This window comes from Pseudomonas sp. GW821-FHT03A09, from assembly GCF_059421065.1.
The window spans coordinates 430,876-488,546 of the sequence record NZ_JBWKUX010000002.1; the positions used below are offsets into that span (position 1 = coordinate 430,876).

Annotated in this window: 47 protein-coding genes and 1 pseudogene (2 of these 48 only partly in view); 29 read left to right on the forward strand and 19 right to left on the reverse strand. The window is 59.4% G+C overall.

What is annotated here, in order from left to right; all coding sequences use genetic code 11:
- From AC07V4_RS04695 to AC07V4_RS04710, 4 genes are all read left to right on the forward strand, one after another.
- Positions 1–633: the 3' portion of a DUF1254 domain-containing protein gene (locus tag AC07V4_RS04695; RefSeq protein WP_492637656.1), read on the forward strand. It extends 402 nt beyond the left edge of the window; only the last 633 of its 1,035 coding nucleotides appear in the window; the start codon falls outside the window, past its left edge; its stop codon occupies positions 631–633.
- 87 nt (positions 634–720) lie between these two features.
- On the forward strand, positions 721–1,554 hold the full coding sequence (locus tag AC07V4_RS04700; RefSeq protein WP_492637657.1) for a MipA/OmpV family protein: 834 nt from the start codon (positions 721–723) through the stop codon (positions 1,552–1,554).
- A gap of 29 nt (positions 1,555–1,583) precedes the next feature.
- Positions 1,584–2,399, forward strand: a complete 816-nt coding sequence (locus AC07V4_RS04705) for an acid phosphatase (protein ID WP_492637658.1) — start codon at positions 1,584–1,586, stop codon at positions 2,397–2,399.
- 16 nt (positions 2,400–2,415) lie between these two features.
- The gene (locus AC07V4_RS04710; protein ID WP_492637772.1) at positions 2,416–3,180 is read left to right on the forward strand and encodes a hypothetical protein; all 765 of its coding nucleotides are present in this window, start codon (positions 2,416–2,418) and stop codon (positions 3,178–3,180) included.
- Between the two features lie 123 nt (positions 3,181–3,303).
- Here the strand turns inward: AC07V4_RS04710 and AC07V4_RS04715 are convergent, their stop codons facing one another.
- The gene (locus tag AC07V4_RS04715) at positions 3,304–4,590 is read right to left on the reverse strand and encodes an OprD family porin (protein WP_492637659.1); all 1,287 of its coding nucleotides are present in this window, start codon (positions 4,588–4,590) and stop codon (positions 3,304–3,306) included.
- Positions 4,591–4,998: 408 nt separating this feature from the next.
- Between AC07V4_RS04715 and AC07V4_RS04720 the strand changes: the two genes are divergently transcribed.
- Positions 4,999–7,086: a TonB-dependent receptor gene (locus AC07V4_RS04720; protein WP_492637660.1), complete on the forward strand. Its 2,088-nt coding sequence runs from the start codon at positions 4,999–5,001 to the stop codon at positions 7,084–7,086.
- A 112-nt stretch (positions 7,087–7,198) separates the two neighbouring features.
- Here the strand turns inward: AC07V4_RS04720 and AC07V4_RS04725 are convergent, their stop codons facing one another.
- The 3 genes from AC07V4_RS04725 to AC07V4_RS04735 all read right to left on the reverse strand — a co-directional run bounded on the left by AC07V4_RS04725 (position 7,199) and on the right by AC07V4_RS04735 (position 11,767).
- Positions 7,199–7,411, reverse strand: coding sequence for a hypothetical protein (locus AC07V4_RS04725; protein ID WP_431751863.1), 213 nt, complete (start codon positions 7,409–7,411; stop codon positions 7,199–7,201).
- A 218-nt stretch (positions 7,412–7,629) separates the two neighbouring features.
- Complete coding sequence (gene aguA / locus AC07V4_RS04730; protein WP_492637661.1) at positions 7,630–8,736, reverse strand: agmatine deiminase; 1,107 nt, start codon at positions 8,734–8,736, stop codon at positions 7,630–7,632.
- A gap of 121 nt (positions 8,737–8,857) precedes the next feature.
- The gene (locus AC07V4_RS04735) at positions 8,858–11,767 is read right to left on the reverse strand and encodes an aminotransferase (protein ID WP_492637662.1); all 2,910 of its coding nucleotides are present in this window, start codon (positions 11,765–11,767) and stop codon (positions 8,858–8,860) included.
- 151 nt (positions 11,768–11,918) lie between these two features.
- Between AC07V4_RS04735 and rfbB the strand changes: the two genes are divergently transcribed.
- From rfbB to AC07V4_RS04770, 7 genes are read left to right on the forward strand one after another with little or no spacing between them, the layout of a single operon-like run.
- Positions 11,919–13,001, forward strand: a complete 1,083-nt coding sequence (gene rfbB / locus AC07V4_RS04740; RefSeq protein WP_492637663.1) for a dTDP-glucose 4,6-dehydratase — start codon at positions 11,919–11,921, stop codon at positions 12,999–13,001.
- Positions 12,998–13,873: a glucose-1-phosphate thymidylyltransferase RfbA gene (rfbA, locus tag AC07V4_RS04745; protein WP_492637664.1), complete on the forward strand. Its 876-nt coding sequence runs from the start codon at positions 12,998–13,000 to the stop codon at positions 13,871–13,873. The genes rfbB and rfbA overlap by 4 nt, the downstream gene beginning before the upstream one ends.
- Positions 13,870–14,415: a dTDP-4-dehydrorhamnose 3,5-epimerase gene (gene rfbC, locus AC07V4_RS04750; protein ID WP_492637665.1), complete on the forward strand. Its 546-nt coding sequence runs from the start codon at positions 13,870–13,872 to the stop codon at positions 14,413–14,415. The genes rfbA and rfbC overlap by 4 nt, the downstream gene beginning before the upstream one ends.
- Positions 14,412–15,281, forward strand: coding sequence for a dTDP-4-dehydrorhamnose reductase (rfbD, locus tag AC07V4_RS04755; RefSeq protein WP_492637666.1), 870 nt, complete (start codon positions 14,412–14,414; stop codon positions 15,279–15,281). The genes rfbC and rfbD overlap by 4 nt, the downstream gene beginning before the upstream one ends.
- A 36-nt stretch (positions 15,282–15,317) precedes the next feature.
- A complete protein-coding gene (locus AC07V4_RS04760) occupies positions 15,318–17,126 on the forward strand; it encodes a sensor histidine kinase (RefSeq protein WP_492637667.1) in 1,809 nt (602 codons plus the stop codon).
- The gene (locus AC07V4_RS04765; RefSeq protein WP_492637668.1) at positions 17,123–18,499 is read left to right on the forward strand and encodes a sigma-54-dependent transcriptional regulator; all 1,377 of its coding nucleotides are present in this window, start codon (positions 17,123–17,125) and stop codon (positions 18,497–18,499) included. Before AC07V4_RS04760 ends, AC07V4_RS04765 begins: the two co-directional genes overlap by 4 nt.
- Before the next feature lie 26 nt (positions 18,500–18,525).
- Positions 18,526–18,981 (forward strand): YiiD C-terminal domain-containing protein, encoded by a 456-nt coding sequence (locus AC07V4_RS04770; protein WP_492637669.1) that lies wholly within the window; start codon positions 18,526–18,528, stop codon positions 18,979–18,981.
- 109 nt (positions 18,982–19,090) lie between these two features.
- Here AC07V4_RS04770 and cysQ read toward each other — a convergent pair whose 3' ends face one another.
- Together cysQ and nudE are read right to left on the reverse strand one after the other, a co-directional pair.
- Positions 19,091–19,927 (reverse strand): 3'(2'),5'-bisphosphate nucleotidase CysQ, encoded by an 837-nt coding sequence (cysQ, locus tag AC07V4_RS04775; RefSeq protein WP_431751873.1) that lies wholly within the window; start codon positions 19,925–19,927, stop codon positions 19,091–19,093.
- Positions 19,924–20,490 carry an ADP compounds hydrolase NudE gene (gene nudE / locus AC07V4_RS04780; protein WP_492637670.1) on the reverse strand — a complete coding sequence of 189 codons (567 nt, stop codon included), beginning with the start codon at positions 20,488–20,490 and terminating at the stop codon, positions 19,924–19,926. Before nudE ends, cysQ begins: the two co-directional genes overlap by 4 nt.
- 87 nt (positions 20,491–20,577) lie before the next feature.
- Between nudE and yrfG the strand changes: the two genes are divergently transcribed.
- Complete coding sequence (gene yrfG / locus AC07V4_RS04785) at positions 20,578–21,240, forward strand: GMP/IMP nucleotidase (RefSeq protein ID WP_492637671.1); 663 nt, start codon at positions 20,578–20,580, stop codon at positions 21,238–21,240.
- A gap of 107 nt (positions 21,241–21,347) precedes the next feature.
- On the opposite strand, the gene lysM is transcribed toward yrfG, so the two are convergent.
- The gene (gene lysM, locus AC07V4_RS04790; RefSeq protein WP_431751876.1) at positions 21,348–21,788 is read right to left on the reverse strand and encodes a peptidoglycan-binding protein LysM; all 441 of its coding nucleotides are present in this window, start codon (positions 21,786–21,788) and stop codon (positions 21,348–21,350) included.
- Between the two features lie 254 nt (positions 21,789–22,042).
- Between lysM and AC07V4_RS04795 the strand changes: the two are divergent.
- From AC07V4_RS04795 to AC07V4_RS04805, 3 genes and pseudogenes are all read left to right on the forward strand, one after another.
- Positions 22,043–22,162, forward strand: a pseudogene (locus tag AC07V4_RS04795) (formate dehydrogenase accessory sulfurtransferase FdhD); the annotation flags it as partial.
- A gap of 2 nt (positions 22,163–22,164) precedes the next feature.
- On the forward strand, positions 22,165–24,513 hold the full coding sequence (locus tag AC07V4_RS04800; RefSeq protein ID WP_492637672.1) for an FdhF/YdeP family oxidoreductase: 2,349 nt from the start codon (positions 22,165–22,167) through the stop codon (positions 24,511–24,513).
- A 201-nt stretch (positions 24,514–24,714) separates the two neighbouring features.
- Positions 24,715–25,194, forward strand: a complete 480-nt coding sequence (locus AC07V4_RS04805; protein WP_431751878.1) for a glycine zipper domain-containing protein — start codon at positions 24,715–24,717, stop codon at positions 25,192–25,194.
- A gap of 41 nt (positions 25,195–25,235) precedes the next feature.
- Here AC07V4_RS04805 and AC07V4_RS04810 read toward each other — a convergent pair whose 3' ends face one another.
- Positions 25,236–25,667 carry an acyl-CoA thioesterase gene (locus AC07V4_RS04810; protein WP_492637673.1) on the reverse strand — a complete coding sequence of 144 codons (432 nt, stop codon included), beginning with the start codon at positions 25,665–25,667 and terminating at the stop codon, positions 25,236–25,238.
- 24 nt (positions 25,668–25,691) lie between these two features.
- Positions 25,692–27,629, reverse strand: a complete 1,938-nt coding sequence (locus tag AC07V4_RS04815) for a RecQ family ATP-dependent DNA helicase (RefSeq protein ID WP_492637674.1) — start codon at positions 27,627–27,629, stop codon at positions 25,692–25,694.
- A 163-nt stretch (positions 27,630–27,792) separates the two neighbouring features.
- Here AC07V4_RS04815 and AC07V4_RS04820 point away from each other — a divergent pair, with 163 nt between their 5' ends.
- Entirely contained in the window at positions 27,793–28,842 is a 1,050-nt protein-coding gene (locus AC07V4_RS04820; RefSeq protein ID WP_492637675.1) for a S8 family peptidase, read from the forward strand.
- 63 nt (positions 28,843–28,905) lie between these two features.
- Here the strand turns inward: AC07V4_RS04820 and AC07V4_RS04825 are convergent, their stop codons facing one another.
- Positions 28,906–30,081 (reverse strand): tetratricopeptide repeat protein, encoded by a 1,176-nt coding sequence (locus AC07V4_RS04825; protein WP_492637676.1) that lies wholly within the window; start codon positions 30,079–30,081, stop codon positions 28,906–28,908.
- Positions 30,082–30,356: 275 nt separating this feature from the next.
- Here AC07V4_RS04825 and AC07V4_RS04830 point away from each other — a divergent pair, with 275 nt between their 5' ends.
- Positions 30,357–30,713, forward strand: a complete 357-nt coding sequence (locus AC07V4_RS04830) for a DUF1493 family protein (protein WP_492637773.1) — start codon at positions 30,357–30,359, stop codon at positions 30,711–30,713.
- 145 nt (positions 30,714–30,858) lie between these two features.
- Positions 30,859–31,722: an EamA family transporter gene (locus AC07V4_RS04835; RefSeq protein ID WP_492637677.1), complete on the forward strand. Its 864-nt coding sequence runs from the start codon at positions 30,859–30,861 to the stop codon at positions 31,720–31,722.
- 57 nt (positions 31,723–31,779) lie between these two features.
- On the opposite strand, the gene AC07V4_RS04840 is transcribed toward AC07V4_RS04835, so the two are convergent.
- From AC07V4_RS04840 to AC07V4_RS04850, 3 genes are all read right to left on the reverse strand, one after another.
- Positions 31,780–33,321 carry a phosphoenolpyruvate carboxykinase gene (locus tag AC07V4_RS04840; RefSeq protein ID WP_492637678.1) on the reverse strand — a complete coding sequence of 514 codons (1,542 nt, stop codon included), beginning with the start codon at positions 33,319–33,321 and terminating at the stop codon, positions 31,780–31,782.
- 179 nt (positions 33,322–33,500) lie between these two features.
- On the reverse strand, positions 33,501–34,403 hold the full coding sequence (gene hslO / locus AC07V4_RS04845; RefSeq protein WP_492637679.1) for an Hsp33 family molecular chaperone HslO: 903 nt from the start codon (positions 34,401–34,403) through the stop codon (positions 33,501–33,503).
- A 107-nt stretch (positions 34,404–34,510) separates the two neighbouring features.
- The gene (locus tag AC07V4_RS04850; protein ID WP_492637680.1) at positions 34,511–34,918 is read right to left on the reverse strand and encodes an RNA-binding S4 domain-containing protein; all 408 of its coding nucleotides are present in this window, start codon (positions 34,916–34,918) and stop codon (positions 34,511–34,513) included.
- A 298-nt stretch (positions 34,919–35,216) separates the two neighbouring features.
- Here AC07V4_RS04850 and rimB point away from each other — a divergent pair, with 298 nt between their 5' ends.
- Together rimB and rimK are read left to right on the forward strand one after the other, a co-directional pair.
- Positions 35,217–35,699 (forward strand): retropepsin-like aspartic endopeptidase RimB, encoded by a 483-nt coding sequence (gene rimB, locus AC07V4_RS04855; RefSeq protein WP_492637681.1) that lies wholly within the window; start codon positions 35,217–35,219, stop codon positions 35,697–35,699.
- On the forward strand, positions 35,696–36,601 hold the full coding sequence (gene rimK / locus AC07V4_RS04860; protein ID WP_010214091.1) for a 30S ribosomal protein S6--L-glutamate ligase: 906 nt from the start codon (positions 35,696–35,698) through the stop codon (positions 36,599–36,601). Before rimB ends, rimK begins: the two co-directional genes overlap by 4 nt.
- Positions 36,602–36,710: 109 nt before the next feature.
- Here rimK and AC07V4_RS04865 read toward each other — a convergent pair whose 3' ends face one another.
- A complete protein-coding gene (locus AC07V4_RS04865) occupies positions 36,711–38,024 on the reverse strand; it encodes an ATP-binding protein (protein ID WP_431750163.1) in 1,314 nt (437 codons plus the stop codon).
- A 117-nt stretch (positions 38,025–38,141) separates the two neighbouring features.
- Positions 38,142–38,882: an osmolarity response regulator transcription factor OmpR gene (gene ompR / locus AC07V4_RS04870; RefSeq protein ID WP_431750164.1), complete on the reverse strand. Its 741-nt coding sequence runs from the start codon at positions 38,880–38,882 to the stop codon at positions 38,142–38,144.
- Between the two features lie 358 nt (positions 38,883–39,240).
- Between ompR and AC07V4_RS04875 the strand changes: the two genes are divergently transcribed.
- The 7 genes from AC07V4_RS04875 (at position 39,241) to tauD (ending at position 47,397) form a co-directional block, all read left to right on the forward strand.
- Complete coding sequence (locus AC07V4_RS04875) at positions 39,241–41,565, forward strand: Tex family protein (protein ID WP_492637682.1); 2,325 nt, start codon at positions 39,241–39,243, stop codon at positions 41,563–41,565.
- Complete coding sequence (locus tag AC07V4_RS04880) at positions 41,565–41,948, forward strand: PaaI family thioesterase (RefSeq protein ID WP_431750166.1); 384 nt, start codon at positions 41,565–41,567, stop codon at positions 41,946–41,948. Before AC07V4_RS04875 ends, AC07V4_RS04880 begins: the two co-directional genes overlap by 1 nt.
- Before the next feature lie 214 nt (positions 41,949–42,162).
- Complete coding sequence (gene gshA / locus AC07V4_RS04885; RefSeq protein WP_492637683.1) at positions 42,163–43,746, forward strand: glutamate--cysteine ligase; 1,584 nt, start codon at positions 42,163–42,165, stop codon at positions 43,744–43,746.
- Positions 43,747–43,942: 196 nt separating this feature from the next.
- Positions 43,943–44,920 (forward strand): taurine ABC transporter substrate-binding protein, encoded by a 978-nt coding sequence (tauA, locus tag AC07V4_RS04890; protein WP_492637684.1) that lies wholly within the window; start codon positions 43,943–43,945, stop codon positions 44,918–44,920.
- A 16-nt stretch (positions 44,921–44,936) separates the two neighbouring features.
- Complete coding sequence (gene tauB / locus AC07V4_RS04895) at positions 44,937–45,716, forward strand: taurine ABC transporter ATP-binding subunit (protein ID WP_492637685.1); 780 nt, start codon at positions 44,937–44,939, stop codon at positions 45,714–45,716.
- On the forward strand, positions 45,713–46,549 hold the full coding sequence (gene tauC / locus AC07V4_RS04900) for a taurine ABC transporter permease TauC (RefSeq protein WP_492637686.1): 837 nt from the start codon (positions 45,713–45,715) through the stop codon (positions 46,547–46,549). Before tauB ends, tauC begins: the two co-directional genes overlap by 4 nt.
- 11 nt (positions 46,550–46,560) lie before the next feature.
- Positions 46,561–47,397, forward strand: coding sequence for a taurine dioxygenase (gene tauD / locus AC07V4_RS04905; RefSeq protein ID WP_492637687.1), 837 nt, complete (start codon positions 46,561–46,563; stop codon positions 47,395–47,397).
- A gap of 128 nt (positions 47,398–47,525) precedes the next feature.
- Here the strand turns inward: tauD and mgrA are convergent, their stop codons facing one another.
- The 3 genes from mgrA to betT all read right to left on the reverse strand — a co-directional run bounded on the left by mgrA (position 47,526) and on the right by betT (position 52,151).
- Positions 47,526–48,563, reverse strand: a complete 1,038-nt coding sequence (mgrA, locus tag AC07V4_RS04910; RefSeq protein WP_431750999.1) for an L-glyceraldehyde 3-phosphate reductase — start codon at positions 48,561–48,563, stop codon at positions 47,526–47,528.
- Between the two features lie 109 nt (positions 48,564–48,672).
- On the reverse strand, positions 48,673–50,001 hold the full coding sequence (locus tag AC07V4_RS04915) for an OprD family outer membrane porin (RefSeq protein ID WP_492637774.1): 1,329 nt from the start codon (positions 49,999–50,001) through the stop codon (positions 48,673–48,675).
- Positions 50,002–50,189: 188 nt separating this feature from the next.
- A complete protein-coding gene (gene betT, locus AC07V4_RS04920) occupies positions 50,190–52,151 on the reverse strand; it encodes a choline transporter BetT (protein WP_492637775.1) in 1,962 nt (653 codons plus the stop codon).
- A gap of 336 nt (positions 52,152–52,487) precedes the next feature.
- On the opposite strand from betT, the gene AC07V4_RS04925 reads away from it, so the two are divergent.
- Positions 52,488–57,632: an NEL-type E3 ubiquitin ligase domain-containing protein gene (locus tag AC07V4_RS04925; RefSeq protein ID WP_492637688.1), complete on the forward strand. Its 5,145-nt coding sequence runs from the start codon at positions 52,488–52,490 to the stop codon at positions 57,630–57,632.
- A 10-nt stretch (positions 57,633–57,642) separates the two neighbouring features.
- On the opposite strand, the gene epsC is transcribed toward AC07V4_RS04925, so the two are convergent.
- On the reverse strand, positions 57,643–57,671 hold the end of the coding sequence (gene epsC, locus AC07V4_RS04930; RefSeq protein WP_492637689.1) for a serine O-acetyltransferase EpsC. 898 nt of this gene lie beyond the right edge of the window; 29 of the gene's 927 nt are visible here — the last part of the coding sequence; its start codon lies beyond the right edge, outside the window — the gene reads right to left on this strand; its stop codon occupies positions 57,643–57,645.

A 57,671-nucleotide genomic window follows, 5' to 3' on the forward strand; every position in this document is an offset into this window, starting at 1 on the left:
ACCCGCTATGTGTTTGTCGCTGTGCGTCTGTTCCTCGACCCCACGGACCCCAAAGACCTAGAGCGGGTACACCGGCTGCAGGACGCAATCGCTGTCAGCCAGGCCCGGCCCGGCGAGTTCGTAGTACCGAAGTGGGATCAGGTCAGTCAGAAAAAGATGCGCGATGCCCTGGCGGTTCTCGGTTCGACAATGCCCGACTACAACCAGTCGTTTGGTCCCAAGGGCATGGTCAACCCGATCCATCACCTGATCGGGACGGCGACAGGCTGGGGCGGAAACCCGAGCCGGGACGCCATCTATCTTGGCGCAGTGATGCCCCAGAACGATGGGAAAACCGTTTACCGACTCAAGGTTGGAGAAGTCCCGGTCAACAGTTTCTGGTCTGTGAGCGTTTACAACGCCGATGGTTACTTCCAGAAGAATCCCTATGACGCCTACTCGCTCAATAACCTCACCGCCCAGAAAAGTGCGGACGGCACGATTGCCATTCAGTTCGGGGGCTGCGACGGCAAGATCGCCAATTGCCTGCCTACCACGCCTGGCTGGAACTACACCGTCAGGCTTTACCAGCCGAGCGTCGAAATACTGAAGGGCCAATGGCGTTTTCCACAGCCGCAGCCTGTCGCCCTCTGATCAAGCGCATCCATTAAACAGAAGAGCCAATAAGTTCATTAAGGGACTTCTTTGGGCACCTGAGTTTTACACCTAAGGAAAGCAGCCATGACCACCATCGGTGATTCAAACTTGTTGAAGTATCCCCTGGCACTTATGACCGGGGCGACCCTCGCCTTGGCGACCGCATTACCGGCACAGGCCGATTCCCCGTCGGTAACGGTAGGCGGCGGCGTTGCGGTTGGCCCGTTATACGAAGGCTCTTCACGCTATGCCGCGTTCCCGTCAGTGAAGTTGAAAGCGGTCATGCCGACTGAGGAATGGGGCACGTTTACGGCAGCTTTTCCGGACGGCCTGCGTTGGGACTTGCCGGGGCTGGCGCCGTTCGGGGTAGCCCTGCTGATCGGGTACGACCAGGGGCGCAAAGAAAGAATCCACACCCTGGACGGTCGGGATGACTACTTGAGGGGCATGGGCAACTTGGACAGCACGGCCTTGGTGGGGGCTGAAGCGTATTGGATTCTGCCGGCCGGGCGCCTGTTCGTTCGCGGCATGCAGGCCAGCCAGAGCCGAAATTACGGCGGCGAAAGCCTGGGGCGCACGGCCTATCTTGAAGCGGGCGTCGCCACGACGTACCCACTGTCATCGACATTGACTCTGGATTCGACGCTGTACGGCACCTGGAGCAATGAGAACGACATGATGGCGCGCTTCGGCGTCACCGCCCAGCAAGCGGCGCGCACCAAATTCGATGAGTACCACCCAGGCGGTGGGATGCGCGACGTGACCTTGAAACTGGGCCTCACCTGGCAGTGGCAACCCCAGTTGGCGCTGGAAGGCGGCATCAGGACCTACGCCCTGGTCTCCGATGCCCGCAACAGCCCGCTGACGGACGAGAAAGTGGGCGCAGCCGCCTACCTGAACGCCCTGTACCAGTTTTGATCAGCCGGCCATCGTAAAGGGAACAACCGATGAACACACTGCATAAACCACTGGGGTTGGCTTGCCTGCTCTGGTCGGGGCTGGTGCTTGCCGACGGCACCGCCACCCAGGTTACAGACCCTCACTTCAAACTCGCCCCGGGTTACCTTGACCCAGCGGATTTGCCCATGCGCCTGGCGCTGCTCGGGGCGCCACCCAAGGCCGACTCTGCGGCGCTCGCCCGGGACGAGGAAGCCCGGCGCGCGGCATTGGCCCTGCGCGGTACAACCCGCGAGAAACTCGCGGCAACGGATGCGGAGCTGTCATTCCCCGGCCCGGCGAACACATTCGCCTGCGCGATGGGTACGCCGATCAGCGAGAAAACGACGCCGCATCTGTACACCTTAATGCAACGTACGTTGACCGACGCGGGTGGCTCGACCTACGCCGGGAAGAACGCCTACAACCGCACGCGCCCATTCGTAACGCATAACGAAGGCACCTGTCGCAAAGACATGGAGCCGATCCTGCGTACAGATGGTTCCTGGCCCTCGGGCCACTCCGCAGCAGGGTGGGCCTGGGGCCTGATACTCGCGGAAATCAACCCGGCACGCGCCACCGAACTGATGACCCGTGGCCTGTCTTACGGCCAGAGCCGCGTCATCTGCAACGCACACTGGCAAAGCGACGTCGATGCAGGCCGCATCATGGGCGCCGCCACTGTGGCAAGCCTGCATGGCAATCCGGCATTCCTGGCAGACCTGGCGGCCGCCAAAGACGAAATCAAGGCGGCCCAAAAGGCTGGCCTGAAGCCTACAGAGGACTGTGCTGCCGAGAACGTAGCGCTCTCGCTGACCCAGCACTGACCGGAGAAACACCATGATGCACCGTCACAACCTGCGCCCGCCTTTGCCGCGCAAATGTATCCATCTGGCACTGCTGGTCGGTGCCTTCGCGATGCCGACCGTGGTCGTGGCAGCAGACAGCGATGGCTGGACGTTCAACGGCGGGCCGTACCTGTGGGCCGCCGGAATCCGTGGTCACGTGGGCCACCGCAGCACCGGGACCCAGTTCATAAAGTCCGACTTCTCCGACATCGCCCGCAGCGTCGATATGTCGGTGATGCTGATGGGCGAAGCGCGCCGTGGTCCCTACAGCGTGCTCGCCGACCTGATGTACATCGACACCGACACCCACAACCGCCTGCCGGCGTCCAAACTTGAAGTAGAAAGCAAGACCGCCTCGGGCTTCCTGGGCGGCGGCTACACCGTATTGGGCGATGACAATCACCGCCTGGACGTCACCGGTGGCGTGCGCGTCTGGTACAGCAGCACCGCCATCAGCCTGCATGGCGGACCTGCCGACGGCCTGTCCGGTTCCGACCAGGCAACCTGGGCCGACGCCATGGCGGGGCTACGTGGGCACTATGCCGTGAATGAGCGGTTCTGGTTGTCATCCTGGGGCATGGCGGGCGCGGGGCAGTCACGGGAAGACTGGGACTTGGCAGCGCTGGCGGGCTGGGAGTTCATGCCGGGGTTTTCAGCGGTGGCCGGATATCGAGCGATGGGGGTGAACTATCAGCATGATGGGTTTGTGTATGACATCGTTCAGAAGGGGCCGATGTTGGGGGTTAGCGGGCGGTTCTAAGGTTTAGCCAGGAAGACGCCAGCAAACAGCGCACACAAAGTCGAAGCAAAATCAGCAGGCATAAAAAAACCCCGAACCAGTCGGGGTTTTTATCGCCTGGCATCAGGCGCGACATGCGATCAATCAGAAAACGTTGATCGGGTAGTCGGCGAACAGACGGATTTCGTTACCGCCTACGTTGTAGTTGCTGGCGTTGTTGGAGACGCGCAACCAGGACGCACGCGCACGCAGGCTCAGGTCTTTGGCTGGGCCGCTCTGAACGACGTATTTGAACTGGTTGAAGATCTCACGCTCAGTGCCACGACCACGGTTGGAACCGTCGTCAATGTTGGTGCCGCGCACGTAGGCGATGTTGTAGGTCAGGCCCGGTACGCCGAAGGCGCTGAAGTCCAGGCCGTAGCCGGCTTGCCAGGAACGCTCGTCCTTACCGTTGAAGTCGGACCAGTAGGAGTTGGCCAGCAGGATGGTGTTGCCGCCATCGCCGATGCCGCCAGCGTTGCGGTAGCCGCCGTACAGGTAGCCGGTGTCGCCGGTGCTGCGCTGGTGAGCGAGGGTGAAGCTGTGCGGGCCGACAGCCCAAGTGGCGCCCAGGCTCCAGATCTTGTTGTCGCGAGCATCCGCATCACCTTGGTTTTCCAGGGCGAAGCTGCGGTCCAGCTTGGTTTTGTAGCCGTTGAAGTCAAACGTCAGAGACTGCTTCTCTGGCAGGGCCAGCACGTAGTTGACGTTGACGTATTGCTTCTTCAGCACGTCCTGCATGTTGGAGGCATACAGTGCGGCCGACAGGCTTTCGGTGAATTTGTAGCTACCACCGATGTAGTCGATGCTTTTCAGGCGGCCGCTGTCGCTACCCTCGGCACTTTTACGCGCTTCCTTGGTGAAGTGACCAGCGTCCAATTGCAGGCCGGCGATCTCTTTGGAAACGATCGAGGTGCCCTCGTAGGTTTCCGACAGCAAGCGCGAGTTGTCGTACTGCAGGACCGGTACGGCTGGCATTTGCTGACCGTATTTGATCACGGTGTTGGAGATGCGCGCCTTGACGGCTGCGCCGCCTTTTGCCAGGTCGTTGGCGGCTTCACCGCTGTCGCCTTGCTTGAAGAAGTCGATACCGCCAGCGCCGCTACGGCCTTTACCACCGTCCAGACGGATAGCGTACTGGCCGATCACGTCCACACCGACACCGACGGTGCCTTGGGTGAAACCGGACTCGAACTTGCCGATGAAGCCTTGGCCCCATTCAGCTTTGTCTTGCTTGCCGTTTTTGTAGTCGCGGCTGATGTACGCGTTACGTGCCGCGATGTTCAGGTGGCTATCGTCCACGAAACCTTTGGATTGCTCCTGGTCGTTTGCCATGGCTGTCGATGCGCTCAAAATCCCCAGAGCGATCAAACTCATCCGTTGCTTCAACATATTCTTATATTCCTTATTACTGGTTGAGTACGCACTGTGACACCAGGCTCCGTGTCGCTTTTCTGGTGTCGACTTTCACCGGAAAAAAAAGGCCCGCGGACGACCGAACTGCCGCGGGCCTTTTTTTATTGGATGAGTCATGGCGGTTAGCCACAGGCGTTGGCCGCAATCCTATGCGCGCCTTGAACTATGTGTCAATTTCGCGAATCGTCTGTATTTAGGCGAAATAATTCTAAGGAGCGCTCTACAGCGCGCTCATGAAAGTCTGAAAACGCCCCGGAAGCACTCCGAAAACATATCAAGTAACACTTTTCATACCCATAACGTTTGGCAATAGATAACGCACGCAAATGCAAAGCATTACCATTCGCGCGCATTTTATTCCCAGACCTTTTGGATACATTCCCCATGCCTGCCCCACGCCTGACGCCCTTCACCCTTGGGCTCTCTGTTTTGCTGTCTGCCGGTTTTGCCTGCGCCACCACGGTCTTGCCTGAAACCTCGATCAGCGCCGAAACCGACGAAGACGACCCACGCGTCAAGGACACCAGCACCGCCACACGCACTGCGACTTCTGTGCGCTACGTGCCCCAGGCCATTGATTCTGTGAAGACCGAAAGCCTGCGCGCCTACGGCACCAACGATTTGGGCCAGGCGTTGAGCGGGATTCCCAACGTCAGCAGCGGCGCCGACACGCGTTTCGACAGCCTGCGCATCCGTGGTTTCGACGCGAGCAATGACTTCTACCTGGACGGCATTCGCGATGACAGCCAGTACGTGCGCGACCTGCATAACATCGAACGCATCGAAGTGCTCAAAGGCCCAGCGGCAGTGCTGTACGGACGCGGCGGCCAGGGCGGCATCGTCAACCGCGTGAGCAAGCTGCCCCAGGCGGGCCATCAATCGAGCATCGAAGCCCAAGGCGGCAGCAACGATTTGCGCAGTTTATATGCCGACCTCAGCAGCGACCCGACCGACAACATCAGCCTGCGCCTGAACATGGGCAACCAGGACAACAACAGCTTCCGCGACGGCGTCAGTGGCAACCGCCAACTATTCGCACCGTCCATGAGCTGGCAACTAACGCCCGACCTGAACTGGCTGGTGCAATACGAATACAGCCGCTACAACCGCACACCCGATCGCGGCATTCCCGGGGTCAACGGTCGCCCGGCCAATGTGAGTCGCAGCACGACCTATTTTGACAGCCGCGATTACATCGACGACAAATCCCAATCCCTGCGCTCCAAGCTGGTCTATGAACTCGACGGTAACTGGCAACTGCGCCATACCCTGGGCGTGTTCACGCTCAACAGCGATTTCGACAACACCTACCAAACCGGTTACGACCCGAAGACCAACAAGGTCACCCGCCAACGCTGGCAGCAGGACCTGACCACCCGCAACGTGTTCAATAACCTTGAGCTGGAAGGCGGTTTCGATACGTTCGGCCTGGAGCACCGCCTGCTCACCGGCCTTGAACTGGGCAGCCAGCGTCGCGACCCGAAGCTGTACAGCGCCACCGCTGTCAATAAGGGCGGTCAGCTCGTGCCGAGCCTGGACCTCAATCAACCTAATCGCCGTCTGAGCCACACCGGTCGGATGAGCCTTTCAAGTTACAACCACACCGAGGTCGAAAGCCGCGCCATTTACGTGCAGGACCAACTGCGCCTCAACGATCAATGGCAACTGCTGGCCGGCCTGCGTTACGACCACTTCGAAGTGGACACCACCAGCAAAGTGCTCAACACCCAGCAAGCCGTGGATAGCCGCAACACCAGCCCACGTGTTGGTGTGGTGTGGACGCCGGTGGAGCATCACTCGTTCTACGCCTCCTGGAGCAAGACTTTCTCGCCTGCGGGCGGCGGTTTGATCGGCATCACCCCGAACGCCGCCGGTAGCGTCAACGACTTGAGCCCCGAGTTGACCAAGCAAAAGGAAATCGGGGTCAAGAGCGACTGGCTCGACGATCGCCTGAGCACCACCCTGGCGGTATACGAGCTGGAACTCTACAACCGCCGCACCAGCGACCCGCTGGACCGCACCATCACCTTGCTCAGCGGCCTGCAGCGCTCACGCGGCGTAGAGCTGACAGCTACCGGCAAGATCGTCGGCAACTGGTATGTGCGTGGTGGCGTCGGCCTGCAGGATGCCAAGGTCGAGAAGGACAACAACGGCTTTGAAGGCAAGCGCATCAGCGATGTGGCCAAGCGCAATGCCAGCCTGTTTATCACCTGGAAACCGGAAATGGGCTGGTATGCGGAAACCGGGTTGACCCTGGTCGGTGACCGTTATGCCGACAACCTCAACACCGTGGTGCTGCCAGGTTATGGCCGTTGGGATGCGTTGGCCGGGTTCCGTCATAAGGATTGGGATGTGCGGGCGGCGCTGAACAATATCGCCGACAAAAACTACTACGCCTCAGCGACCAGTGCGGCGCAAATCCAGCCGGGTGAGCCGCGTAGCTTGGTGGTGACCGGCACCTACAGCTTCTAAAGAAGGTGAAAGGGGGCTTGCCCCCGATTGCGGTGGATCAGTCACCTTACTCATTGACTGACACACTGCCATCGGGGGCAAGCCCCCTCCCACATTCAAATCCCTGTGCTCTTCAGTTTTGCATCAACTCGCACAACGCCCTGACTTCATCCTCACTGAACAACCCCGCCGGATAGCGTTCAATCATCACGCTGCGTAGGTCTGCCTGCCTGGCCTGTCGCGAGCCGTTTGCCTTCAACCACAACGCCAGCGCATGGATCGCATCACCGTTGACCCGCGTCGGGTGGAACGGGCGCGTATAGATCAGGTTGATATCGGCATTCATTTCAGCGCTCTCTCCTACTGCGTGAGCGGCTAACTTACTCAAGGTTTGTGACAGAACTGCGCAGTCATCAACCTGGGTTACGGTGCCAACACCGATACAAGAGCTGTGCCAATGTCCCGTGTTTATAGGCTTTTAAACACAAAAAAGCCCGCGGGCTTGCTGTGGGCGCTATAAACGAGTACCGCTCGGATGTAGCTCAAACGCTGTTACAACTGCACTCAGTTTTTGTGCGGCGCAGGCTGTTGTTGGGTCAGGCAATGGATATTGCCGCCCCCCAGTAACAGTTCACGGCCCGGCACCATCACCACTTCATGTTGCGGGAACAGGTTCTGCAGGATTGCCTTGGCCTGGCTATCCATTGGGTCGTCAAAGCTCGGCGCAATGATGCCGCCGTTGACGATCAGGAAGTTGACGTAGGAGCCGGCCAACCGCACGGTCGGGTTACGTTCCTGGCTGCCGTCGACCGGGTCCACGCCCGCGCACTCTTCCTCGGTAGCGAACAGCGGCCCCGGGATCGGCATTTTATGCACGGTGAACGAGCGACCCTGGGCGTCGGTGCTGCTTTGCAGCACATCCAACGCAGCGTGGCAGCGTGCGTAGTTCGGATCTTGCGGGTCATCGGTCCAAGCCAGCAGCACTTCTCCCGGACGCACGTAGCAGCAGAAGTTATCCACATGGCCGTCGGTTTCGTCGTTGAACAGGCCGTCCGGCAACCAGATGATCTTATCCACAGCCAGATTGGCGCTCAGCACCGCCTCAATGGCCGCACGATCCAGGTGCGGATTGCGATTGCGGTTCAACAGGCATTCTTCAGTGGTGATCACCGTGCCTTCGCCATCGACATGGATCGAACCGCCTTCCAGCACAAACCCTTCGGTGCGATAGCGCGGCGCGCGTTCGATTTCCAGGATCTTGCCGCCCACCTGCGAGTCACGGTTCCACGGCGCATACAAACCGCCATCAAAACCGCCCCAGGCGTTGAAATCCCAGTTCACCCCACGCACTTCGCCACTGTTGTTGATGACGAAGGTCGGACCGGTGTCCCGTACCCAGGCGTCATCATTGGACATTTCCACCACACGGATATTGGGTACGTCCAAACGCGCACGAGCGTTTTCGTACTGCCCGGCAGAAACCGCGACAGTCACCGGTTCAAAACGCGCAATGGCCTTGGCCACCGCCACGTGAGCCGCCTGCGCCGGCTTGCCGCCCAGACGCCAGTTGTCCGGGCGCTCAGGCCAGATCATCCAGGTCTGGGTCTGTGGCGCCCATTCGGCAGGCATATAGAAGCCATCGGCGCGAGGTGTGCTGTGCAGGGTGGTCATGGCGTTGAGGACTCCGAATGGGGTGATGGCCGACTTTATAACGGATAAAAATCGGCTTTAAAAGCGACATAAGATCATGAACCGCAAAATTTACAACTTATAGTCGATAACAATCGACTATCTACATGTGTTCATCCAATGCCTTCGACAACATGTCGACAAAGAAATCTACGCTGCGTTTGGACGTGACCATCGGCGGCTTGATCTTCAGGATGTTGAGATAATCACCGGTCGGTTGCATGAAAATCCCCAGCTCCCGCAGACGGTCACACAAGAGTGCGGTCTCGGCAGTAGCGGGTTCCAAGGTCTGCCGGTCGCGAACCAGCTCCAACCCCAAATAAAAGCCGGAGCCATGAACGGCGCCTACCAACGGATGACGGTCAATCAGTTCCTCCAGGCGCGCCTTGAAATGCCCTCCTACTATCTGGGCGTTTTCCCACAGCTTTTCTTCTGCCATCACATCCAACACAGCCATGCCAATGCGACAGCTGACCGGACTGCCCCCCGCCGACGAAAAGAAATAGCCCTCGGCCTCCAGCGCCTCGGCGATTTCCCTTCGGGTGATCACCGCACCCAACGGTTGGCCGTTCCCCATGCCCTTGGCCATGGTGATGATGTCCGGCACCACGCCTTGCTCTTCAAAACCCCAGAAAAAATGCCCCATGCGGCCATAGCCCACCTGCACTTCATCGGCGATGCACACACCGCCCTGAGCCCGCACCAGGCCGTACACCTGCTGCAAATACCCCGGTGGCAGGGAGATACCACCGGCATTGCCGTACACCGGTTCACAGATAAAACCCGCCAGTTGGCGCTTATTCGCAGCGATTTTCGCCAGGTTGTGCTCCACGCTTCGTACGTAGTCCGGTGCACTGTCCGGCCCACGGAACTCACCGCGATAGGTGTTCGGCGCGGTCACCGGGTGCACCCAGTCAGGGCGACTGCTCAACGCCTGGGGGTTGTCGGCAATCGAGGTGGACACTGCATCAGCAGCCACTGACCAACCGTGATACGCCTCCAACACACTAAGCATGTCGCGCCCGCCGCTGAAGGCCCAGGCCAGGCGGATCGCCAGGTCGTTGGCCTCGGTGCCACTGTTGACCAGAAACACCCGGTCCATGCCCTCCGGCGCAAGCGCCAGCAAGCGCTCGGAAAACTCGGCAATCGCCGCATAGTGGAACCGCGAGTTGGTGTTAAGCAGCGACCATTGCCGCGCCGCCACCGTCGCCATGCGCGGGTGGCCATGGCCCAGCACGGCCACATTGTTGAGCATGTCCAGGTAGGAACGGCCCTGCATATCGATCAGGTGGTTGCGCCAGCCTCGCTCGATACGCGGCGGGTCGACGTAATAATGCTTCTGCGAACGGGCGAAACTGGCGTCACGTCGCGCCAACAGGGCTTCGGGGTCCAGCTCCGGTTCAGCATCACACGCCAACCCCAGCAAGGTGGCAGCTGACGGACAGAGCGCCTGCCACGCGGGTGCCCTGGACGGTGTGCAGAACAGTGGCGGCACAAGGTCTGCTCGACACAGCTGGACAGTGAGCGGGGCATGCACCTCACCCAGGACTTGCCCTTTGACCAATACCGAGCCAGGTTTCAACAGTGTCTTAAGGCCCCATAAACGCAGGCTCAGCGCTGCGTCATGCACGCACAATAAACCGTCCTCCCCCTCACGTAATGTTCCGGCAAAAGGGGCCTCCACCACCGTGCCGTGGGGAAGGTGCAGCTCCACATGAAGGGGAAACGTATCCGGCTCAACGGCGCTGTCAGGACGCGTGCGCGATAACCGATACTGCCCATATCGGCTGGCTGCCAGCCCATGCACCGCCGCCGCCTCATCCAACAACCGCCGGTCGATACCCGGCGTCTCCCAGTTACCCGCCTCGAAATGCGGGCTGAGTACGCCCAAGTCGATTAGCGCAAACTCACGCCCCACCAGGCCCGGTAGCAACGGGGAGAAGTCCTGGTCGGCAATCGACGGCAACGCGTCACCGACGCTCCGCAGAATCGCGGCCTCCATCAGCTCGAACGGCACCGATGTCGCCACGTGGAAGATTTCCCACTCGTGCTCGGCGTTTTTCAACAGGTAAGCGTTCTGCGGGTCCAGGCGTTGTTGCTGTTCGCTGCTCAGCACCAGCACCGCCGCACGGGCGACAATCAGCGGCCATAGCACTTGCAGCTCTTCACGGTGCAACGGCGTGATCGCGTGGCAGGCCTGGATCGCCGGCAAGATGACGAACGGATCACCGTCGGCATGGTGCAAGAGTGCCGCGCAGGTGACTGACAAGTCGGCAATGCGCCAGGTGTGGACCAGATCGCCGAAATCGATCACACCCTGGCATTGCCAATGCCGCCGGGCATCGCGCTGCCACACGACATTGTCATCGGTGATGTCCATGTGCACCGCTTGCCAGGGCAGCCGTTGTGCCAAAGGCCGAATGGACTCGTCGACCTGCTGGGCCACCCGCACCAAGGTGGCACGGTGAGGCAAGCCATCCAGGGTTGCCAGCAGGTGGGTGATCAGTTCCTGCGCATGACGCGGGTCCCACTGCAAGGTGCGCTCCAGGCCCGAGTGTTCGAAACCGACCAGGGCGCGACTCATCCGTCCGCACAGTGCACCGAAGCCTGCGATCACCTCGCGGCTCAAGTGTGGCAAGTCGGTCAGGGGCTGGCCGTCGATATACTCCAACAGCCGCAGGTGCAGGGTTTGCCCGTCAACGCTTACGGTCAGCAGCTCATCGCCGTTGAGCGCCTGGATGACCTTCGGCACGCGTAGGTGCTCTCGCCCCTGCAAACCGTTGAGGGCGGCATGTTGGGCCTGCAACTCAACGGCGGCGTAGTCGACCCGGCAGATTTTCAGAACAAACCGGCCACGGTCGCTGTCAATCTTGTAGTTGAGGTCTTGCTGGCTGCCCAATGACTGCAACGGGCCATCAAGGCCATAATGCTGCTTGAGTAATTGCGCTGCCTGGTCAGGGCTCACCTGTGGGCAAGGTAAGCTGGCACGATGGATCAATGTGTCAAGCAACATTGTGACGACCTCGGTTTTTTTAGACGTCTATATCGCCATTGTTGAGGGCAGTTAATCAACCCCTCATGCTCGCCGCGCTTGCACCAGCCCGATTCACAACTCAAGCTATGCTTCTTTCGCTTAATGTCCGTCTAAGGAAAAGGCCCTCGACATGCGCATTCTCATCACCGGCGGTGCCGGATTCATTGGCTCAGCCCTGATCCGCCACCTGATTGAAAACACCGAGCACGAAGTGCTCAACCTGGACAAACTCACCTACGCCGGCAACCTTGAGTCGCTGACCAGCATCGCGTCCAACAGCCGCTATGAGTTCGTCCAGGCCGACATCATCGACCAGACCACCGTCAGCGCCATACTGGCGCGCTTTGAGCCTGAGGCGATCATGCACCTGGCGGCCGAGTCCCATGTCGACCGTTCCATTGACGGTCCGTCGGATTTTATCCAGACCAACATCGTCGGCACCTACAGCCTGCTGGAAGCCACTCGCGCCTATTGGTCGAAGCTGGCCGAGCCGGCCAAGAGCGCGTTCCGCTTCCACCACATCTCCACAGATGAAGTGTATGGCGACCTGCACGGTGTAGACGACCTCTTCACCGAAACCACGCCTTATGCACCCAGCTCGCCGTACTCAGCGAGCAAGGCAGCGTCTGATCACTTGGTACGCGCCTGGCAGCGCACTTACGGCCTGCCGGTACTGCTGACCAACTGTTCGAACAACTACGGGCCTTTCCACTTCCCCGAGAAACTGATCCCCCTGGTTATCCTCAACGCCCTCGCGGGCAAGCCACTGCCGGTCTACGGTGATGGTTTGCAGGTACGCGACTGGTTGTTCGTCGAAGACCACGCCCGTGCCTTGTTGACAGTTGTCACCACCGGTGTGGTTGGCGAGACATACAACATTGGCGGCCACAACGAACAGAAGAACATCGATGTGGTACGCGGCATCTGTGCCTTGCTGGAAGAACTGGCGCCTCAGCGTCCGGCGGGCGTGGAGAAATTCACTGACTTGATCACCTTCGTCAAGGATCGTCCTGGCCACGATCAGCGCTACGCGATCGATGCCAGCAAGATCGAACGCGAACTGGGCTGGGTCCCGGAAGAAACATTTGAAACCGGCCTGCGCAAGACCGTGCAGTGGTACCTCGATAACCTGGAATGGTGCCGCAGGGTCCAGGATGGCAGCTATCAAGGTGAACGACTCGGCAACACTGACGCAAAGGATCTGATCGCATGATGAAGGGCATTGTATTGGCCGGCGGCTCCGGCACCCGTTTGCACCCCATTACCCTGGGCGTGTCCAAACAACTGTTGCCGGTGTACGACAAACCGATGATCTACTACCCGATTTCCGTGCTGATGCTGGCGGGGATCAAAGACATCCTGGTGATCTCCACCCCGGTGGATTTGCCGCAGTACCGTAACCTTCTGGGCGATGGCAGCCAGTTCGGCGTGCGTTTCAGCTATGCCGAGCAGCCTTCTCCGGACGGACTGGCCCAAGCCTTCATCATTGGTGAGGAGTTCATCGGCAATGACCCGGTGTGCCTGATCCTGGGCGACAACATCTTCCACGGCCAGCACTTCGGCGACCAGTTGCGCACCGCGGCCCAACGCCCTAGCGGCGCTACCGTGTTCGGCTACTGGGTCAAGGACCCGGAGCGTTTCGGCGTGATCGACTTCGACAAAGAGGGCCATGCCCTGTCCATCGAAGAGAAGCCTGCCAAGCCCAAGTCGCACTACGCCGTTACAGGCCTGTACTTCTACGACAACGACGTGATCAAGATTGCCAAGGCCGTCAAGCCTTCACCTCGCGGCGAGCTAGAAATCACCGATATCAACAACGCCTACCTGCAACGCGGTGACCTGCACGTTGAACGTTTCGGCCGTGGCTTCGCCTGGCTTGATACCGGTACCCATGACAGCCTGCTGGAAGCGTCAACCTACGTGCAGACCATCGAGCATCGCCAGGGCCTGAAAGTCGCCTGCCTCGAAGAAATCGCATACGAGAACGGCTGGATCGATCGTGACTACCTGCTGGAACGCGCCAAATACTTCGGCAAAACCGGCTATGGCCAATATCTGTACACGCTCGCCGGGGACACTAAATGAATGTGACCGCCACTGAGTTGCCCGATGTATTGATCATCGAGCCGAAGGTTTTTGGCGATGAACGCGGCTTTTTCTACGAGAGTTTCAATGCCCGGGAATTTTCCCGGGCCAGCGGGCTGCAACTGCAGTTTGTGCAGGACAACCACTCCCGCTCGCAGAAAGGCGTATTGCGGGGCCTGCACTATCAGATAGAGCACGCCCAAGGGAAACTGGTACGTGTAACGGCCGGTGAAGTGCTGGATGTGGCGGTGGATATCCGCCGCGGCTCCCCACATTTCGGCAAATGGACCAGCGTGCGCCTGTCTGCCGAAAATAACCGCCAGTTGTGGATTCCACCAGGGTTTGCCCACGGTTTTGTGGTGCTCAGTGACCACGCCGAGTTCCTCTACAAGACGACTGACTACTACACGCCGTCTGCGGAACGTTGCATTCGCTGGGATGATCCAGACCTCAACATCGACTGGCAGTTGAGTGGTTCGCCGACCTTGTCCGCCAAGGATCAAAACGGCAAAAGCCTGAAAGAGGCAGACCTGTTCCCATGAAAATCCTCATCACCGGTCAACACGGCCAAGTCTCCCAGGAGTTGCAACAGCGGCTCCTGGGCCTGGGCGAACTCATCGTACTAGGCCGCGACCAACTCGACCTGGCCAACGCCGACCAGATCCGCCAACAAGTGCGTGCCCATCGCCCCGGCCTGATCATTAACGCGGCGGCTCACACCGCCGTCGACCTGGCAGAAAGCGAACCGGACGCAGCGTTTGCCATCAACGCCATCGCCCCCGGCATCCTTGCCGAAGAAGCCAAGGCCTTGGACATCCCGCTGATCCACTACTCGACCGACTACGTGTTCGATGGCAGCAAGCCTGCGCCGTACACCGAAAACGACACGCCAAACCCACTAGGCGTCTACGGCCAGAGCAAACTGGCGGGCGAGCAGGCGATAGCAGCTGTGGGTGGCGAGCACCTGATTCTGCGCACCAGCTGGGTGTATTCGAGTCACGGCAAGAATTTCCTGCTGACCATGCAACGCCTGTTGCAGGAAAAACCGCACATGCGCATCGTCGCCGACCAGATCGGTGCGCCGACCTGGGCAGGCAGTATCGCCAACAGTACCCGCGCCCTGATTGAGCGCTGGCTGGCCGGCGAAGCGGGTAAGTGGGGTGTCTACCACCTGACCGCCCAGGGTGAAACCTCATGGTTCGGTTTTGCCCAGGCGATTGGCGAACACCTGCGCACGCAAGGCAAACCCTGCGCCGAGCTTGAAGCGATCCCATCCAGCGCCTACCCCACGCCCGCCAAGCGCCCGCTGAACTCGCGCCTGGATTGCAGCCTCTTGCAACAACAATGGCAGGTCAGCCAGCCGCATTGGCAAGACGCACTGCACGAGTGTCTTGCAGAGCAGCACTAGGCATAATGCGCCTGTACCCACAGGCGCATGACTTCCATGACTCCACCCCTTCCACGAAGACCTCGCTGGCGCAGCCTAGCCTTGCTGGCGTTATGCCTGGCCCCGCTGCTGTGGCCGCTGGAGCATTTGGCCGAGCGTTATTACCGCAGCGAACTGGCCGGGCAGAACCGCCAGACCCTCGATCTGTACGTCGCCAACCTGTTGGGCACCCTGCACCGCTACGAAGTATTACCGCAGATTCTGGGTGACTTGCCGGCGCTGCGCACGGCCCTGGATGCACCCCAGGTGAGTACGAACCTGACCAATGCCAACCTGCTGCTCCAGGATGTCGCCGCCCAGGCCGGGGCGGAGGTGATGTACCTGATGGACACCACTGGCAAGACCCTGGCCGCCTCCAACTGGGACAAGCAAGACAGCTTCGTCGGCCGCAACTTCTCGTTCCGACCGTATTTCAGCGAAGCCATGGCCGGGCGCCTGGGGCGGTTTTTCGGCCTGGGTACCACCTCGGCCAAGCGCGGCTACTTCTTCGCCGCCGCCGTGCGTGATGGCGACACGATCATCGGCGTGCTCGTGGTCAAGGTCGACCTGGACCATACCGAGAGCCTGTGGGGCAAAACGCCGGAACAACTGTTGGTGACCGACCACAATGGCGTGGTGATCCTCACCTCACGTCCGCAATGGCGGTTTCGCGCCACCCGGCCTCTGACCGTAGAAGAGCGCGAAGCAATTATCGCGATCCAACCTTACCCGACCCGCGACCCACAGCCACTGGCGCTAAGTCCCACCGCCTGGCTGCGCCAATCCACGGCCATCGCCGAAACAGGCTGGAACGTGGAGATCCTCGCGCCGCGCTCGCTGATCAATCGCCCAGTACGTACCGTAGTCGCTGTCGGTGGCGCGGCATTGCTGGTGTTGATGTTGCTGCTGGGCTTGATGATGCAGCGTCGACGCCATTACTTGGAGCGCATTGCCTTCGAAGCCAAGGCGCGCCGCGAACTGGAAGCCCGCGTGGCTGAGCGTACCAGCGACTTGGAAGGCCTTAACCGGCGTTTGAAACAGGAAGTGCTGGAACGCGAACACGCCCAGCAGGAACTGGTGCGCGCCCAGGATGACCTGGTGCAAGCCGGCAAGCTGTCAGCGCTGGGCACCATGTCAGCGAGCATCAGCCACGAGCTGAACCAGCCGCTGGCGGCCATTCGCAGTTATGCGGAAAACGCCGAAATCCTGCTCGACCATGAGCGCACCAACGACGCTCGGGGCAACCTCAAGCTGATCAGCGAACTGACCGGCCGCATGGCTTCGATCATCGCCCACTTGCGTGCATTCGCCCGCCGTGATCGCCATGCGCCGGAGAGCGTGGCCCTGCAACCGGCACTGGATGATGCGCTGGCGTTACTGGCCAAACGACGACGGTCGATGGAAGTCGAGTTGATCCGCGACCTGCCGGAAGCGACCTTGTGGGTACAGGCCGGGGAAACCCGACTGCGCCAGGTGCTCGGCAACCTGTTGGCCAATGCCTTGGACGCCCTTACCGAAAAGGGGCCGCCGCGCAAACTCTGGCTGAGTGCCGCAATCACGGAACAGGGCGTCAACCTGTACATTCGCGACAACGGCCCGGGCTTTTGCATGGAAGCCCTGGGCCGCGCCAGCGAGCCGTTCTACACCACCAAGACCCGCACCCAAGGCCTGGGGTTGGGTCTGGCGATCTGTGACACCCTGATGCGTGCCTTTGGCGGCGAACTGCTGTTCGCCAACCACAAGGAAGGCGGCGCGCTGTTAACCTTGAAATTGCGTGCCGGCTCGCCGGGCGTCAGTCTGCAACCGTCCGAGGACCGCAGTGTATGAGTATCGATAACCAGATTCAGGTGGTGTTGATCGACGACGATCCACACCTGCGTCAGGCCCTGTGCCAGACCCTGGACCTGGCCGGGTTGAAAGTCCTGACCCTGGGCGAAGCCACCGGCCTCACCACGCGCCTGTCCCGGGACTGGTCGGGTGTGGTGGTCAGCGACATCCGCATGCCCGGCATGGATGGCCTGGAGCTGCTCGCTGAACTGCACAGCCAGGACCCGGAGCTGCCGGTACTGTTGATCACCGGCCACGGTGACGTGCCGCTGGCGGTGCAGGCCATGCGTGCCGGCGCCTACGACTTCCTCGAAAAGCCCTTTGCCAGCGATGCCCTGCTCGACAGCGTGCGCCGTGCCCTGGCCCTGCGCCGCCTGGTACTGGACAACCGTAGCCTGCGCCTGGCCCTCAGCGACCGCCAGCAACTGAGCACGCGCCTGGTAGGTCACTCACCACAGATGTTACGCCTGCGCGAGCAGATCGGCGCCCTGGCGGCGACCAAGGCCGACGTGCTGATCCTCGGCGAAACCGGTGCTGGCAAGGAAGTGGTAGCCCGCGCGCTGCATGACCTGTCGAGTCGACGCAGCGGGCCGTTCGTGGCGATCAACGCCGGCGCCCTGGCTGAATCGGTGGTAGAAAGCGAACTGTTCGGACATGAGCCCGGCGCCTTCACCGGGGCGCAAAAACGCCGTATCGGCAAGTTCGAATTCGCCAACGGCGGCACGCTATTTCTCGATGAAATCGAAAGCATGAGCCTGGATGTGCAGGTCAAGCTGCTGCGCTTGCTGCAAGAGCGTGTGGTCGAGCGCCTGGGCGGTAACCAACTGATCCCGCTGGATATCCGCATCATCGCCGCCACCAAGGAAGACCTGCGCCAGGCTGCTGACCAAGGCCGCTTCCGTGCCGACTTGTATTACCGCCTGAATGTCGCGCCGTTACGCATCCCGCCGCTGCGGGAACGTGGTGAAGATGCACTGATGCTGTTCCAGCACTTCGCCGACGAAGCCAGCAGCCGTCACGGCCTGCCGTTGCACGAGCTGCAGCCGGGCCAGCGCGCCTTGCTGTTGCGTCACAGTTGGCCGGGCAATGTGCGCGAGCTGCAGAACGCCGCAGAACGTTTTGCGTTGGGCCTGGAACTGGCACTGGACAACACTCAGGACAACCCTTCCACCAGCGTACTCACCTCCACGCCAGGCGGCTTGAGCGAACAAGTCGAACAGTTCGAAAAAAGCCTGATCGCCGCCGAACTGACCCGCCCCCACAGCTCCATGCGCAGCCTCGCCGAAGCCTTGGGCGTACCGCGCAAGACCCTGCATGACAAACTACGCAAGCACGGCCTGATCTTCGCCAATCAAAGCGCCGACGACGAATGACTTTCACCACCCGCCAAGAGGCCCCCATGAGCCACGAGAGCCGTCACCTGGAATCCGTGCTTCACCACGACATCCCCCTCACCCGGGAGATGGGCCTCAAGGTACTCGGCTGGAAGCATGGGCAATTGGAACTGCATTTGCCGCTACAGGCCAACATCAATCACAAGAGCACCATGTTTGGCGGCAGCCTCTATTGTGGCGCGGTACTGGCGGGCTGGGGTTGGCTGCACTTGAAGCTGCGCGAAGAAGGGATTGAGGACGGGCACATCGTGATTCAGGAAGGGCAGATCAGTTATCCGCTGCCGGTCACGCAGGATGCGAGGGTGGTGTGCCCGGCGCCGGAAGAGAAGGTGTGGAAACGGTTCTTGGCGACGTATAAGCGTTATGGTCGCGCTCGGTTGACGTTGGAGACGTGGATTGTGAATGAGGGCCGTGAGGACCGCGCGGTAGCCTTTACCGGTCAATACGTCCTGCACCGCTAAAAATGTGGGAGGGGGCTTGCCCCCGATGGCGGTGTGTCAGCCACCTATTTCTGGTTGATCCACTGCTATCGGGGGCAAGCCCCCTCCCACATTTTGATCTGCTGTGACTTTAAGATCTGGCCAAGGTCAACAAGCGCTCACGCCAGGCGGCCTTGGCCGGCAATGCAAGGAAAAAAGGGTTCAACAATGATTCCCGCGCCGGATAGCTGAACGGCTCACCGCTCAATTCCAGCACTTCACCGCCAGCCCCTTCCAGCACACCTTGAGCCGCAGCGGTATCCCACTGCGAAGTCGGCGCCAAGCGTGGATAACAATCGGCGCTGCCTTCGGCCAACAGACAAAACTTCAACGAGCTGCCGATGTTGGCCAACTTCAGTGTCCCCAGTGCTTCACTCAAGCCGTCCAGCAGGCGTTCCTGCTCAGGGCTGGTATGGCGACGGCTGGCCACCACGGTAAAGGACTCGCCCGCCGCTGGCGCCTTACGCACCTGGATCTGTTTGGGCGCTTCATTGACATCGGAGCGCCAGGCCCCCAGACCCGCGCCACCGAAATAGCAGCGGCCACTGGTGGGCATGGAGACCACGCCAAACACCACGCGACCCTGCTCGATCAGCGCAATATTGACGGTGAACTCTTCACTGCCACCAATGAACTCCTTGGTGCCATCCAACGGATCTACCAGCCACCAACGCCGCCAACCGGCACGCACGCTCTGGTCGATATCCGCATCCTCTTCCGACAGCACCGGGATGCTCGGGTCCAGGGCGGTCAGCCCCTTAAGGATCAGGTGGTGAGCAGCCAGGTCCGCCGCCGTCACGGGTGAGTCATCCGCCTTAGAGGTGACGGCAACGTCGGCCCGCCAATACGGCAGAATGACTTCACCGGCCTGACGCGCCAGCTCAATCACCGGGGCAATGAACGGATGGCCTAAAAACAGTTCGCTCATGCGCTAAACGCTCCACGCTGGGTCAACAGGTCTCGTACCAAGTACAACGCGGCCAGGGCGCGGCCTTCGCTGAACTGCTCGTTTTGCGCCAACTGCGAAAGCTCGCGCAGATTGACCCGGTCAACACGCATCGGCTCGGGCTCATCGCCCTCCAAGCGCTCCTCGTAGAGGTCGGTGGCCAAGACCACCTGGATTTTCTGGCTCATGTAGCCAGGCGACAGCGAGAGTTCGGTGAGGTGTTCCAACTGACGCGCGCCATAGCCGGCCTCTTCCTTGAGCTCACGGTTAGCCGCCGCCAGCACGTCTTCGCCAGGCTCGATCAACCCCTTGGGCAAGGACAACTCATATTCATCGATGCCGCCGCAGTACTCTTCCACCAGCAATGCATGCTCGGCATCGATCATCGCCACAATCATCACCGCCCCATAGCCGGCACCACGCCCCACCAAGCGTTCGTAGGTCCGCTCAACGCCATTGGAAAAGCGCAATTGCACTTCCTCCACGCGGAACAAACGGCTACTGGCGACTATTTCGCGGGCGAGGACGGTGGGTTTCTGGCGCATAAGCGGCTCCTTGGCGTGATCGGGTTACTATACCGTGGCTTTTCCGATTGTCTGTGTCGGATATCTTTACTTACATGAGACCGCCCCATGCCCTCTTTGCCCTGGCACGCCATCGACACCGTCCTGCTGGACATGGACGGCACCTTGCTCGACCTGCATTACGACAACCACTTCTGGATGGAGCACCTGCCCCAGCGCTACGCCGAACTGCACGGCGTGAGCCGGGCCATGGCCGAGATGGAGTTGCAGCCTCTGTTCGAGCGTAACGCCGGACAGTTGCAATGGTATTGCCTGGATTTCTGGAGCGCAGAACTGAAGATCCCCGTGCGTGAGCTAAAGCTGGAAACCGCCCACCTGATCGCCCTGCGCCCCGACGCCGATACCTTTCTGGCGGCGATCAAACAGGCTGGCAAGCGCGTGATCCTGATCACCAACGCTCATCGTGAGTCACTGTCATTGAAGTTGGAACGCATTGAACTGGCGCCGTATTTCGAGCGGTTGATCAGCTCCCACGACTACGGTTTCGCCAAGGAAAGCCCACAGTTCTGGGACGCCCTGCACGCCGACATTGCCTTCGACCCGGCCCGCAGCCTGTTTATCGACGACACATTGCCGATCCTGCGCAGCGCCCGGGACTTTGGGGTGGGGCATCTGCTGGCGGTGAAGGAGCCCGACAGTCGGAAAGGGCCGAAAGATACGGCAGAGTTTGCGGCCGTTGGAGACTACCGGGATCTCATCGTCGGGCTTTAACCCAAAGCGGGAGGGGGCTTGCTCCCAATAGCGGTGTATCAGCCAGGGATACGTGACTGGTCCACCGCTATCGGGAGCAAGCCCCCTCCCACATTTTGCCCCGCGTATTACTCAGGAATACGCAGTGTCTGACCTGGGTAAATCTTGTCCGGGTGCGACAACAGAGGCTTGTTGGCTTCGAAGATTTTGTTGTACAGATTGGCGTTGCCATACACCGCCAGGGAAATCGCACTCAAGGTGTCGCCCTTTTTCACTACGACGAAGCGGGCAGCAGCGACCGCCGGGCCGGATACGGTGATCTGGTCATCCACACTGGCCACCCCGGCAATATTGCCTGCCGCCAGGATGATTTTCTCTTTCTCTTCCTGGCTGGCCACTTCACCGGTAATCGTGACCTTGTCACCGTCAACGGTGGCATGCACATTCGGATTGCCCAGCCCTACATCCTCGATATGCTTTTTCAAATCATCACTGGCGCTGGCATTGCCTGGCGTCAGCAAATTAATCAGCTTCTCGCCTGCTTCCTTAACAAAACTAAAAAGACTCATAGTGCGCTCTCCTTGGGATTGGGTTTCCAGATGCCCAAGACTAGACCAGTCCTACAGACTTGGGTTCCGAATGACCAAAGATACAAACGTGCTAAACGTCACCGTCATTGGAATAAGCCCGTCAATCTGCGCCACAAAGCCTTAGCCAGAGCCTTGATCGACGCCATCTATCAATAGATCAACACGGACAATTAGACGCGACTCTTTGTCGCGCCTAGTCTAAACAGTGATCAATCCGTCGGCGATACCGCGCCGTGAACGCCAAGCGCCCAGTCTGCGCGGCACCTGCTCTTGAAACGTCTGCGTCCGCAGCTCGCCAGAGCCATTGCAATCTTGAACATACAAATGTCGCTAGCACGGCGTTGGAGAACCAGCCATGAGCAATCACCACCAAGCCGATCAAACCCCAACCCCGCGCTACAAGCCTTATAAAGGCCCGGCCGGTGGCTGGGGTGCATTGATCAGCGTGGCACAAGCCTGGCTGACCAGCGACAACGCGCTGAAAAACCTGCGCATGATGCTCAAGACCAACCAGAACGGCGGCTTCGACTGTCCGGGCTGCGCCTGGGGCGACTCGCCGGAAAGCGGCATGGTCAAGTTCTGCGAGAACGGCGCCAAGGCGGTTAACTGGGAAGCCACCAAGCGTCGTGTAGATGCTGCTTTTTTTGCCAAGCACAGCGTCACCGCATTGCTGGAACAGAGTGACTATTGGCTGGAGTATCAAGGTCGCCTGACCGAGCCGATGCGTTATGACGCCGAGACGGACCGTTACAAGCCCATCAGTTGGGAAACCGCATTCGACCTGATCGGCAAGCATCTCAACGCACTGCCCAACCCAGACATGGCCGAGTTCTATACCTCGGGCCGGGCCAGTAACGAAGCGGCTTACCTGTATCAACTGTTCGTGCGCGCCTATGGCACCAACAACTTCCCCGACTGCTCGAACATGTGCCACGAAGCCAGCGGCGTAGCCCTGGCGCAGAGCGTAGGCGTGGGCAAAGGCACCGTGACCTTTGATGACTTCGAACATGCCGACGCAATTTTCGTGTGGGGCCAGAACCCCGGCACCAACCACCCGCGCATGCTCGAACCGCTGCGCGAGGCGGTAAAACGTGGCGCTCAGGTGGTGTGCATCAACCCACTCAAAGAGCGCGGCCTGGAGCGCTTCCAGCATCCACAACACCCGCTGGAAATGCTGACCAACGGTGACAAGCCGACCAACACCGCCTACTTCCGCCCCGCCCTGGGCGGCGACATGGCCATCCTGCGCGGCATGGCCAAGTTCTTGCTGCTGTGGGAGCGCCAAGCCCTGGCTGAAGGCAAGGAAGCAGTGTTCGATCACGACTTCCTCAACGAGCACACCGCCAACGTACTCGACTACTTGGGCCAGATCGACGACACCTCCTGGGATGAAATTGTCGAGCAATCCGGCCTGACTCTGGTTGAGATCGAGCAAGCGGCGCGCATGTATGCCAAGGGCAAGAACGTGATCATGTGCTGGGCGATGGGTATCACTCAGCACCGCCACTCGGTGCCGACCATCCAGGAAATCGCCAACCTGATGCTGCTGCGCGGCAATATTGGCCGCCCCGGCGCCGGCCTGTGCCCAGTGCGCGGCCACAGTAACGTACAGGGCGACCGGACCATGGGCATCAACGAGCGTCCGCCCGTGGCGTTCCTCGACGCGCTTGAGCGTCGCTTCCAGTTCCAGGTGCCGCGCACCAATGGCCACAACGTGGTCGAAGCGATTCACGCGATGCTCGAAGGACGCTCCAAAGTGTTTATCGGCCTGGGCGGCAACTTCGCCCAAGCCACCCCCGACAGCCCGCGCACCTTTGAAGCCCTGCGTAGCTGTGACCTGACCGTGCAGATCAGCACCAAGCTCAACCGCAGCCACCTGATGCACGGCAAGGACGCGCTGATCCTGCCATGCCTGGGCCGAACCGATATCGACATCCAGGCCGACGGCCCGCAAGCGGTCACGGTGGAAGACTCGTTCAGCATGGTTCATGGCTCCAATGGACAACTGCAACCGCTGTCGAAGCTGATGAAATCCGAGCCTGCGATCCTGGCCGGTATCGCCGCCGCAACCCTGGGCAGCAAGCCGGTGGATTGGAACTGGCTGGTGGCTGACTATGGTCGCATCCGCGACCTGATCGCCGATACGATCCCGGGCTTCAAGGACTTCAACGAGAAAATCAAGCATCCGGGCGGCTTCTACCTGGGCAACGCCGCCGGTGCGCGCCGCTGGAACACACCGTCGGGCCGCGCCAATTTCCGTCCGAATATCCTGCCGGCAGACCTGATTCACGAACGTACCCACGCGACAGGCCGGGTACCGGACCTGATCATGCAGTCGATGCGCTCACACGATCAGTACAACACCACCATTTATGGCCTGGATGACCGCTACCGTGGCGTGAAAGGTCAGCGTGACGTGCTGTTCGTCAATGAAGCCGACATTATTCGCCTGGGCTTCAAACCGGGTCAGAAGGCCGACATCGTGTCACTGTGGGAAGACGGCCGTGAGCGCCGCGTGAAGGGATTCACCTTGCTGGCCTTTGATATTCCGGCCGGTCAGGCAGCCGCTTACTACCCGGAAGTGAACCCGCTGGTGCCGCTGGAAAGCACCGGAGAAGGTAGCCATACACCAACATCGAAGTTTGTGGCGATTCGTTTGGAAGCGGCGAGTGACAGTGGGCTGATCATGTCCCGCTCGGCATAAACCTACGGGCACAAAAAAGGCCGCTTTTGCATAAAAGCGGCCTGTCCGAAGTAGCTAAAGACCCATAAAACAGACTTAAGTTCCCTAGTTAAAACAGTAACTTAGAGAATTGTGTACAACTCGTGTTACTGGTCGGATTTCTATTGTCACAATGCCGATACAGCCTCAGGATCGCGCCGTCATCCTCTTGAGGTCTCCCTAATGAAGTTCTCCTCGATTCTCTTGTTGTCCCTTGGCCTGGTCAGTGGCGCAGCCATGGCCGGTGGCACCGCCGAAGCAGGCGTGGGCGGCGCATTGGGCGGGGTTCTAGGTTCGGTCGTTGGCCAACAGCTAGGCGGCAACACCGGTTCGACCATCGGTGCAGCCTTGGGCGGCGCGGGTGGTAGTGCGGTCGGTGCCGACAAACGCAGCCGCGGCGAAGCTGCCATTGGCGGTGCGCTGGGCGCAGCGGGTGGCAACGTGGTTGGCCGTAGCGTCGGCGGTAGCACTGGCAGCCTGATCGGCGCAGCAGCCGGTGGCGGCGCAGGTGGAGCACTGGGCAACTACATGGGCAACAAGAGTGATAACGAAGACCGTCATTACCGTGGACGTGACAACCGTCGCTATGACCGTGATGACCATCGCGGGCGCGGCCATGCTTATGGGCATCGCAAGAACAAGCATCACTACCGTTATGATTGATAAGGCCTGAAACCTCCGGCGTTGGGTGTAGGCGTTCGCGCCTACACCACCAAACGCTGCAACGCCTCGCGCAACAGGGTCGGAATCGTCACCGGCTGGTTCGACCCTCGATCCACGAACACATGTACAAAACGCCCCGCCGCGCAGGCCTCTTCCTCGCCCGTCTTGAACACCGCCAACTCATACTGCACTGAGCTATTGCCCAGCTTGCCCACACGCACGCCAACGTCAATGCGCTCGGGAAAGGCAACCGACGCGAAGTAGTCGCACGCCGAGCTCACCACAAACCCCACCACGTCACCGTCATGAATATCCAACCCACCTTGTTCGATCAGGTAGGTATTCACCGCCGTGTCGAAAAAACTGTAGTAGGTGACGTTATTCACGTGGCCGTACACATCGTTGTCGTGCCAACGCGTGATGATCGGTTGAAAGTGGGGGTAATCGGCACGTTGTGGCACTGAGTCAGGCATGGGGCACGTCTCGTGAAAGTGAATTTACAGGTGGCTCAGATGGGTCTCGGCCCATTCGCGTACTTCGGCATAAGGGTAATCTTCCAGCGCAGCAAACCCCGGAATACCCCGCGCCTTCAATCGGGTGAACAACGGCACGCTAATACCACCGAGGAACCGCGTTAGCCGCTCGGCGCCAGGCAGTTGCCCTGTGGCTGCATGATGCCTGTGGATAAAATCTGCGCACAGTCCCATGAAGTCTTTATCCACAAGCGGCGGCAAACTCGGTGGTGCCGGCAGATGCGCAACATGACCATGGCACACCGAGCAATGTCCACAATGCTGGGGCGCATTTTCATCACCGAAATAACCGGCCAAACGCTGCCCGAGGCAATACTCGGTGGAAAAAAGATCGAGCATGGCGTGAATCCGCTCCACTTCGCCGACCTCATGCTGCTTGAAGCCTGTGTATAACTCGGCGCTCAACACCTGTGGATCAAAGTCGGTGTCCAGCAGGCTGTAGACCTCAGTCATCTGCTTGCTTTCCAATTCGATCAAGCCCTGCTCCTGAAAGTAATCCAGTGCTTTCACCACTCGATTACGTTCGGCATTGTGCTGCTGATACAACGCGTCAAAATCCACCGTCGCCCATGTTCTCGCACGCTTACACACGTCGATGATCGCCGCGACAAACTGTTGCCGCTCACCACTGAACCGTGCCAACAAAGCCTCGGGTTCGATAAGGTATTTGAAACGGTATTCGGCATAAAACGCGTAGCGCGGTGCAATCACGCCCTTGAGCTCCAGTTGTACCAACAGCGTCTTGAGCGGCAGTTCGCGGATATTGCTGTGGTCCGATAATGATCTCAGCAGAAACTCCCACTGCCCCTCTGCCCGCGCTGCCTGCAACTCCTCCAGCACACGGCAGATGCCCTCTTGCTCCGGCGTATCACCGTAGACGAAATTCTCCAGCACATTGAGGCTGTCGCGGTTAGCCAGCACCAGGCAATCGGAAGGCTGACCGTCGCGCCCGGCACGGCCGATTTCCTGGCTGTAGTTCTCGATGGATTTGGGCAGGTCGAAGTGCACCACATTGCGGATATCACTTTTGTCGATGCCCATACCAAATGCGATGGTAGCGACGATGCAATTGGAACGCCCGCCCATGAAGCGTTGTTGGATGCCTTCGCGTTTATCGTGGGGCAAACCGGCGTGATAGGCCTCAGCCTGGATACCATTGCGATTCAGGTATTCAGCAATCTGTTCGGCAGTTTTCTGCAAGGTGACATAGACGATGCTCGGCTGATTGACTCGTTCACTCATCCACTCCACGAGGCGCCGACGTTTGTCGTGGCCACCCACCGGCTCCACCAGCAGGTTGAGGTTAGGCCGGTAGAAGCCCGTGGTGACCACGTCCTCCGGAGCAATGGCGAACTTGACCTGCATATCGGCAATCACCTTGGGCGTCGCTGTAGCCGTCAGCAGAAGCGCCTGTGGGATATTGAACTGACGCTGGTAGTCCGGCAGCTTCAAGTAGTCCGGACGAAAGTTGTGGCCCCACTCCGAAATACAGTGAGCCTCGTCCACCACCAGCAGTGAAATCCGCACACTTTGCAGGAAGTTACGAAAGCGCTCGTTCTTCAGGCGCTCGACGGAAATCATCAGGATCTTCAACTCGCCCGAACGGGCACGAGTCATTACATCATTGGCATCATCGCGGCTCTGGGCAGAGTCGATACTGCCCGCTGAAATGCCATGGCGCTGCAAGAAGCCCAGTTGGTCCTGCATCAGCGCCAACAGCGGCGACACCACCAGCGTCAGGTGCGGCAGCAATACCGCCGACAGCTGATAGCACAGGGACTTACCCGACCCCGTTGGAAAAATAGCCGCTGCCGAACGGCCGGCCAGTACAGCGCTGACCGTTTCTTCCTGGCCCAGACGAAACTGTGGATAACCAAAAACCTGCTGGAGGGTGTCGTGCATAGGCTGTCACTCCGTTGACCGCTGAAGGAATCAAAAACATAGATCAGCGATCAAGAAAAGGTCGGGGATAAACGCTACAAACTGATACAGAGAAAACCAGCAAGCCCGCGCAAAAACGAAGACAGTAACACGCTAGATAATCTGCCCCGACAAGGAGTCGTGAATGTCCCGATGCTCACCGTTTTCACTGCCACATCTCGCTATGTTCACACTGCCGTTGCTGCTGCTGGGTTGTGCAAGCTCCCCCGCCCCAATGCCTGCGGAGCCGGACACACAGCGTTTCGAAACGCCCGAATACCTAGCGCAAAAAGCCCTGCCTATCGTCAACGCATCCTCCCTCTACGCGCGGGGCGGCACCGGCCAGGGCGTCAAGGTTGCGCTGATCGACTCAGGGCTCAACCAAGCACTACCCGAGTTTCATGGGCGTGTAGTCGACCCGGGCTACGACTTCGTAAGACAGCATCCAGGCACCCTCGATATCAAGGGCCACGGCACCCAGATGGCCGGTATTCTCGCCGCGAACAAGAACGATCAGGGCATCCATGGCATCGCCTTCAACGCCCAGTTGATCCCTATGCGTTTCGGTGATGACAAGGAGCCGTTCTACTTCGACAGTGAAATCGCCCAGGCCTGGGAGCTCGCCTATACCAAGGGGGCACGCATTTTCAGTAACTCATGGGCGAATCCCATTGAAGCCAACACCAACGAGGTTCCCGTCTATGAGCGCCTGATGGGTGACTCGTTAGGCGTGGCGAGAAAACTGGTGGCTGAAGGAGCCGTATTCGTTTTTTCAACAGGTAACGAGGTCAAGCGTGAGCCGCTCGCCGAACCTGGCCTGCCCGCGCTGGCGCCCGAACTGGAGAAAGGCTGGATTGCCGTCATGGCCCTTAAAAGCGACGGTAGCGCCATCAATCTCAAATCCAATTATTGCGGCCTCGCGGCACGCTGGTGCATCGCGGTGCCAGGGGGAGACGGTGGCGCTGGGTTACTGACCACCAACAAGGATGGCAGTTATGGACCAACCGCCGGCACCTCGCCGGCCGCTGCGTTGGTCAGTGGTGCCTTGGCGGCATTGCAAAGCCGCTTTCCCGAAATGACACCGCAACAAGTGCGTGAGCGGCTGCTCAGTACAGCGAATCGAACGGGTATCTATGCCAATAGCGAAGCCTATGGGCGAGGGCTGATGGACCTGGACGCAGCCTCACGCCAGTAGCCATTGCGCAAAAAACAACGCGCCACTGGGGCGCGTTGTCGGTAAACCATGTTTCGCTATCGATTAGCGGTTCTGCACCCGCTCAATCGCCGTGTCGTACACCGGGTTGGCCTTCTGCTCCTTGGCCAACTGATAGTGACGCAACGCATCCGAAAACTGTCCCGCCGCTTCATAGATCCGCGCAATGTTGTAGTAAGCGCCAGCGCGCACCGTCGCAGCATTCGCACCGGTTGCCAGGGCGATGGCCTTGCGGTTGGCCCAGATCGACTCGGCGGTGTTGCCGGCTTTCTGATACGCCAGGCCCAGGTTGCCGTAGGCTTTGCCGAAGCCATTGTCCAAGTCAATGGCCTGACGGAACAGGTCGATGGCCTGATCCAGATTGCCTGCCTGGTAGGCCGCTTCGCCCTGTAGGTTAAGACGCTTCGCATCGGTTTGTGCAGAAGAACTGACGGCTACCGCAGCAACTGCCACGCTGTCATCCAGCAACGGTTTGACTTCGTTGAGCACATTCGGCGCATCAACCGTCACATCGCTAAAATTGTTGATGTCCTGGAAGTCGCCGCTGCCGGTCATACGAAACACGGTCCATAAGTTGCCGGTACGGTTTTTCGGTACGTAGTAGGTACGCACCAGAGACTGCCCCATGTACACAAACACCTTGGCTTCGCTATTGGACAGCTGGTTCGAACCTAGATGGCCACCGTTGGTGTAGTCATGCACGGCATAGACGTAGCTTTCGCCGTAGTGTTTTTTCTGCAGGGTGATGGTTTCCGGGCCATAGCTGTCGGTGTCATCCACATCCAATTCAGCGTCGGTACCCTTCTGGTTATCGAAGTAGATATTGTTTCCAGGGAAAATCATGTGGGAATCGAGGTCTGCCGGGGTCTTACCCCAGGTCAGCACGACGCGCAGGCCGTCGAGGTTTTCCATGACTGGGCTAACGGCATAAGTCATGCCCTTGCACGGGCACTTCACCACCAGGTTGGAGTAGCCAGGTTTCTTGATGATCAGCAGATTGGACGCATCGTCGGCAGCTTCGCTGGTCAGCGTCACCTGGCCCTGGGCATTGGTGCGGCCCACCACGTTTTGTGCACCGTTGCGTTGCAGCAGCACTTCCGCGTCAGCAATTTTCTGGTCCTTGACCACCGCGCTGAGTACTTCAATCGGCAGTTGCTCAGCCTGGATTGAAAAAGCCACCGCACACAATGACATCGCCGAGGCGACACGAAGCAAACCCATGCTCAACTCCCTTTAAGTAGCGGGCAGAATTGCCCTACAAGATTTTGCGGTGAAACATACGCTTAATTCAGAGCGTAGGCGCAATTTTTGTACAGAATGTGACATGGTTTTTATCCCACCCGCCCGTTGAAACATTGCGCCACAATCAAGCCTTGCTACCCAGGGAGCATGCTGCGATGACCGAACTGACGCTTGAGCAAAAACAGGATCATCATCACAAGATCCGCCGCCCCCACCACAACCATCCCCCTCACCCACTCCTGCGTGCCCCCACCATGAACCTGGCTCCCAACTTCCCCGAAGACCGCGCCATGCAGCAGCTCCTGCAACTGCTGCACGAAGAAATCGGCCTGCCGGAACACAAGACCCTTCGTCTCGAAACCTCGATCAACTTCGACCTCGGTTGCGACGGCACCGAAGCCAAGCAATTCATGGAAGCGCTGGAACAAGATTTTGCGGTCGACCTGGACGACTACGACGCTTATCGTTACTTCCAACCGCCTGTGTTCGATGTGTTCCTCAAACGCCGCGCCAAGGGCCGTGGAGACAAAGTTCCACTGACTATCGGCATGCTCTACCTGGCCATCAAGACCCATAGCTGGGACACGCAAACCCTGGAAAACCTGAGCTGACCTCAAGAACACAGAGAACCAATGTGGGAGCTGGCTTGCCTGCGATAGCATCACCTCGATAAGACTGACTCACCGAGGCGCCTGCATCGCGGGCAAGCCCGGCTCCCACATTTAATTGGCGCGAATAAAACAACAAGGACCTTACATGGACGTAGCAATGGGCCTGCTGGCCGCCCTGCTCTGGGGTGGTACGGATTTTCTCGTGGGCCTCAACGCCCGCGCCGTCGGCGTGAAGCGCGCCGTGTACTTCGGCCAAGCCCTCGGCTTTTTGATCATGACCTTGTTGCTGGTCATTTTCCCGGCCTTTCTCTTCAAGTCCCTTGATGCCCCAATGAGCGTGTGGCTGCTCGGCATTGCTGCCGCTCTGCTCACCGTCTCTGGCGCACTTGCGCTGTCCAAGGCCTTCGCCATGGGCAAGGCCGCCATCGTCGCGCCGTTGGTGACGTCCTACGGCGTAGTCACCACATTGCTGTCTTGGGCCAGCGGCGAACACATCAGCCTGACCCAACTGAGTTGCATCGGCCTGTGCGTGATTGGCGTCATCCTCTCCAGCATTCATAAGGACAACGACATCCCCCACAACAACCCGCGCCTGTCCATCGCCTACGCCATGCTTGCAGCGCTGCTGTATGGCACCAGCTTCTGGCTGCAAGGCCGCTACACACTACCCACATTGGGACCCGTCACCATGCTTTGGCTGGGTTATCTGGTGGGTCTGTGCGTACTGGTGGTGATGGTGCTGAAGATCCAGGACGGGCTGAAGATTCCGCCGTTGAAGAACTGTGCAACCCTGACCGGTGCAAGCTTAATGAACCTGGGCGGGTTCTCGGCGTTTTCATGGGGCGCGATGGCGGGGTCGGTTTCGGTAGTGACCGTGATCAGTACATTGTCGGGCGGGATTGCGGCAATTCTGGGGTTTGTGTTTTTCAAGGAGCGGCTGTCGGTGGTTCAAGTGCTGGGTGTGGTGTTGGTGCTGATCGGAGCAGTGGTATTGCACATCGCCAACTGACCTTGCCCGCACAAAAAAGCCGCCTACAAGAGGCGGCTTTTTCACAACGTTCGAATCTTACAACTTAGGCCCGGCAGCCTTGATCGCATCGCTCACTTCAAACTTCTTGAAGTTCTCGATGAACAGACCCGCCAGCGCCTTCGCCGCTTCGTCGTACGCAGCTTTGTCAGCCCAGGTATTACGTGGGTTCAACAGGCCGGTTTCAACGCCCGGTACAGTCAATGGCACGTCGAGGTTGATCGTGTCGAGGTGTTCTGTTTTTGCACCGATCAACGCGCCGCTCTGGATCGCTGCGATCACGCCGCGAGTGGTCGGGATGTTGAAGCGCTTGCCGACGCCGTAGCCACCGCCGGTCCAGCCAGTGTTGACCAGGTAGACCTTGGAGCCGAAGCCGCGGATGCGCTTGATCAGCAGCTCTGCGTATTCACCCGCCGGGCGTGGGAAGAATGGCGCGCCGAAGCAGGTGGAGAAGGTCGACTTGATGCCGCTGCCGGAACCCATTTCGGTCGAGCCCACCAGAGCGGTGTAGCCAGACAGGAAGTGGTAGGCCGCTTGCTCTTCGCTGAGGATGGACACTGGCGGCAGAACACCGGTCAGGTCACAGGTCAGGAAGATTACCGCGTTTGGCTCGCCGCCCAGGTTCTTCTCGGAACGCTTGGCAACGTGCTCCAGTGGGTAAGCAGCGCGGCTGTTCTGGGTCAGGCTGACATCGGCGTAGTCGGCATGCTTGGCCTCGTCGATCACGACGTTTTCCAGCACAGCGCCATGCTTGATGGCTTTCCAGATCACCGGCTCATTCTTCTCGGACAGGTCGATGCACTTGGCATAGCAACCGCCTTCGATGTTGAACACCACACCCTCGCCCCAACCGTGTTCATCGTCACCGATCAGGTAACGGCTTTCGTCGGCGGACAGGGTGGTTTTACCGGTGCCCGACAGACCGAAGAACAGGGTCACGTCGCCAGCTTCGCCGATGTTGGCGGCGCAGTGCATCGGCAGTACGTCGGAGGCCGGCAGCAGGAAGTTCTGTACCGAGAACATGGCTTTCTTCATCTCACCGGCATAACGCATACCGGCGATCAGCACTTTCTTCTGGGCGAAGTTGAGGATCACGCAACCATCGGAGTTGGTGCCGTCACGCTCTGGCACGCACTCGAAATTGGCGACGTTAAGCACTTGCCACTCTTCACGACCGGCCGGGTTGTACTGGGCCGGGTTGATGAACAGGCAACGACCGAACAGGTTCTGCCAGGCAGTCTGGGTGGTCATTTTCACGGCCAGGTAGTGGTCTTCGGCAGCACCTACGTGGACGTGGGAAACGAAATGCTCTTGCGCGTTGTTGAAAGCCTCGACGCGAGCCCACAGGGCATCGAACTTGTCGGCCGGGAACTTGCGGTTGATCGGGCCCCAGGCGATGGCGTCCTGGGTAGAAGGCTCTTCAACGATGAAACGGTCAACTGGCGAACGGCCGGTACGGTGACCGGTTTCGACGACCAGTGCGCCAGTATCGGCAAGCACGCCTTCACCGCGCTGCAGGGCTTCTTTGACCAGATCGTCAACACTCAGATCGGTGTATACGGCGTTATTGGCTTGCGTCATAAGGTTCCCCGTCGGCCTATGGCCGAGTGCTCCAAACGTTTTGTAGTAGAAAGTTGCGCACTACTACCGCGAAAAAAGTGGGCCGGATTATGCCAGAAAAGCCCAAAAAGAGTAGGGCCCTCCCGTCAGAACTGCGCTAATCCGGCGTTTGTCAGGTGATTTACCTGTGCTTAAACGTTTTAGTGGCGGGTGTCGGAAGGGGTATCGATGCCTGCTCCGGCGAACAACTGGGCTACATCAGCAGCATCGAACAGGTAGCGCTGGTTGCAGAACTGGCAGTCGATCTCGATATTGCCGCCATGCTCCACCACCAGATTCTGCGCATCTTCCAGGCCCAGGCTGACCAGGGCATTGCCTGAGCGCTCGCGGGAACAACTGCAATGGAAGTGCAAGGCTTGCGTATCGAACAGACGCACAGCCTCTTCATGATAAAGACGGTGCAGGATGGTTTCGTTGTCCAGGCTCAGCAGTTCTTCGGCTTTCACTGTGTTGGCCAGGGCGATGATGTGCTGCCAGCTTTCAGCACGATCATCTTCGTCCTTGATGCGGTCGGCCGGCAGTTGTTGTACCAGCAGGCCACGGGCACGCTTGGCGTCAGCGTTGAGCCAGAACTTGGTGCCCACTTGCTGGGACATCACGAAATAGTTGGTGAAGCAATCCGACAGGGTTTCACCGTCCAGATCGACGATACCCTGATAGCGCTGGCCTTCGGTCGGGTCGACGGTAATCGCCAGCACGCCATCGGGCATCAGGTCGGACAGGGTGGCGTCCGCGGCGATCAAGTCGGCCTCGTACCGGGCCAGGCCACGGATTTCGCGCTCGCTGGAACACTCGATCATCAGCATCGGGACCGGGCCTTCGGAGCGCGCCTGCAAAATCAGCAAACCGTCGAATTTCATGGTGCCCACCAGCAGCGCCGCCGCCGCCATCAGCTCACCGAGCAGTTGCGCGACCGGCTCCGGATAGGGGTGCTTGGCGAGGACTTCGGCATAGCTGCGCTCCAACGAAACCAGTTCGCCGCGGGCGTCCGACTCGTCGAAGATGAAGCGTTGGGTGAAGTCGGTATCCGGTAGATCAGTCATAGGTCTGGGTATCTGAGTTGAATAATATTGACGCGAAGATGACGCAGTTTATGAACAATCCGGGTTTGTTCCAAGCCAAGTGAAGCCCCAGGCGATTACCGGCGACTTCAATCGTCGTTGCCACTGCCACGGAACTTGAACAGATCGCGGCGCTGCTTCTTGCTCGGCTTCCCATCGGTACTCACCCCCAGTGCCCCCGCCTTGCGCATCGCCGCCGCTTTCTCACGCTTGGCGATGCTCGCCTCTGTCTCGGCATAGAGTGTCTGCGCTTCGGGCGCGCCACGCCGGACGATGGAAAGTGCCTGAACCACAACAGTCTTTTCATCAAAGCCGGTACGAATCTGGAACTCGTCGCCCACGCGCGGCTCCTTGCCCGGTTTGCAGCGTTCGCCACGGTGATGCACCTTGCCACTCTCGATGGCGGCCTTGGCCAGGGCACGTGTCTTGTAGAAACGTGCCGCCCACAGCCACTTATCCAAACGGACTTTTTCTTCCTCTTCCTGCTTCTGAGCCACTTGAATTCCTCGCTCTGAAAAATGTCGCAACTTTACCGTTGAAACCCTTCGACGCATAAACCCCAAGGCTCACCTAAGATACGCCAGGGAACGCGAGTTTTGCGTGCCTTTCCCTAACAGCCACTGATTACTGCAGCCTGAGAGATATCTGTCGCCATTTGTCGAATATTCTGCGTGAATACCGCGAAATCGGCGCCAAACCCTCGATGAGGGTTTGGGGATTGTCACAATCCATGCGCAGTTGGACGTTACTGTCCTCGACGACTACGAAACATTTCTGAATTGCCGGTTACTCATATTGAAGACATTTGACCATTTGACCGTTGTGGGTCTGCGTGAGTGGGTGGCCCTTCCCGAGTTGGGAGTGGCCGGCCTGCGCGCCAAGATCGACACCGGCGCCAGCACCTCCAGCCTGCACGCCACCGATATCGAGCCTTTCGAGCGCGAGGGTGAGAAGTGGGTGCGCTTCACCGCGCACCTTGGCAGCGTCGTGCAACTGCGTCACCGTCGCTGCGAAGCGCCCCTGGTGACGATGAAAACCATCAAGAGCTCCAACGGGCATGCGCAGGTGCGCTACGTGATCAGCACAACGTTGGCACTGGGTGACCGGGTATGGCGTGTGGAATTCACCCTGGCCTGCCGCAAGGCCATGCGTTACCGCCTGTTGCTCGGTTCCAAGGCGCTGATTGACGGCCAGTTGGTGGTCAATCCCGGCGTCAAGTACGTTCAAGACAAGCCGGTGTTCCCGGTCTCTACTCTTTCTGTCCCAGGTGCTGCATGAAGATTGCTGTGCTGTCGCGAAACCCGCGTCTGTATTCCACCCGCCGCCTGGTTGAGGCCGGCACCGAACGTGGCCATGAAATGGTGGTGATCGACACGTTGCGGGCCTACATGAACATTGCCAGCCACAAACCGCAGATCCACTACCGGGGCAAGCCGCTGGAGGGTTTTGATGCGGTGATCCCGCGTATTGGCGCCTCAGTCACTTTCTACGGCTGCGCGGTGTTGCGCCAGTTTGAAATGATGGGCGTGTTCCCCCTTAACGAATCGGTAGCCATCGCGCGCTCGCGGGACAAGCTGCGCTCGCTGCAGTTGCTGTCGCGCCGGGGCATTGGCCTGCCGGTCACCGGTTTTGCCCACTCACCGGATGACATCCCCGACCTCATCGACATGGTCAACGGCGCGCCGCTGGTGATCAAGGTGCTGGAAGGCACCCAGGGTATCGGCGTGGTGCTGTGTGAAACCGCGACAGCAGCCGAATCGGTGATCGAGGCATTCATGGGCCTCAAGCAGAACATCATGGTGCAGGAGTACATCAAGGAAGCCGGTGGCGCAGATATCCGTTGCTTCGTAGTGGGCGACAAAGTGATTGCAGCGATGAAGCGCCAGGCCAAGCCAGGGGAGTTCCGCTCCAACCTGCACCGTGGTGGTAGTGCCAGCCTGATCAAGATCACCCCGGAAGAACGCATGACCGCGCTGCGGGCAGCCAAGGTAATGGGCTTGAGCGTGGCCGGCGTGGATATCCTTCGCTCCAACCATGGGCCACTGGTGATGGAGGTGAACTCATCGCCGGGCCTGGAAGGGATCGAGACCACCACTGGCAAGGACGTGGCGGGGATCATCATTCAGCATCTGGAGAAGAACGGCGGGCCAAATATGACTCGGACCAAAGGCAAGGGCTGAATTAGACACCACAAAAAGTGTGGGAGCTGGCTTGCCTGCGATAGCTATAGTGAATTCTCCACCGCTATCGCAGGCAAGCCAGCTCCCACATTTGGTTACTTGCCGTTTGTCAGACCGCATCTCTAGGCAACATCAGCCCCAGCGGCAAACGCACCCGCGCCTCCAGGCCACCTTCTTCGCGATTACGCAGCTCGACATTGCCACCATGCATCGAGGCAATCCGCCGCACAATCGCCAAACCCAGGCCAGTACCCTTGCCACCCCGGGCACGGTCGCCACGGGTGAACGGGTTGAAAATCCCTTCCAACTCGTCCGGGTCGATACCCGCGCCCCGGTCCATCACACTCAGCACCACATACGGCGCAGTGCTATCGCCCGACACATAGGCTGCGACTTCCACATCGGAACCTGCGTGATGCAAGGCGTTGCCGATGAGGTTGTTCAACAGGCGCTTCATCGACACCCGACGCAACGCGAATGGCTGGATCGGCTCCAAACGCATGCGCACTTGCTCACCGTTCTGGTTATACGGGGCCACTACCTCTCGCACCAAGTCCGTAAGGTCGACCTCTTCAACCACTTCATCCCGACCATCACGGATAAACGCCAGGAACTGGTCGAGAATCGCATCCATGTCCTCGATGTCGCGGACCATGTCATCCGTCAGGTCGTTATGGTTGCCCATCAATTCCAGGGATAGCCGCAAGCGCGTCAACGGCGTGCGCAGGTCATGGGATACGCCCGCCAGCATCAGCTCGCGCTCACGACCCGCCTGCTCGACATCTTCCGCCATCTGATTGAACGCGCTGTACACCTCGGTCATCTCACTGGGCGTGTCGCTGACCGGCAGTCGCACACTGCGCCCCTGCCCCAGTTGGCGGGCGGCGAACACCAGACGCTTGAGGGGCTGGTTTAGCTGGCGGACGAAAATCCAGGCGGATGCGGTAGAAAGCAAACCAATGGCCAGGAACCAACCCAGCACGTTCCAGATCTTCTGCCCCCGCAGCGGGTGGGGGTACAGCGGTACTTTCAGCCAATCCTGACCCAGGCTGGGCGCCCGCACCCAGAGGGCGGGCGACACGTGCATGCGCAGCCGCACCTCGGTGTCGTCACCCAGTTCGGCCTGCATCTGTCGCTGGTAAATCTCACTGTAGGGCCAGTGCTGCTCGCCCTCCGGCACACCCGCACCCGCCACGCGAACCAGTGTCGCAGCCTTGGCAATCTTCTCGCGGTTTTCCGGATCAGCCGCCCAATAGGCACGCAGTGTAAGAGCGACGCCGTGACTGTACTGCCGATCCACCAGCACATCCTCGTTCATCAACAGATAAACCAGTGTGAGTGCCTTGGAAAACAGAACAACGATCAGCACCAGCCAAAGCGTGCGGGAAAAGAAACTTTGCGGGAACCACAGCGGGGTTTTCATAGAAGACAGCTAGATACCTTGCAGGGACGAGGGGCGCTCGCAGAATTGCAGATGCCGGGTATCCCGCTGACGCTCATGGAGCCAAACGCCGGAATACCCGTCCCTGCAAATCATCGGTCAACTGGTTTTATTGCCATCCGGCACGAACACATAACCCACGCCCCACACCGTCTGGATATACCGCGGCTTGGACGGATCAGGCTCGATCATCCGGCGCAGACGGGAGATCTGCACGTCGATGGAACGCTCCAGGGCATCCCACTCCCGGCCACGGGCCAGGTTCATCAACTTGTCGCGGGTCAACGGCTGGCGCGCGTTCATCACCAGCGCCTTGAGCACCGCGAATTCGCCGGTGGTCAGCATGTGCACTTCTTCACCGCGCTTGAGCTCACGGGTAGCCAGCGACAATTCGTAGTCGCCAAAGGTGACGCTTTCGTCTTCACTGCCTGGCGCGCCCGGCACCGGCGGAGCCTGACGACGCAATACAGCCTTGACCCGAGCCATCAACTCATCCGGGTTGAACGGCTTGGCCAGGTAGTCATCAGCGCCAAGTTCAAGGCCCTTGATGCGGCTCAGCTCATCGCCCTTGGCGGTCAGCATGATGATTGGAATCTGGTTGTTCGCACCGCGCAGGCGCTTGCAGGCGGTAAGGCCGTCTTCGCCGGGCAGCATCAGGTCGAGTACGACCAGGTTGAACACCTCGCGCCCCAGCAGGCGGTCCATCTGTTCGGTGTTCGGCACCGCGCGAGCGCGGTAGCCTTTGGAGTTGAAGAAGCGCTCCAACAGGCTGCTAAGCCCTGGATCGTCATCAACGATGAGAATTTTTTCGCCTTCAGCAGTTTGTACAGTGCTGCTCATTGGATGCTCCTCTTATCTCGGCGCGCATTATGGCTTAGGTGCCGTTATACGCACCGTGTGCATTGTTAGCAGATTTTTCCTCTGCCGCCAGCGAACCCGCGTGCGGCGACCACCGGCGCAGTACCCCCCCAAGCCGGAACGCTGGTTATAATGCGGCGCCTTCGTGCAGAGCAACGTCAGATCGTTACCGTTTGCTGCCGGGATCTTTTTTCACCCGCTTGTCGTGATTTTTTCAATTTCGAGGGTCAATAGGCTGCCTCTTGACCCAGGCAGCGGCGCCAGTCGGGCCGCTCAACCAGCCTCCCAGGGCCTTGTTTTCCGGGCCTGCGGGCTGCTTTCAAGAATTTCAGGTGGTTTTATGGACAGCATCAACAGCCGCATCGCCGAGGAACTCGGTGTACGCCCACAGCAGGTCGAAGCGGCCGTCGCTCTACTGGATGAAGGTTCTACGGTGCCTTTCATCGCCCGTTACCGAAAAGAAGTGACCGGCAGCCTCGACGACACCCAATTGCGTCACCTGGAAGAGCGCCTGCGCTACCTGCGAGAACTCGACGAACGGCGTATCAGCATCCTCGCCAGCATCGAGGAACAGGGCAAGCTGACTCCGCAACTGGAGCGCGATATCAAGCTCGCCGACACCAAGACCCGCCTCGAAGACCTCTACCTACCCTACAAGCAGAAGCGCCGCACCAAGGGCCAGATCGCCCTGGAAGCCGGCCTGGGCGAGCTGGCCGACGGCCTGTTCAACAACGCGTCGCTGACACCGGACACCGAGGCGGCCCGCTTCATCAACGCCGAAAAAGGCGTCGCCGACGTCAAGGCCGCCCTCGAAGGCGCCAAGTACATCCTCATGGAGCGCTTCGCCGAAGACGCCAGCCTGCTGGAAAAACTACGCACCTACCTCAAGCAGGAAGCCACGCTCAGCGCCCGCGTCATCGCCGGCAAAGAGGAAGAAGGCGCCAAGTTCCGCGACTACTTCGAACACGACGAACCGCTCAAGAGCATGCCGTCCCACCGCGCACTCGCCATTTTCCGTGGCCGCAACGAAGGCATTCTCAGCTCGGCGCTGAAAGTCGGCGACGAGCTGCCGGGCACCATGCACCCATGCGAAGGCATGATCGGTCAACAATTCGGCATCCAGAATCAGAATCGTCCTGCGGATAAGTGGCTGGGTGAAGTGGTGCGCTGGACCTGGAAGGTCAAGCTTTACACTCACCTGGAAACCGACCTGCTGGGTGAGTTGCGCGACGGCGCCGAGACCGAGGCGATCAACGTATTCGCCCACAACCTGCATGACCTGCTGCTGGCCGCACCGGCCGGCCCGCGCGCCACCCTGGGCCTCGACCCGGGCCTGCGCACCGGTTGCAAGGTCGCCGTGGTCGACTCCACCGGCAAGCTGCTGGACCACGCCACCGTTTACCCACATGTGCCGCACAACAAGTGGGACCAGACCCTGGCGATCCTGGCCGCGCTATGCGCCAAGCACGCCGTGGACCTGATCGCCATCGGCAACGGCACCGCCAGCCGTGAAACCGACAAGTTGGCCGCCGAGCTGATCAAGAAATACCCAGCCATGAAAATGACCAAGGTCATGGTCTCCGAGGCCGGCGCTTCGGTGTACTCGGCGTCGGAACTGGCTTCCAAGGAGTTCCCGGACCTCGACGTGTCGATCCGTGGCGCAGTGTCCATCGCCCGTCGCCTGCAAGACCCCTTGGCCGAACTGGTGAAAATCGACCCTAAATCCATCGGTGTCGGCCAGTACCAGCACGACGTGTCGCAGCTGAAACTGGCACGCGGCCTGGATGCCGTAGTGGAAGACTGCGTGAACGCCGTGGGCGTGGACGTGAACACCGCCTCCGTGGCGCTGTTGGCGCGTATCTCCGGCCTCAACGCCACCCTGGCGCAGAACATCGTCACCCACCGCGATGAAAACGGCGCGTTCAAAACCCGCGCCGCGCTGAAAAAAGTCGCACGCCTGGGCGAAAAAACCTTCGAACAAGCCGCCGGCTTCCTGCGCGTGATGAACGGCGACAACCCACTGGACGCCTCCGCGGTTCACCCGGAAGCCTACCCGCTGGTACAACGCATCGCCGCCGAGACCGACCGCGACATTCGCTCGCTGATCGGCGATGCCGCGTTCCTCAAGCGCCTGGACCCGAAGAAGTACACCGATGAAACCTTCGGCGTGCCGACCATCACCGACATCCTGCAAGAACTGGAAAAACCGGGTCGTGACCCACGCCCCGAGTTCAAGACTGCCGAGTTCCAAGACGGCGTCGAAGACCTCAAGGATCTGGAGCTGGGCATGATCCTCGAAGGCGTGGTCACCAACGTGACCAACTTCGGCGCTTTTGTGGACATCGGCGTGCATCAGGACGGTTTGGTGCATATTTCTGCGCTTTCGGAGAAATTCATCAAAGATCCGCGCGAAGCGGTGAAAGCCGGTGATGTGGTCAAGGTCAAGGTCATGGAAGTCGACATCCCTCGCAAACGCGTTGGCCTGTCGATGCGCATGAGTGACACCCCAGGCGAGAAGATCGACGGCGCCCGTGGTGCTCGTCCGGGTTCGGCACCGCGCCAATCGCAGAACAACGCGCCGCGCAAGGAAACCGCCACCGCCGCCCCGAGCAACAACGCCATGGCCTCGCTGTTCGCTAACGCCAAACAGTTGAAGAAACGCTGATGGAGATCCCGGCCGGTTTGACCCAGAGCGCATTCAGCGAACTGATCGGCTGCCGCCTGCAACGCCTGGACGAGGGCGTTGCCGAGGTGGCCCTGACCCTGGAGCCGCAGCTGCGCAACCGCGCGGGCAAGCTCCATGGCGGGGCGATCTTCAGCCTGGTGGACATTACGATGGGGCTGGCCTGTTCCAGCTCCCATGGTTTCGACCAGCAGAGCGCGACCATCGAGTGCAAAATCAACTACATCCGCGCCGTGTCTGACGGTGACGTGCTGTGTACCGCCCGGGTGATCCACGCGGGTCGCCGCACACTGGTGGTCGAAGCCGATGTGTATCAAGACGAAAGATTAGTCGCAAAAGCACAAGGCACGTTCGCTGCCCTATAGCTCCCCACCCTCGATTTGAGTTAATTTCGGCGCTGCGATAACAGCGTCGGAATTTTCTTGCTGCGCTATAGCCCAATTCATGGAGTGAAGTCGGCTTTTACAGATCGAGTCAGATCGACTCTAAACCAGGCGATCACGCCAGTTTTAACTTCACCCTTGTAGACCGTCCTGCCCACCCCCATATTGGGGCGACTGACGCGTGAAGGAATCCAACTTGAGCGAACTTCTCAACCGCCGCCTGGCCTTGCTCGGCAAGCGCGAACACCTCTCCCTGCTAGAGCAGTGCTTGCACGGCATCGAGCGTGAATGCCTACGCGTCACCGATGAAGGTCGCCTGGCACAAACGCCGCACCCTGAAGCCCTGGGCGCCGCGCTGACCCACGAACAGATCACCACCGACTACTCGGAATCGCTGCTGGAGTTCATCACTCCCGCCCTGCCCAACCCGGCCGATACCCTGAGCAGCCTGGACAAGATTCATCGGTTTGCCTACACCAAGCTCGGCAGCGAATACCTGTGGAGCCCCTCGATGCCGTGCCCGTTGCCGGCCGAGGAAGACATTCCGATTGCCTACTACGGCACCTCCAATATCGGACAGCTCAAGTACGTGTACCGCAAGGGCCTGGCCCTGCGTTACGGCAAGACCATGCAGTGCATTGCCGGCATCCACTACAACTTTTCCCTGCCGGAACAGTTGTGGCCGCTGCTCAAGGAGACTGAAGGGTTTGTCGGCACCGACCGCGATTACCAGTCCAATGCCTACATCGCGCTGATCCGTAACTTCCGCCGCTACAGCTGGCTGCTGATGTACCTGTTCGGCGCCTCGCCAGCCCTGGATGCCGGTTTCCTGCGCGGTCGCTCGCACCAGCTCGAAGTACTGGATGCCGACACGCTGTACCTGCCGTATGCGACCAGCCTGCGCATGAGCGACCTGGGTTACCAGAGCAACGCCCAGGCCGGTCTTACGCCGTGCTACAACGACCTGGCCAGCTACACCGATAGCCTGCGCGAAGCGGTGGCAACGCCCTACGCGCCTTACGTCGAAGTCGGCACGCACAAGGACGGTGAGTGGGTGCAGCTCAACACCAACATCCTGCAGATCGAAAACGAGTACTACTCCAACATTCGCCCCAAGCGTGTGACCTACACCGGCGAACGCCCGATCCAGGCGCTGATGGCCCGTGGCATTCAGTACATCGAAGTGCGTTGCCTGGATATCAACCCGTTCCTGCCGATGGGGATTGACCTGCCGGAGTCGCGCTTCCTCGACGCGTTCTTGCTGTACTGCGCCCTGAACGACAGCCCGCTGTTCGCTAACAACGAGTGCGGCAACGCCACGTCCAACTTCCTCAGCGTGGTCAAGGAAGGTCGCCGTCCGGGCCTGCAGTTGCAACGTGAGGGCGCATCGGTGGACATGAAGGAATGGGCCACCGAGTTGCTGGAGAAGATTGCTCCGTTGGCCGCGCTGCTGGATGAGAGCCACGGTATCACCGAGCACAGCCAGGCGCTGGACGCCCAACTGGCGAAGGTCAAGGATTCGTCCCTGACCCCGTCGGCCCAGGTGCTGGCAGCAATGGCCGAGCGTAAAGAGAGTTTTGCGCAATTCTCCCTGCACCAGAGCCGGCTGCATGCCGAGCACTTCCGCAAGGAGCCGCTAACGGCCGAGGAACAGGCACGTTTTGAAGAAATGGCGCGCACGTCACTGGCCCAACAGGCGGAGCTGGAACAGAACGAAGTGGGCGATTTCGATGTGTTTGTCGGGTCGTACCAGGCCAGCATCCTCGCCATCAGCAACTGATAAACCCTCTATTTGGAATAGGTTCAAATGTGGGAGGGGGCAAGCCCCCTCCCACATTTGCCCTGCATTGAATTCAAGATCCACCACAGCGCTTCTTCTAATAAGCTAATTCGAAAATGTTATTTATTTTCGAATTCTTAGATCATTTAGTCTCCTCACACGCCGACCCTCGGCCGCCTGATTGAGGAGCTTCCCCTTGAAACTGTTAACCCCACTGCGCCTCCTGGCGGCGTTGTCCTTGGCCGGTGCGAGCCTGTTTGCCCAGGCGGCGGATGTGACGGTCGCTTACCAGACCACCGTAGACCCGGCCAAAGTCGCCCAGGCCGACGGCGCTTACGAAAAAGCCACCCATGCCAACATCAGCTGGCGCAAATTCGACAATGGTGCCGACATCATCGCTGCCATCGCGTCCGGCGATGTGCAGATCGGCTACCTCGGTTCCAGCCCACTGACCGCTGCGGTGACTCGCAAAGTACCGGTGGAGACTTTCCTCGTCGCCACCCAGATCGGCGGTGCCGAAGCCCTGATAGCGCGCAACGGTTCGGGGATCAGCAACCCACAGGATCTCGTCGGCAAAAAGATCGCCGTGCCGTTCGTGTCCACCGGGCATTACAGCCTGCTGGCCGCGCTGAAGCACTGGAATATCGACCCGTCGAAAGTAACCATCCTCAACCTCGCGCCACCGGCGATCATCGCCGCCTGGAAGCGCGGTGACATCGACGCCACTTACGTGTGGGACCCGGCCTTGGGCGTGGCCAAGGAAAACGGCAAGGTACTGATCACCTCCGGCGAACTGGCCAAGCTCGGTGCGCCGACCTTCGATGCCTGGATCGTGCGTAAGGATTTCGCCGAGAAGCACCCGGAAATCGTCACTGCTTTTGCCAAGGTGACATTGGATGCCTACGCCACCTACCGCAAAGACCCACAGGCCTGGCTAGCCGACAAAGGCAACGTCGACAAACTGGTGAAGCTCTCCGGCGCCAAGGCCAGTGATATCCCGCTGTTGCTGCAAGGCAATGTCTACCCGTTGGCAGCTGACCAAGTCAGTCTGCTGGGCGCACCAACCACCAAGGCCGTGACCGACACTGCGGCGTTCCTCAAGGAACAAGGCAAGGTTGACGCCGTGCTGCCGGATTACGCCCCTTACGTCAGCGCCAAATTCATTACCAACTGATCGGGAGTCCATCGCGATGGCCTTGCTACAACTGGAGCGCATCAGCGCACAGTACCCAGGCGCCACAGAACCGGTACTGGCTGACATTTCACTCGACCTGGGGCCCCAGCAACTGCTGGTGGCCCTCGGTCCGTCCGGCAGTGGCAAGACCTCGCTGTTGAACCTGATTGCCGGTTTCGTCGAACCCTCTGCCGGGCGTATCACCCTCGATGGCGTGCCAGTCAAAGGCCCCAGCGCCGAGCGCGGCGTGGTGTTCCAGGACGATGCCCTGCTGCCCTGGCAAGATGTATTGGCCAATGTCGGCTTTGGCCTGGAACTGGCCGGTGTGCCCAAGGCGCAGCGTGATGCACGCGCTCGGGAAATGCTCGCCTTGGTCGACCTGGCCGGTTTCGACAACCGTCGCATCTGGCAGCTCTCCGGTGGCCAGAAACAACGCGTCGGCCTTGCACGTGCGCTGGCAGCAGACCCACGTGTGCTGCTGATGGATGAGCCCTTCGGCGCCCTGGATGCCTTTACCCGCGAACAGATGCAGGAACTGTTGCTGCAAGTCTGGAAGCGCACGGCCAAGCCGGTGTTCCTGATTACCCACGACATCGAAGAGGCCGTGTTCCTCGCCACCGATTTGATCCTGCTGGCACCGAACCCAGGCCAGATCGTCGAGCGCCTGCACCTGGACTTCGGCCAGCGTTACGCCGCCGGTGAATCAGCACGGGCGATCAAGTCCGACCCGCGTTTTATCGAAACCCGTGAACACGTGCTGGGCAAAGTGTTCTCCCAACGGCAGGTGTCCGCATGAGCAGTTACGAACTTCCCGCCACCGCCGCCAAGCCAGTGGCACCTGCCGTTGTTCCGGTACGCCGTAGCCTGAGCACCCGTTGGATCAGCACGATGACCCTGGTCGCCTTGCTGGCGATCTGGTGGGGCGTGACGGCCAGCGGTTGGATCGAACCCCTGTTCCTGCCGCCGCCGTCCGCCGTGCTGCAAAAAGGCTGGCTGCTGGCGACCACGGGCTATATGGACTCCACCTTGTGGCAACACCTGGGCGCGAGCCTCAGCCGCATCGGCCTGGGCCTGGGTTTTGCCGTGCTGACCGCCGTGCCGGTAGGGATTGCCATCGGCGCCAACCGCATCGCGCGAGGCATTCTCGACCCGCTGATCGAGTTCTACCGGCCCATCCCGCCGTTGGCTTACCTGCCATTGATCGTGATCTGGTGCGGTATCGGCGAACTGTCCAAGGTGCTGCTGATTTACCTGGCGATCTTTGCCCCCATCGCCATCGCCACCGCGACTGGCGTGCGTACCGTCGACCCGGCAAAACTGCGGGCGGCGCAGTCGTTGGGGGCGACCCGTGCACAGTTGATCAGGCATGTGATCCTGCCGAGCGCCCTGCCCGACATCCTCACCGGCGTGCGCATTGGCCTGGGCGTGGGCTGGTCGACCCTGGTCGCCGCCGAGCTGATCGCCGCCACCAGCGGCCTGGGCTTCATGGTGCAGTCAGCCGCGCAATTCCTCGTCACCGACGTGGTGGTACTGGGGATTTTGGTGATCGCCCTGATCGCCTTCGCCATGGAAATGGGCCTGCGTGCCCTGCAGCGTAAATTAGTGCCTTGGCATGGCCAGGCACATTGAGTGAGAACCGCATGAGCAGCCTGACCGTTACGCCAATCAGCACCGCCCTGGGCGCCTTGATCAGTGGCGTCGATATCACCCAGCCGTTGAACGCCGAAGAACGTGACGCCATTGAACAGGCGCTGCTCACGCACTCGGTATTGTTCTTCCGTGACCAACTGATTAACCCGCAACAACAGGCGCGGTTTGCGGCGAATTTTGGCGACCTGCACATTCACCCGATCTACCCCAACGTGCCGGAACAGCCCGAAGTGCTGATTCTCGACACTGCCGTCACCGACGTGCGCGACAACGCCGTATGGCACACCGACGTGACGTTCCTGCCCACCCCGGCCCTCGGCGCGGTGCTCAGTGCCAAGCTGCTGCCTGCGTTTGGCGGCGATACGTTGTGGGCCAGTGGCATTGCGGCGTATGAGGCGCTGTCCGAGCCGTTGAAGCGTTTGCTCGACGGCCTCACCGCCACCCACGACTTCACCAAATCGTTCCCGCTGGAGCGCTTCGGCAACACCGCTGAAGACCTGGCGCGCTGGGAAGAAACCCGCAAGAAAAACCCGCCGCTGTCGCACCCAGTGGTGCGCACGCATCCGGTGAGCGGGCGCAAGTCGCTGTTTGTCAGTGATGGCTTCACCACCAAGATCAATGAACTGGAACCGGCGGAAAGCGAAGCGATTTTGAAGCTGCTGTTCGCCCACGCAACGCGGCCTGAGTTCACCATTCGCTGGCGCTGGCAGGAAAACGATGTGGCGTTCTGGGACAACCGCGTGACCCAGCATTACGCCGTGGATGACTACCGGCCGCAGCGGCGGGTGATGCATCGGGCGACGATCTTGGGTGACGTACCCTTCTAGAGTCGGGTGAAGATCAAATGTGGGAGCTGGCTTGCCTGCGATAGCGGTGTTCCAGTCAGCACCTTCATCAACTGACCTACCGCCATCGCGGGCAAGCCCGGCTCCCACAGTGACCGGGTCGTGCCGGGTTATTCAGCGGTGGATGGTTTTTCCCACAGGTTGATCCCGCCTTCCTGCGCAAACCGATCGATCTCCGCCAGTTCTTCCGCGCTGAAGCTCAAGTTCTTCAACGCGCCGACGTTCTCGATGATCTGCTCCGGGCGGCTCGCACCGATCAGCGCACTGGTCACCCGAGGATCACGCAAGGTCCACGCCAGGGCCAGTTGCGCCAGGCTTTGGCCACGACGCTTAGCGATTTCATTCAATGCCCGCACATGGGCAATGTTGGCTTCGGACAGGTGCTTGGCCTGCAACGAACCGCCCCCCGGACGATTCACCCGCGCGTCGGCCGGCACGCCATTGAGGTACTTGTCGGTCAGCAGCCCCTGGGCCAGCGGCGTGAACGCGATGACGCCGGCGCCGAGTTCGTCGGTGGTGTCCAACAGGTCCTTTTCCACCCAGCGGTTGAGCAGGTTGTACGCCGGTTGGTGAATCAGCAACGGTACTTTCCACTCTTTGAGCAGGGCCGCGATTTCGCGGGTTTTCACGCCGGAATAAGACGAGATGCCGATGTACAACGCCTTGCCTTGTTGCACGGCGGTGGCAAGGGCGCTGGCGGTTTCTTCCAGCGGAGTGTCGGCATCAAAACGGTGGGAATAGAAGATATCCACGTAGTCGACACCCAGGCGTTGCAGGCTCTGGTCCAGGCTCGCCAGGATATATTTGCGCGAACCGCCACCCTGGCCGTAAGGACCGGGCCACATATCCCAGCCAGCTTTGCTAGAGATGATCAGTTCGTCGCGGTAGTGCTTGAAGTCTTCGCGCAGCAAACGACCGAAATTGATCTCGGCGCTGCCGTAGGGTGGGCCATAGTTGTTGGCCAGATCGAAGTGGTTGATCCCCAGGTCGAACGCGGTGCGCAGCAGGGCGCGCTGGGTGTCGATCGGGGTGCTGTCGCCAAAGTTGTGCCACAGCCCCAGGGACAGGGCCGGCAGCACCAACCCACTGCGGCCTACGCGGCGGTACGGGATAGATTCATAGCGGTTTTCGGCAGCAATATAAGTCATCGAATCCTCTCTTGAACTTGGGACAAATAAGGCCCGGGAATAAGCCTATTCCCAGGCCTTTTAAGCAGCTGAATCGCTTAAGTCTGCCCTTCCGTTTTACAGCAATTTCCTACCAGAGTGGAACGACATAACTGACGTAGAAGCGGTTTTCATCTTGTACGGTGGCACCGCTAATGTCCGGGCTGGCGTGAGCATTTTTCCAGGTCACGCCCAGGCCTTTGAGGGTGCCGGTCGGTACTTGATAGGCCACGGCAATGTTGCGTTCCCACTCACTGGTGGTGCCTTGCGCGGTGCGGATGTCATCACCGTGTGCGTAGGCGGCAGAGAACGTCAGGCCGGTAAGGCCCAGCTTGCCGAAGTCGTACTTGTACTGCGCCAGCCAAGTGCGTTCACCCGCGTGCTGGAATTTGTTCAGCTGCATGTTGGTCAGCGCTGGGGTATCAGCGCCTGAACCAGGGCCCTGGCGTGCGTCACCGCTGTTGAGGCCGGAGTCGAGGTACGGGAAGTCGCTGTTGCCGCTGTTTTTCTGGATGCCCAGGCCAACGGTGTGGCCGTCCAGCGTGTAGCTCTCGAGCAGGCTGGCGGTGGTCTGGTTGATGCGGCCTTTGCCGGTGCCGTCACCGTAGAGGCCGGCACCGGCAAAGTCTTTGTCGCCATCGGCATTGGCGCCGACGCCCAGGCTACGGAAGACGCGCACATCTGTATCGATCGCACCGACCGACAACGCGTCATGACGCTTGGCGCCCAGGAAGAACTGCTGGTAGTAATCCTCAAGGTTGGAATACCACAGGCTGACAGTGGTGTTCTGTATGCCGGTGTAGTCCGCACCGCCGAACAGGAAGCGATCGCTCTCTTTGGTGCCGCCTGCGGTGATCATGCCCTGGTCACCGGTTTCGTTACGAATCTTGGTCTTGAAGATATCGCCGCCGGTGAAGGTGAAGTCGGTAAGGTCCTTGGACACCAGTTGCACACCGGTGTTGGTCTGCTGGTACAGGCGACCGTCGGTGTTGGCCAGCACCGGGTTGTTGCCAAAGAGCGTGCCGACGCGCAGTTCATCCTTGGCGAAACGCATCTTGAAGGTCGGGCTCAATACGCCGAATTGGTCGGCGGATTTGCCGTTATCCAATGGGAACATACTGCCGGGGTAACGGCCCTGGTGGTCCTTGTCGTTGAGGTCACCACCGGAATCCAGTTTCAAGCCGTAGAACGCTTGCAGATCCAGGCCAAAACCTACCGGGCCTTCGGTGTAGCCCGACTTGAAGTTGAACTCGAAGCCCTGCCCCCAATCACGCACGCTGTGAGCCTTGGCCGTGCTGTTCACCACATCACGCCCCTGCTGGTTGAGATAGCGGTTGAGCAGGGTCACATCGGCGTGGCTGTCATCAATAAAGTCGGCATGGGCGGACAGCATAAAGCTCGCCATGGCGGCACCCACCATAGGGCTTATCAACGTCTTCATTGTTACCGGTCTCCGTCACTGTTCTGAAATGAAAGCGTCAAACGCTTCACACAATTACGCAGTGGACAGATGACAGTTCGGAGTCAAAACGTGGCTTTGACGAATGAAATTAAATTTAAGAAAGCCCCGTAGAACGGGGCTTTGCGGGGTTTTTCTATGTTTTTAGTCTAACGCACCAAGTGCAGGAACTGCAGGTGGCGCTCGTACTGATCGAGGATGTCGTTGATGATCTGCTCCTTGGTGTAACCCACCAGGTCGTAGTCCTGGCTGCCCTCACTCAAGTGCACTTCCGCCCGGTAATAGCGACGGTTGTTGATCTCTTTCTTGCCCATGCCGCCCCGGGCAAACGACGGCGTGAAATAGCCGCGCATCTGCACTTGGTAGACAAACGGGCGCTCCTCGCCATGACCGATTTCCAGGCTGACGCTGTCATTGGCCGGGTCCGGCTGCGTGACCACATTCAAGCCTTTCTCGGCAAACACTGCCGTCACTTCTTCGATCGCCGGGCGCACCGTCGATTCAAGGAAGCGGTACACCTCATCGCGCGATGGGAAGTGCACGGCCTGGCTCAAGCGCTGACGCCAACCGCCACGGCCCTTGCGTGCAGCCGACACTGGAGCCAGCGAATGCAGCTGGGCGATCTGCTTCTGGGATTCGAGGTAGAAGGCTTTGTGCAGTCCCCACATCATCAGTAGCAGGATCAGCGAGAACGGCAACGAGGTCAGCACCACCGCTGATTTCAGCGAGTCGATACTGCCGGCAAACAACAAGGCACTGGTGACCAGCGCGGTCATCGCGCCCCAGAACACCCGCAGCCATTTCGGCCCGTCTTCATCGGCATTGCCACCTTTGGACGACAGTGTGGACAGCACCACGGTACCCGAGTCGGCGGAGGTCACGAAGAACACGAAGCTGATAAACACCGTGACCGCAATGACGGTTTTGCTCCACGGGTAGGTTTCCAGCAACAGGTAAAGGCTCATCGACGGATCATCGATGGCGGACTGACCGAGCGCCGCCATGCCATGGTTAAGCACTTGGTCGATGGCGCTGTTACCAAAGATCGACATCCACGCCAGGGTGAAGCCCAACGGGATCAGCAGCACGCCGAACACGAATTCACGGATGGTCCGGCCACGGGAAATCCGCGCGATGAACAGGCCCACGAACGGCGACCATGCGATCCACCAGGCCCAATAGAACACCGTCCAACCGCCCAGCCAGTCGCTGGGTTTGTCGTAGGCGTACACGTCGAAACTCTTGGTGGGCAAGGCGCCCAGATAGTCACCGAGGTTCTGGATCAGGGTGTTGAGCAAGTGCTGGGTAGGCCCGGCGAACAACACGAACAGCAGCAGCGCGCAGGCCAGCAGCATGTTGATGTCGGACATCACCCGTACACCTTTGTCGACACCTGCCACCGCGACGATGATCGCAGCGCCCATCATCAGGGTGATCAGGCCGACTTGAATCCATTGGGTATGAGCAATGCCGAACAGGTAGTCCAGCCCGGAGTTGAGGTGCAACACACCAAAGCCCATGTCGGCCCCCAGGCCGAACACCGTAGCGATGATGCCAAAACCATCCACCGCGTAGCCGATGGGGCCGTTGATACGTTTGCCGATCAGCGGGTACAGCGCCGAGCGCAGCGCCAGCGGCAGGTTATGCCGGTAGGCGAAATACGCCAGGGCCATGCCGACAAAAGCGAACACCCCCCAGCCGTGCAGGCCCCAGTGCAGAAACAGGATCTGCATGGCCTGACGCGCAGCATCGGCATTCATCGGTGCGCCTTGGGGCGGTTGCACCAGGTGTGTCAGCGGCTCGGAGACGCAGAAGAAAAACAGCGTGATGCTGATCCCGGCGGCGAACAGCATGCCGGCCCAGGACAGGTAGCTGAACTCGGGCTCGTCGTGGTCGGCACCGAGTTTTATCTTGCCGTAGCCCGATAGCGCGGTGACCACCACGAAGACCAGATACAGCGTCATCGCCAGCATGTAGTACCAGCCGACCGTGTTGGCCGCCCAGTTTTGCGCTGCCAGCAGCCAGGCACCGGCCTGTTGCGGGATAGCGATGACAGTGATGCCAAATAGCAGGATCGCAGTTGCGGCAAAGTAGAAGACGGGCGCATTCATGCGCACCAGGCCGCTGGATGGGGTGGACGATGCACTCATGAACGATGCACCCCGAGGGTATGGGATATGGCTGTAAATAACGGACTCAGCAAAGGTAAGCCTCCTGTTGTGAGCGGGCAGCGGACCACCGGATTTAACTTGAACGAGCATTCAAGTTAAACATGGATAGGCGGTCCGGGACTAATCGCAGGGCTGAGTGGTAGGTACTTCCTACACTAGCTCAAGGAAAAGTATGACGTGTGCGGATGGCAAAACGTTCAGCACAAAATTTGGGAAACCTCATACAAACCCAAGCAATATTTGGCGTCTGCGGGCGCACGGGACAAACACAATCGAATGATCCAGACACCGTCATTAGGTCATTCCACCATGCCGATACCGCTAACAAACCATTCACGTGCGATCACCAAACCAATCCCGACGCATTTGGACTTCATCAAGCAACAGCTACCGGGCTGGCTGCCGGACACGTCGCAACAACGCCTGGCGGAGTTGAAACAACCCCGACCAGATTTCGCCGAACTCCATCGCACCGCGCCCGCCCAAGCACATCGCCAGTCATTCAAGCAGGCCCTCGACAACCATTGGCTCAGCCAGAATGCCGTAGACAAACAGCTTGCGAAGTTGAGCGACATCAGAGCATTTGCCGAGCCCCTGTTGAAAAATGCGCTGCACGCTTACGGAAATATCGACGTATTGAACACTTCAATTCGCCTGTATGCGCCTGCCAAATTGCCTTGGTGGGCGATCAATGTACAGCCAGGCATCACCGCCCGAACCACCACCTTGCTGGAAGCCGCCCTGCACAACTTTTCAGCCTCGGAAGCCTTTGCCGATTATGCTTTTCTCTCACCAGAAGACGCTCAGGGTCAGCGAGAAATATTGAGGATCACCCACACTGTGAACGGCCAGGCATTGACAGCCGACCTCTTCAAGACCCTATGCCGAAACCTGGATATCGGCGCCCGCTATCAGCAACACATCAAAACGGAACTTGGATTCGATAATGCTTCGGTCGCCAATACCCTACGGCAGAAAGTCCTCAACCAACTGAGGGCTGGCTTGAACAACGCAGCTCATTTGGCGCTGGCCAGAAAAGACATCGCAGACGACAGCTTCACCCTTGTTCAGACGCTGTTGCAAAGAGATGGCCCTCTCCAATTGGGTGAGCAACCGGTAGACCTATACGCGTTGGACCTGCTTGATACACGCATGACAGGCATCCTGGTTATCGCCCCCACGTTGCAGGTCTCAAATACCAGCAGGATACTGGTCTACATCCCCGACGATCCCGCGCACCCTCTCAAGGATTACGTCTCGCCACAGGCATTCATCAAAGAGCTGACCAGCCAGCTACGTGACCGGGCTCCGGCATCTGATTCTTCCCGCCCCAGCTATCAGCAGTTCTTCAGCCAGTTCGTGGCCCATGAGCAACGCGGCCGTTTTTTCCACGAGCTCAACAATCTGCTCTCGACCGTACGCTGGCACCCCCGAGAGCGAGGTGACAGCCGACCGAACTGGCGCCCTGATCCAGTGGAGGTACCCAACCTGCGCTTTCACACCCTGGCCATGCGCGATGACACACAAAACCGTATCAGCGACCCACAGCAGAATAATCTTTGGCACTACCTCTACCGGGTCAAGCTGAACAAGATGGTCAACGATGCCCAGGAAATCGCTATCTCCACCGCCTACGCCGACCGCATGGCGCGCTGGGCGTGGTGGGACAACCTGGAAAAAATGCTTTCGGACATTCTCAATGCCGCGCTTCTGGTGATCACCCCATTCGTACCTTTTTTAGGCGAACTGATGCTGGCGTATACCGCCTACCAAATGCTCGATAACGTTTTCGAAGGCATCGTCGACTGGGCAGAGGGCTTGCAACGTGAGGGTTGGGAAAATCTCTTATCGGTCGCCGAAAATGCACTTCAACTCGCATTGTTCGCTGGCGGTGGAGCCATCACAGAAATTGCCAAGGTGAAACTGTCGCCATTCGTGGACAACCTTCACCAGGTGCAACTGCCTTCCAATGAGAAACGCTTATGGAACCCCGAACTTACACCCTACCAGCATAGGAACCTGCGCCTGCCGAGCGGGCATGAACCTGCCGAAAATGGCCTTTACCACCATCAAGGCAAGCAGATTGCCCATATAGAAAACAGTCGTTACGAGATCAAGCAGGATCCCACTACCCAGACGTTCCACATCGCCCATCCCAAACGCGCCGACGCCTACCGACCAACCGTGAAGCTTAACGGCAGTGGCGCTTGTGTGATCCACGGGGAGCAGCCGCGTAAATGGGGCAATGCCCGTCTGCTACGCAGGCTTGGCCCGCAAACACAAGGATTGAGTACTGGCGAATTAGAGCAGGTTCGGCTCATCAGCGGCGTTGAGTTCGGTGCATTGCGCCGGATGTATGTCAACAATGAGCAAACTCCTCCCCTACTTGCTGACACGCTCAAACGCTTCAACAGCGAAAAACAGATTAGGGTCACCGTTGAAAGCATTCGCACAGAACGGCCGCTTGATCCCTCGTCCGATTGGTTCGAACAAATGGTCACCGAGCTTGAAGGCTGGCCCCAGGACAAAGCTTTGCTGGTGTATCAGCGATCCGACTTGTCAGGTGTTCCTCGTCGTTATGGCAGCACGACGGCGCAAGGCAAGGATGCCCTGTCCCTGAGCACCGCCGAGGTGCTCTCAGGCCAACTGCCGGAAAAAGTCGTTGCGTTCCTTGATGAACAGCAACTTTCTCATTTGCTTGGCAAGGAGGTGCCTGAGGAGGAGCGAGCACAAACACTGCGTGAGCAACTGGCCGCTTATGTCGAGGAGCAGAGTGAAACGCTGGCCGAAAACCTCTACGCCCGACAGGAAACCAGCGACGAGCCCCATATCCAATTGCTTCGCAAGCAATACCCCGATCTACCCCTGAGCATCGCTCAGCGCTTGGTCAGCCATACCCGTCGCCGCCACCTGCGCATAATGGAGGAAGAAAAACGCCTGCCTCTGTACGTGAAAAACCAAGCACGGGAGCTGAATTTCGAGGTCACCAGCGCTCGCATGTTCGAACAAATCCTTCAAGGCAAAGCGCCGTCGCTTCAAACTGAAAAATTGGCACTCAATACACTGAACCGCCACGCCGAAGGGCTGGCGAACCTGCGCATTCAAGTGCGGGAAAGAACCCCATCGGGCGACTTGCGAAACCAGGTCGGTGCAGAAGACGCCGAAAATGTTCGGATTCTGGTGCGCAACCGTAAAAAGCAATACCGGGTTTTCGATGATCAAGGCAACCTGAAGCACGGCCCAACCGACTTTTATAACTCGATCTTCCAAGCCCTACCCGTCGACAAATCCTTCACCGACGGCGATCAACTGCGCTCATGGCTGATCGAAAAAAACACGTCTCGGGCCGAGCGACGCCTGACCCTGTCTGATCCGCCAATCGGTGTCCAGGCAGAATACGTAGTACTCATGATGCTCGGTGATGGGGGCAGTACCAGCACCCTGCTGGGAGCAGAAGCTCTACAGGGGCGCATAAAACGTTGGCTCCCGGAAATGTCCGAACAAGGGGTGAAGCACTTTGCTGAACTCGCTGAAAGTGCAGAGGGACTCAGTCAGTTGGTGCAGGTGGAAACCGAAGGACAAGCCCTTGAAACGGCGATGGAAGCTTATATCAACCGCCCTACCAAGGGGGCATCAGGCAGTCGCCTGAGCGCCGTCACTAGAAAATTCAGAACCGACTTTGCAGAGTCACTGAAAAAAGCCTGGCAGGAGGGCTACACACAGCTGCATGACAAATACGCCCAAAAGAATAGATTGATCACACTGGACCTGGATGAAACGCTCTGGCCGGATGATTTGCCAACGCTGCCCATCAATTTCGAGCTGGTCACACGCCTTATGATGAGCGACTGTGAATTTGCCATGAAGCATGCCGATTTTCTGCAGCACTTTCCCAATCTGCGAGTGCTGGTTTTATCAGATAACAACCTGGAAAAACTGCCCACGGCCATTGCGCAGATGCGTTCACTCACCGCACTTGATCTAAGCAATAACCAGATTGCCTTGGACAGCGATGCCGTCGCACATCTGCGTAATCTGCGGTCTCTACAAGGAATATACCTGTCAAACAACCCGCTGGGCCAGGTGCCGGACATCAGCGTGATGTCTGACCTGCTGGACCTTGATTTGTCCCGTACCGGGATTAGCGAATGGCCGACAGGCTTGTTTGCGCAGGATCGAGACGCGACGTTTAACCTGCTGCTTCGAGGCAACCCTATTACCAGCATTCCGGATGTCGCCACGGGTAGCGACGAGTCTTTTATCCTCGCGACGACTCAGCTGGACTACTCAACCTTGAGCGCTGAATCCAAATTGCTGATGGAAGAACATAAACGCTCTGTCGGGTTTGACCCTCATCGCACCTACCCCCCTCAGGGAAACTCCGACTTCTGGATTGACGAGTTGGACGACGAAAACCGAGAGAAGTACGACGAAATATGGGACGACCTGGAGGACGAACACGGCTCGCAGGGCTTTTTCGAAGTCATCAAAAAGTTGGAACCACCGGAGTTTTTCGAAGACCCGGAGGATGAACTGCGCTACGCACAGAACACCCCCATTTTGACTTCCCAGGTGCGGTACATGTTGTCGAGCATGCATGAGGACCAAGCGCTGCGTGACACACTGTTTCGCATGTCCACTTTTCCAGGACTGTGCCCTGATGCGGGTAGTCAGATTTTCACCGAGATGGGGATCAAGGTGGCCGCCCGTGGCGCTGAGCGTTACAGCAAAACGCCCGCCGAACGGGAAGGCGAGCTGGTGGTACTGGCCAGGGGCGCCGCAAGGCTCAAACTGTTGAACGACGTTATCCGCTCGGACATTGCCGACCGTATCAAACCCGTCAATCAAGGCGGGCAAGGTCTGCGGTTTAACAGCCAGATGGTCGACGGCCAACCCGGCACGGTTGATGAAGTGGGCGTTTACCTGGCCTACCAGACGAGCTTGTCTCGCAGGCTCAAGCTACCCTGGATCAGCGACAATATGGTGTATCGCGACACAGCCAACGTGCCTGAAGAAAGTATCACCAATGCGCTCACGGCCGTACAGACACTGAGTGAAGGCGACGGGTTAGTGGACCAGATGCTGAAAGAGCCCTACTGGGAAAACCTTCTCAAGGATCGCTACCCGCAAGACTACGCGACCAATGAAGAAAGCACCGGGCAACAGTTGATACTCTTCGACGACTTGGACAGCGAGCAAAAAGCGTTTGCCCAAGCCCAGGATCTGAGCGACGACCAAAAAGCACAAAAGCGCCAGGCACTGAACAAAATAGTCGAAGAGTTGCAGATAGAGGACCGGGTCATCCCCGACCAGGTCATGTCCGAAGCGCTTTACAGCCAGGTCTACAACGACCTGGCAGAGCGCCGCAAGGAATGGCTGCGCGAGCAGACCCGCCTGTCACTGGGTCGGCTCGACGACTGACTCAAAACACTTACTTCTGCGTACCGTCATCATGCTGCA

Bases quoted from the DNA above. Each gene is read 5' to 3' on its own strand.
- mgrA (WP_431750999.1), bottom strand. From the start codon at position 48,563: ATGACTTATATTGCTGCCGAAAACCGCTATGAATCTATCCCGTACCGC.
- AC07V4_RS04915 (WP_492637774.1), bottom strand. From the start codon at position 50,001: ATGGTGGGTGCCGCCATGGCGAGCTTTATGCTGTCCGCCCATGCCGAC.
- AC07V4_RS04710 (WP_492637772.1), top strand. From the start codon at position 2,416: ATGCACCGTCACAACCTGCGCCCGCCTTTGCCGCGCAAATGTATCCAT.
- AC07V4_RS04835 (WP_492637677.1), top strand. From the start codon at position 30,859: ATGGACGTAGCAATGGGCCTGCTGGCCGCCCTGCTCTGGGGTGGTACG.
- rfbA (WP_492637664.1), top strand. From the start codon at position 12,998: ATGATGAAGGGCATTGTATTGGCCGGCGGCTCCGGCACCCGTTTGCAC.
- ompR (WP_431750164.1), bottom strand. From the start codon at position 38,882: ATGAGCAGCACTGTACAAACTGCTGAAGGCGAAAAAATTCTCATCGTT.
- AC07V4_RS04760 (WP_492637667.1), top strand. From the start codon at position 15,318: ATGACTCCACCCCTTCCACGAAGACCTCGCTGGCGCAGCCTAGCCTTG.
- AC07V4_RS04805 (WP_431751878.1), top strand. From the start codon at position 24,715: ATGAAGTTCTCCTCGATTCTCTTGTTGTCCCTTGGCCTGGTCAGTGGC.
- AC07V4_RS04875 (WP_492637682.1), top strand. From the start codon at position 39,241: ATGGACAGCATCAACAGCCGCATCGCCGAGGAACTCGGTGTACGCCCA.
- AC07V4_RS04720 (WP_492637660.1), top strand. From the start codon at position 4,999: ATGCCTGCCCCACGCCTGACGCCCTTCACCCTTGGGCTCTCTGTTTTG.
- tauD (WP_492637687.1), top strand. From the start codon at position 46,561: ATGAGCAGCCTGACCGTTACGCCAATCAGCACCGCCCTGGGCGCCTTG.
- rfbB (WP_492637663.1), top strand. From the start codon at position 11,919: ATGCGCATTCTCATCACCGGCGGTGCCGGATTCATTGGCTCAGCCCTG.
- lysM (WP_431751876.1), bottom strand. From the start codon at position 21,788: ATGAGTCTTTTTAGTTTTGTTAAGGAAGCAGGCGAGAAGCTGATTAAT.
- rfbC (WP_492637665.1), top strand. From the start codon at position 13,870: ATGAATGTGACCGCCACTGAGTTGCCCGATGTATTGATCATCGAGCCG.
- tauC (WP_492637686.1), top strand. From the start codon at position 45,713: ATGAGCAGTTACGAACTTCCCGCCACCGCCGCCAAGCCAGTGGCACCT.
- rfbD (WP_492637666.1), top strand. From the start codon at position 14,412: ATGAAAATCCTCATCACCGGTCAACACGGCCAAGTCTCCCAGGAGTTG.
- AC07V4_RS04925 (WP_492637688.1), top strand. From the start codon at position 52,488: ATGATCCAGACACCGTCATTAGGTCATTCCACCATGCCGATACCGCTA.
- aguA (WP_492637661.1), bottom strand. From the start codon at position 8,736: ATGACCACCCTGCACAGCACACCTCGCGCCGATGGCTTCTATATGCCT.
- AC07V4_RS04880 (WP_431750166.1), top strand. From the start codon at position 41,565: ATGGAGATCCCGGCCGGTTTGACCCAGAGCGCATTCAGCGAACTGATC.
- rimK (WP_010214091.1), top strand. From the start codon at position 35,696: ATGAAGATTGCTGTGCTGTCGCGAAACCCGCGTCTGTATTCCACCCGC.
- AC07V4_RS04705 (WP_492637658.1), top strand. From the start codon at position 1,584: ATGAACACACTGCATAAACCACTGGGGTTGGCTTGCCTGCTCTGGTCG.
- AC07V4_RS04770 (WP_492637669.1), top strand. From the start codon at position 18,526: ATGAGCCACGAGAGCCGTCACCTGGAATCCGTGCTTCACCACGACATC.
- yrfG (WP_492637671.1), top strand. From the start codon at position 20,578: ATGCCCTCTTTGCCCTGGCACGCCATCGACACCGTCCTGCTGGACATG.
- AC07V4_RS04725 (WP_431751863.1), bottom strand. From the start codon at position 7,411: ATGAATGCCGATATCAACCTGATCTATACGCGCCCGTTCCACCCGACG.
- AC07V4_RS04715 (WP_492637659.1), bottom strand. From the start codon at position 4,590: ATGTTGAAGCAACGGATGAGTTTGATCGCTCTGGGGATTTTGAGCGCA.
- AC07V4_RS04735 (WP_492637662.1), bottom strand. From the start codon at position 11,767: ATGTTGCTTGACACATTGATCCATCGTGCCAGCTTACCTTGCCCACAG.
- tauB (WP_492637685.1), top strand. From the start codon at position 44,937: ATGGCCTTGCTACAACTGGAGCGCATCAGCGCACAGTACCCAGGCGCC.
- cysQ (WP_431751873.1), bottom strand. From the start codon at position 19,927: ATGAGCGAACTGTTTTTAGGCCATCCGTTCATTGCCCCGGTGATTGAG.
- AC07V4_RS04765 (WP_492637668.1), top strand. From the start codon at position 17,123: ATGAGTATCGATAACCAGATTCAGGTGGTGTTGATCGACGACGATCCA.
- betT (WP_492637775.1), bottom strand. From the start codon at position 52,151: ATGAATGCGCCCGTCTTCTACTTTGCCGCAACTGCGATCCTGCTATTT.
- nudE (WP_492637670.1), bottom strand. From the start codon at position 20,490: ATGCGCCAGAAACCCACCGTCCTCGCCCGCGAAATAGTCGCCAGTAGC.
- AC07V4_RS04825 (WP_492637676.1), bottom strand. From the start codon at position 30,081: ATGGGTTTGCTTCGTGTCGCCTCGGCGATGTCATTGTGTGCGGTGGCT.
- AC07V4_RS04810 (WP_492637673.1), bottom strand. From the start codon at position 25,667: ATGCCTGACTCAGTGCCACAACGTGCCGATTACCCCCACTTTCAACCG.
- AC07V4_RS04865 (WP_431750163.1), bottom strand. From the start codon at position 38,024: ATGAAAACCCCGCTGTGGTTCCCGCAAAGTTTCTTTTCCCGCACGCTT.
- AC07V4_RS04820 (WP_492637675.1), top strand. From the start codon at position 27,793: ATGTCCCGATGCTCACCGTTTTCACTGCCACATCTCGCTATGTTCACA.
- AC07V4_RS04800 (WP_492637672.1), top strand. From the start codon at position 22,165: ATGAGCAATCACCACCAAGCCGATCAAACCCCAACCCCGCGCTACAAG.
- AC07V4_RS04840 (WP_492637678.1), bottom strand. From the start codon at position 33,321: ATGACGCAAGCCAATAACGCCGTATACACCGATCTGAGTGTTGACGAT.
- AC07V4_RS04830 (WP_492637773.1), top strand. From the start codon at position 30,357: ATGAACCTGGCTCCCAACTTCCCCGAAGACCGCGCCATGCAGCAGCTC.
- AC07V4_RS04815 (WP_492637674.1), bottom strand. From the start codon at position 27,629: ATGCACGACACCCTCCAGCAGGTTTTTGGTTATCCACAGTTTCGTCTG.
- AC07V4_RS04700 (WP_492637657.1), top strand. From the start codon at position 721: ATGACCACCATCGGTGATTCAAACTTGTTGAAGTATCCCCTGGCACTT.
- hslO (WP_492637679.1), bottom strand. From the start codon at position 34,403: ATGACTGATCTACCGGATACCGACTTCACCCAACGCTTCATCTTCGAC.